Source organism: Sphingobacterium sp. UBA5639, assembly GCF_002421245.1.
In the GTDB taxonomy this organism is placed as follows: Bacteria; Bacteroidota; Bacteroidia; order Sphingobacteriales; family Sphingobacteriaceae; genus Sphingobacterium; species Sphingobacterium multivorum.
Genome location: NZ_DIJR01000036.1, coordinates 149,856 through 207,526, shown reverse-complemented (window position 1 = coordinate 207,526; position 57,671 = coordinate 149,856). Strand labels below are relative to the sequence as shown.

36 protein-coding genes (2 of these 36 cut by a window edge) are annotated in these 57,671 nt (G+C 41.6%); 18 read left to right on the top strand and 18 right to left on the bottom strand.

Going from position 1 to position 57,671, the window contains the following annotated elements:
- Positions 1-926, bottom strand: partial view of a LacI family DNA-binding transcriptional regulator gene (locus B4Z90_RS23285; protein WP_112373823.1) — the 5' portion only. The gene continues 85 nt to the left of window position 1, outside the view; the window shows 926 of its 1,011 coding nt (coding positions 1-926); the start codon lies at positions 924-926; its stop codon lies beyond the left edge, outside the window.
- Between the two features lie 147 nt (positions 927-1,073).
- Between B4Z90_RS23285 and B4Z90_RS23280 the strand changes: the two genes are divergently transcribed.
- Positions 1,074-3,356, top strand: a complete 2,283-nt coding sequence (locus tag B4Z90_RS23280) for a GH92 family glycosyl hydrolase (RefSeq protein WP_286803457.1) — start codon at positions 1,074-1,076, stop codon at positions 3,354-3,356.
- Positions 3,357-3,433: 77 nt separating this feature from the next.
- Positions 3,434-3,760, top strand: a complete 327-nt coding sequence (locus B4Z90_RS23275; protein ID WP_145327846.1) for a DUF493 domain-containing protein — start codon at positions 3,434-3,436, stop codon at positions 3,758-3,760.
- A gap of 294 nt (positions 3,761-4,054) precedes the next feature.
- On the opposite strand, the gene pnp is transcribed toward B4Z90_RS23275, so the two are convergent.
- The gene (gene pnp / locus B4Z90_RS23270; protein ID WP_112373826.1) at positions 4,055-6,241 is read right to left on the bottom strand and encodes a polyribonucleotide nucleotidyltransferase; all 2,187 of its coding nucleotides are present in this window, start codon (positions 6,239-6,241) and stop codon (positions 4,055-4,057) included.
- Positions 6,242-6,411: 170 nt separating this feature from the next.
- Between pnp and B4Z90_RS23265 the strand changes: the two genes are divergently transcribed.
- On the top strand, positions 6,412-6,654 hold the full coding sequence (locus B4Z90_RS23265; RefSeq protein WP_139144929.1) for a hypothetical protein: 243 nt from the start codon (positions 6,412-6,414) through the stop codon (positions 6,652-6,654).
- A 211-nt stretch (positions 6,655-6,865) separates the two neighbouring features.
- Here the strand turns inward: B4Z90_RS23265 and rpsO are convergent, their stop codons facing one another.
- Complete coding sequence (rpsO, locus tag B4Z90_RS23260; protein ID WP_046674145.1) at positions 6,866-7,144, bottom strand: 30S ribosomal protein S15; 279 nt, start codon at positions 7,142-7,144, stop codon at positions 6,866-6,868.
- Positions 7,145-7,248: 104 nt separating this feature from the next.
- A complete protein-coding gene (locus B4Z90_RS23255; RefSeq protein ID WP_286803454.1) occupies positions 7,249-8,460 on the bottom strand; it encodes an acyltransferase family protein in 1,212 nt (403 codons plus the stop codon).
- A gap of 227 nt (positions 8,461-8,687) precedes the next feature.
- Between B4Z90_RS23255 and B4Z90_RS23250 the strand changes: the two genes are divergently transcribed.
- The 8 genes from B4Z90_RS23250 to B4Z90_RS23215 all read left to right on the top strand — a co-directional run bounded on the left by B4Z90_RS23250 (position 8,688) and on the right by B4Z90_RS23215 (position 24,031).
- Complete coding sequence (locus B4Z90_RS23250) at positions 8,688-9,854, top strand: ROK family protein (protein ID WP_286752304.1); 1,167 nt, start codon at positions 8,688-8,690, stop codon at positions 9,852-9,854.
- Between the two features lie 49 nt (positions 9,855-9,903).
- Positions 9,904-13,128: a SusC/RagA family TonB-linked outer membrane protein gene (locus tag B4Z90_RS23245; RefSeq protein ID WP_286803453.1), complete on the top strand. Its 3,225-nt coding sequence runs from the start codon at positions 9,904-9,906 to the stop codon at positions 13,126-13,128.
- A 19-nt stretch (positions 13,129-13,147) separates the two neighbouring features.
- Positions 13,148-14,728: a SusD/RagB family nutrient-binding outer membrane lipoprotein gene (locus B4Z90_RS23240; protein WP_156167642.1), complete on the top strand. Its 1,581-nt coding sequence runs from the start codon at positions 13,148-13,150 to the stop codon at positions 14,726-14,728.
- Between the two features lie 534 nt (positions 14,729-15,262).
- Positions 15,263-16,387 carry an ROK family protein gene (locus tag B4Z90_RS23235; protein ID WP_286752302.1) on the top strand — a complete coding sequence of 375 codons (1,125 nt, stop codon included), beginning with the start codon at positions 15,263-15,265 and terminating at the stop codon, positions 16,385-16,387.
- A gap of 23 nt (positions 16,388-16,410) precedes the next feature.
- Positions 16,411-19,731, top strand: coding sequence for a SusC/RagA family TonB-linked outer membrane protein (locus B4Z90_RS23230; RefSeq protein WP_286803452.1), 3,321 nt, complete (start codon positions 16,411-16,413; stop codon positions 19,729-19,731).
- Positions 19,732-19,735: 4 nt separating this feature from the next.
- Complete coding sequence (locus tag B4Z90_RS23225) at positions 19,736-21,328, top strand: SusD/RagB family nutrient-binding outer membrane lipoprotein (protein WP_286752300.1); 1,593 nt, start codon at positions 19,736-19,738, stop codon at positions 21,326-21,328.
- Positions 21,329-21,402: 74 nt separating this feature from the next.
- The gene (locus B4Z90_RS23220; RefSeq protein ID WP_286803451.1) at positions 21,403-22,839 is read left to right on the top strand and encodes an alpha-L-fucosidase; all 1,437 of its coding nucleotides are present in this window, start codon (positions 21,403-21,405) and stop codon (positions 22,837-22,839) included.
- A gap of 157 nt (positions 22,840-22,996) precedes the next feature.
- Positions 22,997-24,031, top strand: a complete 1,035-nt coding sequence (locus B4Z90_RS23215; RefSeq protein WP_286803449.1) for a sialidase family protein — start codon at positions 22,997-22,999, stop codon at positions 24,029-24,031.
- A gap of 54 nt (positions 24,032-24,085) precedes the next feature.
- On the opposite strand, the gene B4Z90_RS23210 is transcribed toward B4Z90_RS23215, so the two are convergent.
- The 8 genes from B4Z90_RS23210 to B4Z90_RS23175 form a co-directional block, all read right to left on the bottom strand.
- The gene (locus tag B4Z90_RS23210) at positions 24,086-26,449 is read right to left on the bottom strand and encodes a glycoside hydrolase family 3 N-terminal domain-containing protein (protein WP_201639744.1); all 2,364 of its coding nucleotides are present in this window, start codon (positions 26,447-26,449) and stop codon (positions 24,086-24,088) included.
- Positions 26,450-26,855: 406 nt separating this feature from the next.
- Entirely contained in the window at positions 26,856-27,350 is a 495-nt protein-coding gene (locus tag B4Z90_RS23205; protein ID WP_286803448.1) for a hypothetical protein, read from the bottom strand.
- Between the two features lie 93 nt (positions 27,351-27,443).
- A complete protein-coding gene (locus tag B4Z90_RS23200) occupies positions 27,444-28,292 on the bottom strand; it encodes a glycerophosphodiester phosphodiesterase family protein (protein ID WP_286709395.1) in 849 nt (282 codons plus the stop codon).
- A gap of 157 nt (positions 28,293-28,449) precedes the next feature.
- Positions 28,450-29,643, bottom strand: a complete 1,194-nt coding sequence (locus tag B4Z90_RS23195; protein ID WP_286709394.1) for a purple acid phosphatase family protein — start codon at positions 29,641-29,643, stop codon at positions 28,450-28,452.
- Between the two features lie 58 nt (positions 29,644-29,701).
- Positions 29,702-31,354, bottom strand: a complete 1,653-nt coding sequence (locus B4Z90_RS23190; protein ID WP_286709393.1) for a SusD/RagB family nutrient-binding outer membrane lipoprotein — start codon at positions 31,352-31,354, stop codon at positions 29,702-29,704.
- Between the two features lie 12 nt (positions 31,355-31,366).
- Positions 31,367-35,020 carry a SusC/RagA family TonB-linked outer membrane protein gene (locus B4Z90_RS23185; RefSeq protein WP_286709392.1) on the bottom strand — a complete coding sequence of 1,218 codons (3,654 nt, stop codon included), beginning with the start codon at positions 35,018-35,020 and terminating at the stop codon, positions 31,367-31,369.
- A 116-nt stretch (positions 35,021-35,136) separates the two neighbouring features.
- Positions 35,137-36,126, bottom strand: coding sequence for a FecR family protein (locus B4Z90_RS23180; protein ID WP_286709391.1), 990 nt, complete (start codon positions 36,124-36,126; stop codon positions 35,137-35,139).
- 63 nt (positions 36,127-36,189) lie between these two features.
- Positions 36,190-36,810 (bottom strand): RNA polymerase sigma factor, encoded by a 621-nt coding sequence (locus B4Z90_RS23175; protein ID WP_286709390.1) that lies wholly within the window; start codon positions 36,808-36,810, stop codon positions 36,190-36,192.
- 469 nt (positions 36,811-37,279) lie between these two features.
- On the opposite strand from B4Z90_RS23175, the gene B4Z90_RS23170 reads away from it, so the two are divergent.
- Positions 37,280-39,670, top strand: coding sequence for a TonB-dependent receptor (locus tag B4Z90_RS23170; RefSeq protein ID WP_286709389.1), 2,391 nt, complete (start codon positions 37,280-37,282; stop codon positions 39,668-39,670).
- A gap of 143 nt (positions 39,671-39,813) precedes the next feature.
- Here the strand turns inward: B4Z90_RS23170 and B4Z90_RS23165 are convergent, their stop codons facing one another.
- The gene (locus tag B4Z90_RS23165) at positions 39,814-40,506 is read right to left on the bottom strand and encodes an outer membrane beta-barrel protein (RefSeq protein ID WP_286803447.1); all 693 of its coding nucleotides are present in this window, start codon (positions 40,504-40,506) and stop codon (positions 39,814-39,816) included.
- 256 nt (positions 40,507-40,762) lie between these two features.
- Here B4Z90_RS23165 and B4Z90_RS23160 point away from each other — a divergent pair, with 256 nt between their 5' ends.
- The 4 genes from B4Z90_RS23160 to B4Z90_RS23145 all read left to right on the top strand — a co-directional run bounded on the left by B4Z90_RS23160 (position 40,763) and on the right by B4Z90_RS23145 (position 49,021).
- The gene (locus B4Z90_RS23160) at positions 40,763-43,963 is read left to right on the top strand and encodes a SusC/RagA family TonB-linked outer membrane protein (RefSeq protein ID WP_286803445.1); all 3,201 of its coding nucleotides are present in this window, start codon (positions 40,763-40,765) and stop codon (positions 43,961-43,963) included.
- A 121-nt stretch (positions 43,964-44,084) separates the two neighbouring features.
- Entirely contained in the window at positions 44,085-45,788 is a 1,704-nt protein-coding gene (locus B4Z90_RS23155; protein WP_286803441.1) for a RagB/SusD family nutrient uptake outer membrane protein, read from the top strand.
- A 2-nt stretch (positions 45,789-45,790) separates the two neighbouring features.
- The gene (locus B4Z90_RS23150) at positions 45,791-47,719 is read left to right on the top strand and encodes a heparinase II/III domain-containing protein (RefSeq protein ID WP_286803439.1); all 1,929 of its coding nucleotides are present in this window, start codon (positions 45,791-45,793) and stop codon (positions 47,717-47,719) included.
- A gap of 45 nt (positions 47,720-47,764) precedes the next feature.
- Positions 47,765-49,021 carry a glycoside hydrolase family 88 protein gene (locus B4Z90_RS23145; RefSeq protein WP_286803438.1) on the top strand — a complete coding sequence of 419 codons (1,257 nt, stop codon included), beginning with the start codon at positions 47,765-47,767 and terminating at the stop codon, positions 49,019-49,021.
- 68 nt (positions 49,022-49,089) lie between these two features.
- On the opposite strand, the gene B4Z90_RS23140 is transcribed toward B4Z90_RS23145, so the two are convergent.
- Both B4Z90_RS23140 and B4Z90_RS23135 read right to left on the bottom strand, forming a co-directional pair.
- A complete protein-coding gene (locus B4Z90_RS23140; RefSeq protein WP_286803436.1) occupies positions 49,090-51,192 on the bottom strand; it encodes a polysaccharide lyase 8 family protein in 2,103 nt (700 codons plus the stop codon).
- Positions 51,193-51,212: 20 nt separating this feature from the next.
- Entirely contained in the window at positions 51,213-52,583 is a 1,371-nt protein-coding gene (locus B4Z90_RS23135) for a sulfatase-like hydrolase/transferase (RefSeq protein WP_286803435.1), read from the bottom strand.
- 149 nt (positions 52,584-52,732) lie between these two features.
- Here B4Z90_RS23135 and B4Z90_RS23130 point away from each other — a divergent pair, with 149 nt between their 5' ends.
- Positions 52,733-53,380, top strand: coding sequence for a hypothetical protein (locus tag B4Z90_RS23130; protein WP_286803434.1), 648 nt, complete (start codon positions 52,733-52,735; stop codon positions 53,378-53,380).
- A gap of 16 nt (positions 53,381-53,396) precedes the next feature.
- Positions 53,397-54,479, top strand: a complete 1,083-nt coding sequence (locus tag B4Z90_RS23125; protein WP_115047185.1) for a Gfo/Idh/MocA family protein — start codon at positions 53,397-53,399, stop codon at positions 54,477-54,479.
- A gap of 111 nt (positions 54,480-54,590) precedes the next feature.
- Here the strand turns inward: B4Z90_RS23125 and B4Z90_RS23120 are convergent, their stop codons facing one another.
- The 3 genes from B4Z90_RS23120 to B4Z90_RS23110 form a co-directional block, all read right to left on the bottom strand.
- Entirely contained in the window at positions 54,591-55,841 is a 1,251-nt protein-coding gene (locus B4Z90_RS23120; protein ID WP_286803433.1) for a YdcF family protein, read from the bottom strand.
- A gap of 11 nt (positions 55,842-55,852) precedes the next feature.
- Complete coding sequence (locus B4Z90_RS23115; protein WP_112373840.1) at positions 55,853-57,373, bottom strand: RagB/SusD family nutrient uptake outer membrane protein; 1,521 nt, start codon at positions 57,371-57,373, stop codon at positions 55,853-55,855.
- 135 nt (positions 57,374-57,508) lie between these two features.
- On the bottom strand, positions 57,509-57,671 hold the end of the coding sequence (locus B4Z90_RS23110) for a SusC/RagA family TonB-linked outer membrane protein (protein ID WP_115047182.1). Its footprint extends 3,089 nt past the window's final position; the window shows 163 of its 3,252 coding nt (coding positions 3,090-3,252); the start codon falls outside the window, past its right edge; it ends in the stop codon at positions 57,509-57,511.

Here is a 57,671-nt window from a genome sequence, read left to right as displayed (position 1 = left end):
TGAAGACGAAGCAACAAAATATTAATCAGGTTCTCAGCAATGTCCTTGATCGGCTGCGAAACAACTGTGATAGCAGGTTCTACCAACTTAAAAACTGTATGGTCGTCAAAAGCAATGACTGCTGGCATCGTAAAGTTGAACTTTTTAGCGGCCTTCAAGCCCGAAATCGCCAAATAGTTAGTGGAGAACAAAACAGCATCCAGCCTGTTTTCACAGATGAACTCCCGCAAAGATTCCATCGCCTCCTCATCCGAAGCATCCATTTGGATCTTCTGGATAAAACTTTGCTGCTTATTATTATCCATAGCTTTCATATAGCCATCTGAACGCTCTTTCATTTGAGTTTGATCCGAGTAGAGCGATACAAATCCGATACGTCTATAACCTTGTTGACACAAATGGTTACTTGCATCAAAGGCCCCCTGAAAATTGTCGGCCCCAACATAGTCTGTTTCAAGCCCCGGAAAATATCGGTCGAAGAGCACAACCGGGATATTATTCTGCTGTAACTGCTTTACGGTATCTTCCAAACCATCGGAAGGTGTAATAATAAAACCATCCACCTGCCGATCGTAAAACATCTGGATCAACTCCTTCGCTTTTTCTACATCATTGTTGGTACTACAATAAATAATACGATAGCCCTGCTCATAGACCTTACTTTCGATCAGGCGTGCTATATTCCCAAAAAAAGGATTGGAAATATCTTCGATAATCAAACCTAGAATCTTCGTCTTCCCTGTGCGGAGACTTTTTGCCAACTCATTGGGCTTATAGCCGACCTTTTTGACATAGTCCAAAACCCGCTTAGTCAAAGCCTCACTAATACGCTTTTCTTTTGCCTTATCATTTAAAATAAAGGACACAGTAGTTACAGAAATCCCCAAGGCCTTTGCGATATCACTGATCAGAATACGTTTCTTCATGTAGTAGTAGTAGGTTTGTTAAGTTTTTTATTACGAAGATTACTAAAGTAAAAAATTTAACGACAATTTACTAAAATAATAATAAAATTGCGCTAAAAGGTTTTATTTACTAATTTTAAGCAGTTTTCAAATACCCGAACAAAACCTATGACAGGAAATAAACTACTCAAAACAGTGTTGGGCACACTAATTTTACCATTTTGTGCGCAAGCCCAGCAAAATCTTACACAATATGTCAACCCCTTTATTGGGTCCGCGGATCATGGCCACGTCTTTGTTGGTGCGAATGTACCTTTAGGTGCGGTGCAATTGGGGCCTACTCAAATTCCACAGATTTGGGACAAGTTCAACGGATGGGATTGGTGCAGTGGATACAATTACAAAAGCCAGGAAATTTTAGGTTTTACCCATACCCACCTGAGCGGAACAGGTATCGGTGACCTCAACGACCTTATGATCGTTCCTGCTAACGGAAAATTACAATTAACGCCCGCAGAATTCAACAAAATGAATACAGGTTATGGCTCTTCCTTCAAAAAAGAAAATGAGGTAGCAAAACCGGGATTCTATAGCGCTTATTTAGATGACTATCAGGTGCAGGCCAACCTGACAGCCACCGAACGTGTTGGTTATCATCAATATCGCTATGAAAAAACAGACAATGCACATATTTTGGTCGATTTAGGTTACCATATCAATTGGGATAAACCGACAGACACCTACATCAAACAGGTGAACGATTCGACCTTTGTTGGTTACCGCTTTTCAACAGGATGGGCGACTGACCAAAAATTGTATTTTGCCATCAGAACTTCCCAACCGATACAAAAAGTAAGATTTTTCGAAGGTAAAGAAGAAAAATTAGGCCAAACAACATTCAAAGGACAGGCAATCAAAGCGGCTTTATTCTTTGATGCTGTTAAAAATAAAACCATCGAACTCAAAGTCGGTATTTCTCCGGTAAGCTCGACCAATGCGCTGAACAACATCAACGCCGAGATTCCAGGCTGGAATTTTGAAAAAGTAAAGCAAGACGCCGATCAACGTTGGAACAAAACCTTAAATAAGATTCAATTTGAAGCCGACAAAGATACGAAGACAATCTTCTATACGGCATTATACCACACCTACTTCGCTCCTACCATCTTCAACGATGCAAATGGCGATTATTTAGGAACTGACAAACAAGTATATGAAAAACAGGATTTTGTCAACCATACGGTATTTTCGCTTTGGGATACTTACCGTGGTCTTCATCCTTTGATGACGATCTTGGAGGACCGTAAAATCAACCAGGATTTTATCAAAACCATGTTGGCGATCTATCAACAACAAGGTAAATTACCCATGTGGCACTTACAAGGCAATGAAACCAATACAATGGTTGGATTACCTGCAATTCCAGTGATTGCTGACGCCTTCTTAAAAGGAATTATTGACGAGAAAGATTATCCTTTGATGTGGGAAGCTGTTAAGACCACGGCCATGGGTAATGATCACGGTCTGAAATATGCGCGTGAACTGACTTACATTCCTATCGACAGCATGCCTAATGAGTCTGTAGCATGGGCATTAGAGTATGCGATTGCTGACTTTGGTGCTTATAAAATTGCCGAAAAACTGGGTAAAACAGAAGACGCTGCTTATTTCAAAAAACGCTACAAACTATACGAGCAATATTTTGACAAAGAGGTAGGTCATTTCGTCGGTAAAAAAGCCAATGGCGAGTTCCGCAGACCTTTCGACCCCCTCATGGCCAAACACCGCGAGAATGACTATTGCGAAGGTAATGCATGGCAATACACCTGGTTAGTACCCCAAGATGTCAAAGGGCTGATCAATCTTTTCGGTGGCGAGGAGAAATTTTTGAAAAAACTGGATTATTTTACGACCATGTCATCGGATCTTGGTGGTGAAGCTTCACCGGATATTTCAGGACTAATCGGCCAATATGCGCAAGGTAACGAACCAAATCACCATATCCCCTACTTGTATGCTTACGCGGGACAACCTTGGAAAGGTGCAGCCTTAGTCCGTAAAGCGATGACTGAGTTTTACACAAACAGTCCAGCTGGTCTATGTGGAAATGATGACGTCGGACAAATGAGCGCATGGTATGTATTCTCGGCAATGGGCTTCTATCCATTAAATGCAATGAGTGGTGTTTATGTCTTCGGTTCGCCGATGATGCAACATGCGAATATCAATCTACCGAATGGCAAAACGTTAGCGATCGATGTTAAAAACCAAGGCAAAGCCAATCCATATATCAAATCAATCAAATTAAATGGCCAGCCTTACGCCAAAACGTTCATTACACATGCGCAGCTTTTAGCAGGTGGACAGATGGAAATCGAGATGAGTGCTACGCCACACAAAAACTTTGGTAAAAACAAAGCCGATTGGCCTTCAAGCATTGACAATAATTAACTGAAAAATTGTCAGTAAAACATTACTGGATTAATATTTGTTAATACCTTAATAACATATTTAAGGAGAAACAAAACATGGCAGATTACAAAAACATCAATATACAAGATATCCCTGATGGAGGTGATAATCCAAAAGACTTCTATGAAACTTTTAAAGAGCGTTTGGAAGACTTAGAAACATTTCCAAAGGACTATACGTATAAATTTATCTTACCAAAAGATCAGGACCACTTCAATCAGATCCAGCGCGTATTTGATGACACAGGTGCACAGTTTGATTTTAAGGATTCCAAAACAGGTAAGTATACTTCAATTACGGTAAACTTGAACGTAAAAGACGCCGATCAGGTAATCTACTTCTACAAAGAAGTAGCGAAGATAAAAGGTGTTATCATGTTATAGGTGTTATCATGTTATAAAAGAATAAATCAGGCTGTCGAATTGACAGCCTGATTTGTTTTCTGATCTACATATTAACCTAACTCCTCCCTATTTCAGCATAACGACATCAAGCCAATAATCGCCGCTAAATCTTTTACTAGCATAGTGCAGCTTGAATAGATTAACAGCAGTCTCCTCATTTAAAAAATCCAAAATTCGTTTGACATCCCGCCGGGCAGCAAACAGTTCCTAACAGCATTTTCCATAAAAAAAGCCCGCGTAAAGCGAGCTTTTCATATCATTTAAAGAATAAACTTATTCTTGACCAGCACCAGCTACAGGAGCTTCGCCAGCAGGTTTATCCTGCTTTGGTTTGTCTTCTTTCGGCGGACGAGGCAATAAAGCTTTACGGGAAAGCTTCATTTTACCTTGTTTGTCGATATCCAACAATTTAACCGTTACTTTATCACCTTCTTTGAAGATACCGTCCATTGTTTCAAGACGTTTCCAGTCGATTTCAGAGATGTGCAATAAACCGTCTTTACCAGGCATGATTTCAACGAAAGCACCGAATGGCATAATTGATTTCACTTTACCTTCGTAAGTTTCACCAATCTCTGGTTTAGAAGCAATCGCTTTGATACGACCTACTGCATCATCAATAGCCGCTTTATTATCTGCGAATACTTGAACAACACCTTTATTATCAACTTCTTCGATCGAAATTGTAGCACCGGTCTCACGTTGCATTTCTTGGATAATTTTACCACCTGGTCCGATTACAGCGCCAATAAATTCTTTATCGATCAACAATTGAACGATACGTGGTGCATGTGGTTTGTAATCTTCGCGAGGAGCAGAAATTGTTTTCTTCATCTCACCCAAGATGTGTAAACGCGCTTCTTTTGCTTGATCCAAAGCTTGCGTCAATACTTCCCATTTCAAACCATTGATTTTTAAGTCCATTTGACAAGCAACGATACCTTTTTCTGTACCCGTTACTTTAAAGTCCATATCACCTAAATGATCTTCATCACCTAGGATATCCGATAAGATCGCATATTTACCTGTTTTCTCATCAGAAATCAATCCCATGGCAATACCTGAAACTGGCGCTTTCAATTTCACACCGGCATCCAAAAGTGCTAATGTACCAGCACATACAGTTGCCATAGAAGAAGAACCATTTGACTCCAGAATATCAGAAACAACACGGATAGTATATGGATTTTCACTGTCTGCAGGAAGTACCTGTTTCAATGAACGCATTGCTAAGTTACCGTGACCAACTTCACGACGGCCTGGACCTCTGTTAGGTCTTACCTCACCTGTAGAGAATGCAGGGAAGTTGTAGTGAAGAATAAACTTGTTATAACCGTTGATAAAAGCACCATCGATCATTTGCTCATCGTCTTTAGCACCTAAAGTAACCGAAGTCAATGATTGTGTTTCACCACGTGTGAATACAGCTGAACCGTGTGCAGCAGGCAAGTAATCTATTTCTGACCAGATTGGGCGAACTGTACGTACGTTACGGCCATCTAAGCGAATTCCTTCATCTAAGACAAGATTACGAACAGCATCATACTGAACATCGTGGAAATATTTTTTAAATAAGAATGCGGTATCATCATCCAATTCCTCTGGCATTGTTGCTCTGTACTCTTCCGCGATTTTTGCGAAGTTTTCAGAACGGTCATGTTTTGCAGAAGCAGATTTTGCAATAGCGTAAACCTTATCGTAAGTAGCTGCAAAAATAGCATCTCTCAATTCAAGGTTTTCAGGCTCATGGTTATACTCACGTTTAACCGTTTTACCAACTAAGTTAGCCAGTTCTACTTGAGCAGCAACTTGTTTTTTGATCGCTTCATGAGCAAAAGCAATTGCTTCTACCATTTCAGCTTCAGAAATCTCTTTCGCTTCACCTTCAACCATACCGATATCTTGTGCAGAACCAGCAACAATAAACTCTAAAGTTGCATTTTCAAGCTCAGACAATTTTGGGTTGATGACCAACTGACCGTCAATTTTCGCAACACGCACTTCAGAAATCGGTCCATTGAAAGGAATATCAGAAACAGCAATAGCTGCAGAAGCAGCCAAGCCCGCTAAAGCATCAGGCATAATATCTTTATCTGCAGAGATCAAGCTGATTGCAACTTGTGTATCTGCGTGATAATTTTCAGGGAACAAAGGACGTAATGCACGATCTACCAAACGTGAGATCAATACCTCATAATCTGACAATCTAGCCTCACGACGTAAGAAACCACCTGGAATACGGCCAGTTGCCGCATATTTTTCTTGATAATCTACAGAAAGGGGTAAAAAATCAACACCAGATTTCGCTTCTTTAGCTGAAACAACTGTTGCAAGCAACATCGTATCACCTTGTTTTAATACTACAGCCCCATCAGCCTGTTTTGCCAATTTACCTGTAGACAATTCGATCTGGGTGCCATTACCCATATCGATGGTCGTTTTAATTTCGTTGTAATTCATTTAATCTTGTTTGCGACATGCTTTTCATCTTGTTGGCAGCATGCCAATATTTTAAATACATTAGATTTCAGCACAAAGGTAAATTAAAATATTAAGATTAGTGCAATTAACAGCAGGCTAAATCATCAAACCATCGTAATACGGCAGCAACCGCCTTAATCTGTCAAGCAATGAATCAATTGAAGTCTTCTCAAGTTCTCTTATTTCTCGAAAAAGGCTTCCAAAGGCTTATCAATTATAACGAGGAATCTAGCCTGTCGCGTAGTATAAAACAATATAAGACAAGTATAAAACATGGCTATCATTTTCGGAGATTCCTCGGTGCTTCTTCGGTACTTGTTCGGAGCTTGTTCGGTACTTCTTCGGTTGGAAGCGAAGAAATAGCGAGCAAGCTCCGAGGAAAAAGCGATTAAATAAAGACTAAATAGTGAAACTGAAGTAAGGGATAAATAGGCCAATGTCGTCCGCTAACCTAAGAAAGTCCTGAACAACTACAAAAGGCCATGACGAACAGAAAACGACCATGCTGACGCGAAAAATACAATAACAATTCGGGCACGATAAACACAATAAAAAAAGCCATCCAAAAATTGGATGGCTTTCTTAACACCTTTGTATTAAAGCTTATTTGATAATATCACGTAAACCTAGACCTTTAATGATCGCACGGTAACGGTTGATATCTTTTTTGTAAAGATAAGCTAATAATGAACGACGTTTACCTACTAACATTTGTAGGGCACGTTGTGTACCGAAATCTTTTCTGTTTTTTTTCAAGTGCTCAGTTAAGTGAGCAATTCTCTTAGTGAATAAAGCAACTTGACCTTCAGTAGATCCTGTGTTTGTAGCTGATCCAGCAAATTCTGCGAAGATATCAGCTTTGTACTCTTTACTTAAATACATTTCCTGAATAATATTAAAGCGTTAAAAATTTTATTAATTGGCTGCAAAGATAGCAAAAATCTTCGGTTGCCAAAATAATTTAATAAGCAAAGGTTCAGCCACTATTAAACCTTTACGTAGATTTTCTTCTTATCCAACCAATAGCAGATTACCCACATCAACGTTAAGAAACATAGTGAATAAACAAAAGAACCAACTTCTGGTATCCCAGGCACTTTCGCGCAAACATATTTATAAAACCAGGCAAAAGCGTCGAGGTATTTTTGTGTACCATCCTCTTTTACGCCATCAGGAATGCGGAACAATCCCAAAAAGCGTGGTAGAACACCGCTCAAGACAAAGATGAATAACGGATTTTTACCAAAAACATCAAAAAACTGTGTCAATTTATTTTTCACCCCCTGCACTTCAATAAACCAGATCATACCACCTAGTGTCATGGTTGCCAAACCTGTTGTATAGAGCACATAGGAACTCGTCCATATTTTTTTATTGATCGGAAAACCCAAGGCCCATATCCAAGCCAATACGACCAAAATAAATCCGGTCACAAACATTCCCGCCAGCAATTTAAAATGAGGCTCATTAGAGGGCGGTACTTTAGACCACAACCAATCCACCTGACCTTGTTTTTTTATAAATACACCAACTAAATACCCAAAGACGACCTGAACAATCGTCGGTAATGTGCTCATCAGTCCTTCGGGATCGAAGGGTACCCCCTCCCCTTTGTAAACATGCGGTAAACCTAAAATGGCAATATCATATTGTGTACCGAACCAACCTTCTAAGCTATAGGGATCTGGTCCTCCGGCTATTGCACAAATTGCCCAATATAACAACAGAATAATCGTCGAGATCCAGATTATCGTTTTTTCCTTAAAATAATAGGCGAGAATTGACGCAAAGCAGTAGGCTACGGCAATGCGCTGCAGTACTCCGAAAATCCGAATTCCACGGCTCGGGTCCGCTCCGTCTACCCATTGCTTCAACACAAGGGCTGCGCCATCCCATTTCACGAAAGGCCACCAGTTTATAAAAAGTCCGATCGCAAAAATTAAGACCGTCCGTTTAATTACTTTTTGCCAAAATATCGCCGGACCAGCTTCCTGTAATCGTGGGATAACAAAAGACATGGCATTACCCACTGCGAAAAGAAAAAAAGGAAAAACCAGGTCTGTAGGCGAGCAACCATGCCATTCTGCATGTTTTAGCGGCGCAAACATATGAGCCCATGTCCCCGGATTATTCACCATAATCATCAGTGCCACAGTAGCCCCACGAAAGACATCCAAGGAGTAATAGCGTTGTTTCATAATCAGATTGTATAATTAAAAGGTAAATATAAGCTATTTGATATTCATTTTTATGCATAATCTATGATTTAATGGCACAAACAGGAATACAAATTGTTACACAAAAACAAAAAAAACAAAGCATAGCCGCAACTTTTTAAATTTTTTTAAAAAGTATTTTGATCTTACATGCGATTTAACATATCTTTAACAAAAGTTTAATCAACTTTTAGAAACCACACGAACTAATGGAAAAAGAAATATTGAAAAACCTTTATTTTGATTCTGCGCTTTCTATTGCAGAGTTGGTCAAAAAACTCGCTAAGAGTACACCTTCCATTACAAAAATAATCAATCGTTTACTTGAAGAAAAAATAATTGTTGAATGTGGTTTTGCAGAATCTACCGGCGGAAGACGTCCTTTGCAGTTCGCAATTAATCCAGCACTGAATTTTTATATCTTGACGATTTCAACCGATCAGCATTTTTCCACATTTACATTAACAGATCTTAATCAACAGACGATTATCGAACACCGTGATGTTCCCCTAGAATTGAAGTCCAGCAACTCTGCTGATTTACTATTGGACGAAATTGAATCGATTTTGGAACTATCGGGAATCCAAAGGGACAAAATAATTGGTATTGGTCTAAGTATACCAGGATTTGTCAATTCTGAATTGGGTGTCAATGAATCTTATCCCCATAATCATCCTTTATACCGTATCAAAAGTAGCATAGAAGCAAAATACCAAATATCAACTGTGATAGAGAATGACTCCAGATGTATTGCTATCGCAGAAAAAGAGTTTGGATCAGCAAAAGATATTGATCATTCACTCATCATCAATTTAAATTGGGGTGTCGGATTGGGCATTATTATCAATGGCTCTGTTTTTAAAGGCGAATCAGGTTTTGCTGGAGAATTTAGTCATATCCCACTTTCGGATGACAACACGTTATGTTCTTGCGGAAAAAGGGGATGCCTGGAGGTAGAAGCCTCCTTAGACGCAGCCATTCGAAGTACGGAAACTGATATCCAAAACAACGAATATTCGATTTATAGCACCTTTGTAAAAAGTAAACTCAACAAAATAGACGCCTTAATTGAAGCTTCGAATGTGGGCGATCAAATCGCTATCAATAATTTAGGAAAAATAGGTTATATGCTAGGTAAAGGCATATCAACACTTATCCATATTCTGAATCCAAAACAGATCATCGTTAGCGGAAGAGGTGCAGAACTGGGACGAATTTTGAATCCACAAATACAAATTGCCATCAATGAATTTTGCATTCCTGAAATTGCAAAAACAACGAATGTTCAAATGTCATCTTTAAACAAACATGCACAAATCAAAGGTACTGCAGCGATTGTAGTCGAAAATCACATTAATAAAATTTTAACAAAATAATAACCACACTAATCATTTACTTATTGTAATTCATACTAATCATTAAAAAATGAGTCTATTTTACAAAAAAGCAGCGGGTATAGCATTGTGTACGCTATTTAGCGCCACTTCGCTTTACGCACAACAAACCATTACTGGTACAGTAACTGACGCCAAAGGTCCAGTTTCAGGAGCGACAGTTTCTGTTAAGGGTACTGCCAAAGGAACGCAAACAAATGCAAGCGGAACCTTTACGATTCAAGCCGCTCCAGGAGAAGTATTACGTGTTTCTATTGTCGGTTACCACACGCAAGAAATTACGGTTACTTCCGCTAAATCGATTAAAGTCTCCTTAACTGAGGACGCTTCAGCTTTAGATGAAGTTGTTGTAACTGCGATGGGTATCAAGCGCGAATCTAAGGCGCTAGGATATGCAGTTAGCAATATCAAAGCAGAAGAAATTACCAAAGCGGGTAACACCAACTTTGGATCAGCACTATACGGTAAAGCCCCAGGTGTGAAAATTACCACTGCTCCGGGTGGTTCTGCCAGTGCGGTTAACGTTCAAATCCGTGGTATCAATTCATTAAACTATCAACGCCAGCCCCTCTATGTTGTCGATGGTATCATCATCCGTAACGATCAACAAGGTGGTGCGACTGGTGCAAACAATAATAATTATTGGGACGATCAACGTATTAGAGGTAATGGTATGCTGGACATCAACCCAGCTGATATCGACAATATTTCCATCTTAAAAGGTGCCGCAGCCAGTGCACTATACGGCTCGGACGCTGCAAGTGGGGTAATTGTTATTACAACAAAGAAAGGCACAAAAGGAAGAGGTCTAGGAATTGACTTCAACTATAATGGATCAATCGAAAGAGCAGCCTTTTTACCGAAGTTCCAAAATATTTATGGACCCGGTTACGACGCAGCGACAAACATCGCTAACGGCGCATCTGCCGAAGGTTGGTTTACAGATGCTAATTCTCCATCAGGAAGAAGACCATACTATAGATCCTACGGAAGTTTTGGTCCAAAATTCACTGGCGAAGATGTTATGTGGTGGGACGGACAGGTACGTCAATACAAAGCACGTGAAAATAACTACTACGACGTATTTGACAAAGGCTACAATTCCAATATTAACGTTGGTATCTCAAACCAAACAGAGAAAATTAACTACCGTTTGAGTGCGACCAGAATGGACTATAAAAGTACGAGCCCTGGTAGTAAACAAAACAGAAATACCTTCAACCTTAATAGCACGCTAAAACTTAGCGACAAATTGTCGACCGATATCGTCGCTAACTTTATCAATACCAATACCCACAACAGAACCTATCTGTTGGGTCAGGTACTTGGAAGTTTCGACGGGTTTTTCAGCAGAACAGAAGATATGTCTGCCATGAAAAATGCGTATCAAACCACTGACGGCTACAAATATTCCAAATTTGGAACAGGACGTCCTGAAGACTTCAAATACACGATGAGGGCTTCCAACCTCTTAGATTATTTTTGGAATCAATACAAAAACAGTTATGATGAGACCGAAAATAGGATTTTAACAAGTGCCACATTAAACTGGGATGTTGTAAATCACTTGAAACTCCGCGGAAGAATCGGTAATGACTTAACTTCTGCAACGAGCATCAACAAGCAATACAACGAATATGCAACGGCTTACAATTCAACTACCAGCAGTTCTGGAGGCTTCGCAACTTCAAAAGGAGTCTATTCGATCCTGTATGGTGATGTAATGGCAACCTATAGCAACAAAATCAATGCAGATTTCGACTATTCAGCGAGCGTGGGTTTCCAATCGAGATCAGAGCGTTATGATGATCAATCGTCAAGTACAGCAGGTGGTCTTGTCACAGAAAACTGGTTTAGCTTAAGCAACAGTTACGCGCAGGCAACAACTTCAAATAGCAGAAAGGAAATGCTAAAATATGCCTACTTTGGTTCCTTAAATATTGGCTATAAAGGATTCGCTTACTTAGACGGTACTTATCGTTCTGAATATTCTTCTACACTACCTTCATCGAACAATAATTATCGCTATGGTTCGGTTAGTGGTAGCTTTATTTTCAGCGATGCTTTCGATATAAAGTCTGATAAGTTCTCCTACGGTAAACTTCGCGCTTCCTACGGTATTGTTGGTAATGATGCAGCAATCTACGAAGCAAATATCGCTTACAACCAGAATCCATTATTGACGATCAATGGCGCTGTTCCATCATTGACCTACAGAAACAATTATGGAAATCTCAATCTACGTCCTGAGCGTAAATATGAGGTTGAGGTCGGTATGGAATTGAAGTTTCTAAAAAATAGATTAGGATTGGATGTTAGTTACTACAACAACTATATCGACGACCAGATCTTAGGACTTACAACACCAGCCTCTACAGGGGCTACTTCCCAAATTTTGAATATAGGAAAAATTGCCAATAACGGTTTGGAGCTTTCTATCAACGGTACCCCAATTCAAAATGAAAACTTTACCTGGAATTCTAGACTAAACTATTCATTTAATAAGTCGACAGTTAAAACCCTAGCACCGGGCGTTGAAGAATTGGTATTCTACTCTGCCGATGAAAACTCTTTGAAGATTACGGCAAAAGAAGGTGAGAAATTAGGAAATATTTACGTTTATGACATTGCCAAAGATCAAAACGGCAATAATTTGATCTCTGACGATGGACTCTATGTGATCGACAAAACCAAGTACAAATATGCTGGCAACATTATGCCAAAAGCGATAGGCGGTTGGACCAATACATTTACCTATAAAAACTTTATGTTAGACTTTACTGCTGATTATCGTTTTGGAGGTAAAATGGTATCCGAAAACCTCAAATACGGCATGAGTGCTGGTCTATATGAAAACACCTTACCATATCGCGAAAATGGAGTGACTTTGCAAGGTGTTAACGCCAATACAGGAAAAGCAAACGATGTACATTTGAGTGCTGCAGAATATTACATGAACACATTCGGATGGGGTGCAGATTCTTGGACTGAAAAAGGTGCCGTTTACGACAACAACTTTATCAAATTAAGAGAATTGTCTATTGGTTACCGTATTCCAGACAGTTTCACCAAAAGACTTAAAATTAACAACTTAAAGGTTTCTTTATTGGGCAGAAATCTATTCTACTTCTACCGTACATTGAAAAATCTTGACCCTGAAGCTCCAGTAGGTAACAAATGGTGGGCACAAGGTGTAGACGTTGGTTCATCTGCTGCTACCCGAAGTTTCGGTTTTTCATTGAATGCTAATTTTTAATTTTTTACCCACGAGAATCATGAAAAAAACTTTTCTTTCTATATTAACTTTGGTTTCGGCCCTATCGACGATGGTCGGCTGTAAATCACAACTTGACGACAAGTTTCAAAACCCAGATGCATCGACAAAAGCAAATATTCCGGCGTTCTTTGCCGAAATGCTAAATAATGATCGTGTAAGACCAGCTTATTACCACTACCGTACATTTATTCTGTCCAATCAGGCAGTATATACGCAGACAGCGTCTTTTTATCCGTCAAATACCATGTATCAGCCGAACGATAGCTACTCTTATGCATATTGGACGGATTTTTATGCTCCTGGTGTACTGGGTATCACAAGAAGCATGGAAAAAGCATACGCTGAACTTCCTGAAGCGGAGAAAGCAAGTAAAGAGATCTTTATCCAAACGGGCAAAATTGTATTGTTTGACGAAGCATCTAAACTTGTTGACAACTTTGGAGATATCCCTTTCAGTGAAGCCGGTAGTCTACCAACAACAAGTACGATTATTAAGCCAAAGTTTGATGCGCAAAAAGAATTATACAATCAGTTCATCAGCGAATTGAAAAATATCAACACGTATTTATCAACAGCAACGACCAATCCCGATTTTTCAAAATACGATATCTTGAATAGCGGGAATGTTGCGAAATGGCGTAAGTATGCCAATTCACTTCGCCTGCGTCTATTGATGCGCATTTCTTTTGTTGATGAGGCAAAAGCAAGAACTGAAGTACTTGAAATGCTGAATAACCCAACACAATATCCATTGGCAGATGGTGGCGCAACGGCAAACTATAACCCCAGAAATGAAGACATCTTATTGCAGCCGCTAACCAACTATACCGGAACATTGAGACAGGCTTTGATTGAAGGTCCTAACCAATTCGCAACAGATCATATGTTGAACAAAGTGATGTTACCAGCGAATGATCCACGTATTCCGGTACTTTATGATAAATTCGGAAAAACAGTAGACGGTAAGTTTGTTCAGAACAAAGAGTATAGAGCAATGCCAATTTCCTTTACTTCAGCGGATATGGAGAAGAATTATCAAGACTACGCTGTGTTGGATTCGGCAACTATCTTCGACAACAATGCTTTGCCGGGAATTGTCATTACCGCTTCTGAAACCAATTTCAATAAAGCTGAAGCGTTATTAAGATGGGGAGCAAGTAATGCAGCCAAAGATGCTTACGATGTCGCTGTTAAACAATCCGTTTCTTTCTATTATTATTTAAATAATTTAAATACTTCAGGACTGAAAACAGAGAAAAAACCTACCGATGACGTCATCAATGACTTTGTAGACAAATCGACTATCAGCTTTTCAACAACTCAAGCAAAGAACCTAGAATTAATATGGACTCAAAAATGGTTACATTATGGTTTTTTACAGGCACAACAAGCTTGGGCTGAATTGAGACGTACAGGATATCCAATATTGACATATCCTGTGGCTGGATTGGCTAATTACGCAAATCCTCCTAAACGTTTATTATATCCTACCCAAGAGATTTCAAATAATAGTTCTAATTACGATGCTGTTAAAGCAAATGATACAAGAACAACTAAAATCTTCTGGGACGTCAAATAGATGATCACACATTAAACGAATGAAATCTCGCGAGCAATTGTCCTGAGATTTTGAAAGAGCCTGGTAATACCAGGCTCTTTTTGTTTTGCTATATCATAAATAATCGAAGATAGAGTCGGTTATAATATTACAATCTCCCCTAAAAAAACGGATAATTTCGAGATACCATTCGGAGCTTCTCCCCAAAAAACCTTTTAATATTATAGCAATTTCGTTACAATACTGACCCAACCTTTCTTTAATCGATAAAAAAAAGAGCCTTCTTTTGAGCAAAAACACATTATCATCAAATTCTTTTTAAAAATTTTAAAAAGAATTTTGAACTTAACACAAAGTGTGTTTATCTTTAACATACAATGCTTATGAGAATCTAAACATATTGATGATCTATAAGCAAGTTACTATGAAAAACCAAGGCGCGATGAAATGATTTTTATCAGCCATTATGAAACTTAGAGAAAACCAATAGTTATACTAATACAATTGAACTAAATTATGGGCGGCGAAATTTTGAGAATTTTGTATTACAGGCCGATGCAACCGATTGCAGACATTGCAAACTCTTTATCGAAAAGCATCCCCTCTGTCACCAAGCAGATCAATGATCTTTTGACACGAAATGTTGTTGTCGAAAAAGGTTATGCAGCATCCACAGGTGGAAGAAAAGCTATACAATACATGCTTAATGAAAATTTACAGCAAAGTATTATTAGCGTGTCTATTGATCAATTCTATACATCCATATCTTCCTCAAATCTCAAGGCTGAAACAATTTCGTCGCAAAATAATATTCCAATCGACCTTAGAGATAAGAAGGCAACGGAGTCCATTCTGGAAGCATTGAACAATTTCATCATTTCCAACCAGATCAACATTACACAAGTAATCGGTATTGGAATTAGTATGCCTGGTTTTGTTGATTCGGAAACAGGTCTCAATGAATCGTACAATGAAGATTCGCCCTTATATAACATTCGAAAACTATTTGAGCAAAAATTTAAGGTTCCGGCCATCATTGACAATGACTCACGTTGTATCGCCCTAGCGGAACGGAAATTTGGTGAAGCAAAAGATTCATCCCACTCGCTCGTGATCAATCTAAACTGGGGTGTAGGCTTAGGAATACTCATCAATGATGATATCTTCAAGGGAACATCAGGTTATGCCGGCGAATTCAGCCATATTCCACTTTCCGATACATTAACCTTATGCTCATGTGGCAAACGCGGCTGTCTTGAAGTCGAAGCTTCCATTAGTGCAGCCATTCGAAATACCGAGCGGGATATAAAGAATGGAGAATATTCCATTTATGATAAACTAGCCCATGAACACATCAATAAAATCGACGCATTAATTGAAGCTGTCCAAATCGGAGATCAGGTAGCAATCAACAACATTGGGAAAGTTGGCTATTTACTTGGCAAGGGAATTTCGACGTTAATACACATCCTCAATCCGGATAAAATAATCATCAGTGGCCGGGGAGCCGAAATCGGGGACATTTTGGCGCCTCATATTCAAGTAGCCATTAATGAATATAGCATTCCGAAGATTTCAAGGAAGACAACATTGGCAATTTCCACACTGCATAAAAGGGCGCAACAAAAGGGGACAACTGCCTTAGTCATCGAAAAATATATTACTAACATAATTAACTAACGTTTTACACAAACACCTAAAACATGAGTCTATTTTACAAAAAAACTGCAGGATTGGCGCTATGTACACTTTTCAGTGCTACATCGCTCTACGCGCAGCAAAGCATTTCTGGAATAGTTTCAGATGCTAATGGACCAATTTCTGGCGCCACTGTCTCCGTAAAAGGAACCAGCAGAGGCACCCAAACTGGCGGCAATGGATCTTTCACAATCCAAGCTTCAACAGGTGAAACTTTGCGCATCTCCATGGTGGGCTACAAATCCCAAGAAGTTGTGGTTGGTTCCAACAAAACAATCAACGTAAGCTTAACCAGCGACCAATCCAACCTGGAAGAAGTTGTTGTTACTGCCATGGGTATCAAAAAAGCCCCGAGAGAGCTTGGTTATGCCATGAGTACGATTGATTCCAAAGAACTAACAAAAACCGGTTCACCAAACTTTGCGGGGGCATTATATGGTAAAGCACCGGGCGTACGCATCACAACTGCTCCAGGGGGAGCAACCTCAGGGGTAAATATCAATATTCGTGGTATTAACTCTATCACAGGAGGTTCACAACCGTTAGTCATTATTGATGGGGTACCTATGCGCCAAAATAAATTTGATAACTCCAATTATTGGGGCGACCAACGTGCTCGCGGTAATGGCCTTGAGGATTTAAACCCTGAGGATATCGAAACAGTATCCATTTTAAAAGGAGCTTCAGCTGCTGCATTATATGGATCTGAAGCGATGAATGGTGTTGTCCTTATCACAACAAAATCAAATAAGGGGGGGACAGGCTTTTCAATTGATTTTAATGCAAACTATACGCATGATCAAATTGCATACCTACCCAAATTCCAAAATGTACGGGGGCCAGGCTATAGCTTAGCTTATGCAAATGGAGGACAGGCTGAAGATAAATTTTTCTATTATGGCGCTGATAGGGCTGTTGATGGAGTTACAAGAGGTGTTCTACCCGCAACGGTAAACTTCGGGCCTAAATTTGATGGACTACCAACGGTAACATGGGATGGTAAGGTGCGTCCTTATGAAGCTCAGAATGCTTACGGAAAGTTTTTCAACAATCCCAACAATACATCCCTTAATCTCGCGTTAGGCCACGCAACAGAAACGTCAAATGTTCGTTTCTCCCTTACTCGTCAAGATAATCAGATGACGTCGTTCGATTCATATAACAAAAAGAACATTGTCAATTTTAACTCAACATTTAAATTGTGGAATAAACTAACAACCGATGTTGTCGTTAATTATATCAATCAGCATACGCATAACAGACCATTTATGACGGATCGCTTGATTAACAATTTTACGGGGATGATTTCCACGTTTGATAACCCAGACTGGTATGCAGATCGCTATCAAACGAGCCTAGGGTATAAATATGTAACTGGAACGAATCAAAGTCTTACCCCAGGTGAAAATCTAATACACAACGGATATAAAGTCGATGTATTAGATTACTATTGGAATACTCGAGCTAAAACAAGTGATGAATATTCAAACCGTCTAATTGGTTCATTTACGAATACTTATCAAATAACAGACGATTTATCTGTTCGCGCTAGATTCTCTGCTGACGTTACATCAGCACGATTTGAAGATCGCAGCCCTAATCGCTTCCCATTACTTTACGGTTTTGACACCGAATCAGGATTTACGACAAAAAATCAAAATCAAAACATTTATTACACCGACCTTCTTGCCTCCTATAAAAAACAAATTAATAAGGACATTAAGTTAGGAGCTGCAGTAGGCTATACTGCGACAAAAAATCAGGACTTTTCGGTTAGTGGCTGGACTAACGGTGGATTATCTCAACGCAATTGGTATGATCTATCAGCCTCCGTTAATGATTCCAGAAGCTCACAAGCTAGGGTTTGGTCATTAAGAGATGCAACTTTTGGAACTTTAAATTTTAGTTTTAAAGACTATTGGTATGTAGAAGGGACATTACGTCGTGAGCTTATTTCACAGATGCACCCAGATAACAATGTTTTGTATTATCCATCGGTCAATTCAAGTTTAATCTTATCTGATGCGTTTAAACTTCCGGAAATCTTCGATTATGCGAAATTAAGAGGCTCATGGGGAATTGTGGGAAATTATCCTAATATTTTCCAAAGCGCCTTGAGCTTCTCTCAAAAAACACTGGGCGATCAAGGAACAGGATCTGTGATTTATACACAGGTTCCAACCTCCGGCTTCGGAAATGAGCGCATTAAACCTGAGACCAAGCATGAGATCGAATTTGGTTTAGAAACTAGATTGTTAAAAGGCCGATTAGGATTTGACATTACTTATTACAATGGCCAGATCAAAGATCAGATCTTAGATTTCTCTTTACCAATGACGACAGGTGCTAGCTCTATTGTTGCAAACGTAGGTACATTACGTAACAAAGGATGGGAATTTGTTGTTAACGGTACACCAGTTCAAAGTGAAAACTTCAAGTGGAATACAACCGTTAACCTTGCGTTCAACAGAAACAAGGTCGAGCAATTAGCAGGCGGTGCGACCGAATTAGAGCACCGATTTATTGATGGTGATGCAGCTAAGATTATTTCGAGAGTTGGAGAACCATTGGGTGATATCTACGCTCGGCCGGTAAAAACAGATGATCAAGGACGAATGATTGTTGACGCAAATGGTTTATATCAATTGGACAACACAACGTACAAAAAAGTTGGTAATGCCATGCCTAAAGCAATTGGTGGGTTCATCAACTCCTTTAGTTACAAAAATTTCACTTTGGACGCTCTAATTGACTTCCGCTGGGGAGGACATATTATGCCTACCGGTATCAACTGGATGAAAAGTAGAGGTTTGCTAGAAGAAACCTTAGAGGGTATGGACGCCGAACATGGTGGATTGAGTTACTACTTGTTTGGAGGAAAAGGAATTGCTACTACTGGTTCCACTGGACCTAATGGAGAAACGGTTTATCATGATGGTATGTTATTGGACGGGGTTTTATTAGATGGTACTAAAAACGCGAATATCATCTCCCAAGCGACCTACTTCAATTCAACCTATAACTGGGGTGGCCCACAATATGGCGGAAACTCTCGTTATGAACTTTATGTAGAGAAAAACAACTATATCAAGATGCGTGAACTTTCGCTCGCTTATAGACTTCCGAAAGATTTCGCTCGCAAGTTAAAAGCGAAAAACATCAGTTTATCGGCCTTTGGAAGAAACTTGTTCTTCATCTACAGAACCGCCAAACACCTCGATCCTGAACAAATGACAGGTGGTTCACACTGGTCACAACAAATTACCAATGCTGGTTCAGGTCCAGCAACAAGAACTTATGGTTTAATGTTACGCGCAAGTTTCTAAAATTATGAAAATCAAAAAACACATCTTACTTGCTGGTCTATGTGCCGCGGGTATTACAGCAATAACCTCTTGTAGTAAATCATCTTTTGATGAGTTATATAGAGATCCAGGAAAAATAAGTGAAGTGTCAGCCGACAAACAGTTCGCAGGAATTACCTATTCCTACAGAGAACTGGTTGTACCAAGTTACTGGAATTACTTTGTTATCCTCCGATCGACTGCTAATCGCTATGTTCAAGCTACGGGATGGGCAAACGAGAATAATCAATTGATACCTGGAGGTGCTTCTATCCAGGATCGTTGGAATACTTATTATGCAGGTCTTGCACAATATCGAGAATTTGAAAAAGTATACACAGCTTTGCCAGAAGCAGAGCGAACTCAGCTACGCATATTTTACCTTGCAGCGAAAATTTTCTTTTATGATCAAACGCAACAAGTTGTTGATTTACATGGAGACATCCCTTGGTCGCAAGCAGGCATGTTGAGTACCAATGGCGGAAATTATCCGAGCTCGTATGCTAAATATGATACTGCAGAAGAAATATATAAAGCTATGCTGGATGACCTAAAATCCATCAGTACCGAGCTTAATACGTTGCCAGCACTAACTTCAGGTGTTTCCACGTCTTTTAAAACCCAGGATTTAATAAACAAAGGTGATATTACACTATGGAAAAAATATTGTAATTCCCTTCGCCTACGTATGTTGACTCGCGTCAGTGCTGCCTCTACTTTTACAGCAAGAGCAAACCAAGAGCTGGCCGACATTGTTGGAAATCAATCAACTTATCCTTTAACTCTCACCAATGCAGATAATATCGACATCAGTGTCTTCAATTCAGGATCTGATATCAATGCGAGAGGATTTAGAGATGGTTTAGAAAGCTGGAACGCCAATATTGCCGGGAAAGTAATGATCGACAACATGGTGTCAAAGGCAGACCCGAGATTACCATTTATTTTTGAACCTGGACAAGGTGCAAATGGGGCTTATATTGGGCTAGATCAGTCTCTAACGAGTGCAGAACAAACTGCTTTGATTTCCGGAACACCAGCTAATCCAAGTAAGATTGCCATCTATAATCGTTCTACTTACTCGAGAAATGAATATTTCCCAGGGTTACTGATCACGGCATCGGAAGTCAATTATTTACTTGCTGAGTATTACAACAGGACTGGAAATAATGCTGCTGCAAAATCAGCCTTCGAACAGGGTATAAAACAATCCATCGCACTATTCCCTGCAATCAGAGCATTGAGCAAAGATAATACGACTACTGCCGCAACTCAACCAACAGAAGATCAGATTAATACCTATATTTCAAATATTGGTTGGGGAACAAATAACATTCAATTAATCGCTACTCAAAAATGGCTACATTTCAATGTTATTCAACCTTTACAATCCTGGGCGGAAGTAAGAAGATTAAATTACCCTGTATTTACTTTTAGAACAGAAGTATCTGATATTCAAAAAACTGTCCCTGCGAGATGGAATATCCCCGCAACAGAAGTGAATTTAAATGGCGCAAATTATGACGCTGTAAAAAGCAAAGATAAGCTTGACACCAAACTCTTCTGGGACGTAAATTAACGCAAAAGCTACATCTATCTACAAGAAGGCCACCTAAGGTGGCCTTCTTTTTATCATTTTCACTATCTTTATCCATGCAAAAACTAAAAACCATTATATCCACCGCGCTGATTGCTTCAAGTGCAACATTAGCGTTTGGCCAAGCACATAACGTATCTAATGGCTATCAAAAACCGACAGATCCTCTAGTGATTGAAAATCTCGAACAATGGCAAGATATGAAGTTTGGTCTTTTCATGCACTGGGGTACCTATAGTCAATGGGGAATCGTCGAAAGCTGGAGTATCTGTCCCGAAGATGAAGGCTGGACGCAACGCAAACCCGAACATGGTAAAACTTATTTTGAATACCTCAAGAACTACGAAAACCTACAGACCACATTTAATCCTACGGATTTCAATCCACAAAAATGGGCTGATGCCGCAAAAGCTGCCGGCATGAAATATGTCGTCTTTACAACAAAACATCACGATGGGTTTGCCATGTTCGACACCAAGGAATCAGACTATAAAATTACCTCTCCAAAATCACCATTTTCAAAAAATCCAAAGGCAAATGTAACCAAAGAAATTTTCAACACCTTCCGCAATGACGGTTTCAAAATTGGGGCCTATTTCTCCAAACCGGATTGGCATACGGATTTTTACTGGTGGAATTATTTCCCACCAAAAGATCGAAATGTAAACTATGATCCTCAAAAACACCCTGAGCGCTGGGAAAAATTTAAAAATTACACCTACAATCAAATCAATGAACTTACTTCCGAGTATGGAAAGGTCGATATCTTATGGTTAGATGGAGGTTGGGTACGACCATTCAAAACTATTGACCAATCCGTCGACTGGCAACGCACCATTAAAGTCGAACAAGACATTGACATGGACCGAATTGGTGGCATGGCAAGGAAAAATCAACCCGGCATTATCGTTGTCGACCGTACGGTACCTGGAAACTGGGAAAATTATGTCACACCTGAACAAGCAATTCCCGAACATCCCTTGGATATTCCTTGGGAAAGCTGTATCACCATGGGAAATTCGTTCAGCTATGTGCCCAACGATCAATACAAACCGACCAAAAAGATTGTTGAAACATTGGTAAAAATTATTTCTCGCGGTGGAAACTACCTATTGAACATAGCGCCTGGCCCTAATGGAGATTACGACCAAGCCGCTTACGATCGCTTGAACGAACTGGCTGCCTGGATGAAAATCAATCAAACTGCCGTGTTTGCAACACGTACGATTGCTCCATATCACCAAGGTGACTATTATTACACCCGAAGCAAGGACAATAAAGTGGTCAATGTATTCCATCTTTCTGAAGGAGATGCTTACCAGCAGCCCAATGAATACGTCTTTCAGATACCTGATAATTTCAGCGTAAAAAAGATCGCTATCCTAGGCCATAAAGGCAAATTGGACTGGTCTCAACACGGCAATCAAATTACCTTAAGAAGCCCTAGTACAAGATTTAATTATGCCACAGCAATCCAATTGCAAGGCAAATAAGAAAAATTGCCGTTGGATATAATCCAACGGAATTTTATCATTTAACAAGGTCATTGTTTACCGATGATCGCCTGAACATTTAACATCCCCAAAGCTGCTCAGGAATAAGAAAATAAGTCATCAACAAACTATAGGGGTTTTAGAACCTTAAATTCCAATGAAAAAAATCAACCTATTTCCATTATTTATCCTTCTTTTTGTATACTCATGTGCAACGTATAAACCTCAGATCCTGGTGTCAGAGCAAATTTTTAAAACAGGTCAGGTTCCATTCCAGCAATGTCATGCCTCCACGATTCAAGTTATCGGAAAAGACAGTTTATTGGCAGCCTGGTTTGGTGGTACTCATGAATCTAACCCTGATGTTGTCATATGGAGTTCACTGTATAGTCATGGACAATGGCAGCGTCCTGTACAGATTGCAGACGGTATCCTTGGTGACAACCGCTTTCCAACATGGAATCCTGTTTTCTATCAATACCCGCACAGTGACACCTTATCTTTGTATTATAAAATAGGCCCCAACCCCAGAGAATGGAAAGGCTATGTCAAACATTCGATTGATAAGGGAACCAGCTGGTCAGCACCGCAGCAGTTACCTGAAGGTATATTGGGGCCTATCAAGAATAAACCGCTCACCTTGACAAACGGACTGCTGCTCTCCCCCTCCAGCACGGAATCCAAAACAGAAATCTGGAAAGCACACCTGGAAATCAGCCGCGATCATGGCCGCTCTTGGTCCGTCAGCGCAATACGCCCAGATACCAGTATCCAGGTTATTCAGCCCAGTGTGATCCAACACGCAGATGGACGCATTCAGGTGCTCTGTCGAAGTAAAGAAAATAAAGTGATGGCAGCATTCTCAGCAGATGAAGGCCTTACCTGGGGCCCCTGGCAATCCACAAACCTGCTCAATCCCAATTCTGCCACCGACGCCATCCGTTTAAATAATGGTTTATTGATGATCGTCTTCAATCCGGCTATCGCTGGCAACGACTGGTGGGAAGGACGCACAAAACTGCATGTCGCCATATCAAAGGATGGCTTACAGTGGAAAGATGTTCTAACCCTTGAAGATGGGGTAAAGAACGATGAGTATTCTTATCCGACAATTATTCAGGACACAAATGGTCTTATCCACATCACCTATACCTGGAACAGGAAAAGTATCAAACATATTGTGCTCAAATAAAAAAAAGGACTGTCCAAAATTGGGCAGCCCTATAGTATTGTTTGCGGTTTAGGATTAATAATCTCTCGTTAATTCCATTTCGCCCTTCAGTCGGATATCATCAGAAGATGCTCCAACCAAGAATTTAAATTTTCCCTTTTCTGTCTTCCATGCGTTGCTTGAACTCCAAAGTTTGAGGTCTTCCTTAGTCAATTGAAACGAATAACGTTCTTTCTTTCCTGCGGCAATGTTTTTGCGTTCAAATCGCTTCAATTGCATAACCGGTGTCACTACCGAACTTACTTCATCCACAACATACAACTGAGCGACTTCATCGCCAGCCAATTTACCGTTATTGACGACATCGAATGACACTGTGCAAGCAAAATCATTGCCATTCTCCTTCAAAGAGATCTGTAAATTGGAGTAATCGAAGCTACTATAACTCAACCCATAACCAAATGCATACAATGGCTTAGCCGACATCTCCACATAATCGTGATGTTTGGGTTTTGTATGGTTGTAATGTACAGGAAGCTGGCCGACCGAACGAGGTACCGAAATCGGTAATCTTCCAGCGGGATTATAGTCACCGAACAATACATCGGCAACTGCCAAGCCTCCCTCCTGTCCGGGGTACCAGGCATTCACGATCGCAGGCACATGTTCAGCTGCCCAATTTAAGTTCAATGGTCTTCCCATAACCGTAACAAGTACAAGAGGTTTTCCAGTCGCCTGTATCGCTTTCAGCAACTTGATCTGATCGCCCATCATATCCAGGGAAACGCGGTCAAATCCTTCTCCGCTTTCCATATCACTTACCGTGTTGGGATCAACATTGGCCGCTCCAGTTGCTTGATACGACGTTTTAAAATCACGTGCGCTTGAACCTCCGAGGACTAAAACCACTGCATCGGCCTGCTTTGCAGCAGCGACAGCGGCAGCAATATCGGAATTGCTGGTATCACGGATCGCACATCCTTTGACATAATCGATCTTGGTATTTTTATCCACTGCCGCCCGGATTCCGGTCAGCAAAGTCTGCACTTTACCATCGGCCTGTGGAGCAGTATAATCGCCCAGCTGATTATAAGGATTATCGGCATTTGGCCCTATAACGGCGATTCGTTTCAACGATTTACTTAAGGGTAAAATGTGCTGATCGTTTTTAAGCAAAACAATCGACTCGCGTGCCACTTGTCTTGCCACCGTTTTATTTTGCGTCGTAGCGACTTTTTGCGCTACCATTTTTTCATCCACATAAGGATGATCAAAAAGACCAAGATTGAACTTCATTCGCAGTACACGGGCCACTGCTGTATCGAGAACAGCAGGTTCAACGAGCCCCTGTTGGACAGCCTTAAGCAGATTTGAACCATAACCAGTCCCGCTTAGATCGACATCCAATCCGGCATGTATACTTTGTGAAGCCGCTTCTTCTGCAGTCGCTGCTGTTGCATGCCCGCCATTGAGCCCTGATATACTCAGTAGATCCGATACGACAAATCCCGTAAATCTCCAGTCTTTCCGTAGAATATCATTCAACAGCCAGGAATTGGCAGAACAAGGAATACCATCAATGCTATTATATGCCGTCATAACCGACCCAGCTCCCGATTTCACAGCACGCTCAAAAGGCGGGAGAAAATACTGTCTCAGGCTTCGCTCGCCAAACGACACGGACTCACCATTGTGACCGCCATCCGGAGCCGCATAGGCAACAAAATGCTTTAGAGTACCTATTATTTTATCCCGCTCACCGATCTTTTCCCCTTGAAAACCACGGATCATTGCGCTTCCCATTTGTCCAATAAGATAGGGATCCTCCCCATAGGTCTCTTCAGTACGCGACCAACGTGGATCTCGTGCTAAATCTAATACAGGACCGTAACCGTTTTTACCACCCACGGCATAAGTCTCCATGGCGATTGTTGAAGCCATGTCCTGAATCAACTGCGGGTTCCATGTACTCGCCTGCCCAATTGCGGTAGGAAATACCGTTGCACCAATAGCCATATGTCCATGTGGCGCCTCTTCAGACAATAACAATGGAATTCCAAGGCGCGTGCTATCCACCATATAACGTTGGATCGCATTGGTAGCGCGCGCAGCTTCTACAGGGCTCAAACCATTCAGCAAGGTTTTTTGTGTCCAGGGATCGGCACGTAAGGTTGCCCATAATAATCCGATATGCTGTTCTTTTACCGCCTTTCGCAATTTATTGCTGATTGTAACCTGCTTTCCGTTCTTGCTATACATGTCCCAGCCCAGCAATTTGCTCAATTGCCCGACTTTCTCTTCCACAGTCATTCTTCCCAATAGATCACTTACCCGTTTTTCAATTGGTAAGGCACTATTCTTATAGGGCAATTGCTGGGCTTGAAGTTGTGGGCAGAGCAATGTCGTCATTGCCGCCATCAGTAATATACGGACTTTCATAAGTGGATTATTATTTATCTAGTTTTCTTCATTAATTGGATCCGGTTTTATTAGTTCACGCCATCTATGCAACCGGTTTCCAAACCACTAAATTAACGATTTAGCCTAAATAATCAAGTTAAATTTTGATTCCTGATTCTTTTAATAATCATAGGGCGGCGGCATTGGTTTGAACAGCGTTCATCTAAATAACCTAACAAAGGGTCTACTTTATGTATTGAAGTAGAGGAGAGCAAATGGCAAATATCCACGAAATTCATTCTTGCACGTTGGGCCACAACAAAACAGGTAGACAAAGAAAAAAGTAATGTGGAATATTCAATTGCAACTTCATCAAAACAGAATTGAATAAAAACAGGAAGACGGCTAGCCGTCTTCCTGTTGAATGTTAAAGGAAATATACTACTTATTTTGTTGCAGCCGTTCGCTTACCTTGAAAATAGTATTCAAATGGTATCACGTATGCTGCAGGATTATTATTGCGTGAAATTAATATAAGCTGATCACCATCAAGCTGTACCTCATAACTTTGGGAAGGATCATCATCAGCAAACTTGATACTTTTCTTCTCTTTATCATAGATAAAAGCGCGATGCTGTTGTTCAGCAAAAATCAAACTTTCAAATGTTAGCTTATCATCCCCACATAGTTCCTTACCACGATTGACAGTGAACTTATTCGCTGATTCAGCAAATGTGAACGTATACACATTATCCTTTTCACAATCTTTCGGTTTGTGCTTCAATTGCTCGTTTGTCGTCCCTTTCGCAGACACGATGGGGCTCCATTCAAAACTTTCCAGCTGTTTTTGAACATCCATAGGTACAGTCATTTCATTTTCCTTACTACAGCTCGTCAGTAAAAAGAGGATTGCAAAACTCCCTGTAAATAATTTATTCATTACGGTTTCCATTAGTTATATCTTGAGAACGATCGTTCTAACAATATCGCTACAATAAAATCAAGCATTTTTAACTAAACAGATAAAAATAGACTAAGATCCGGAAAGCACTTCGCGCCACAAATTAGGATGATCTGTTTGAATAAGACGTACAAAAGGATATTTCTCCAAAAAAGATCGATAAGCTTTCTTTCCCTCCTGTTCTGCTTTGTCGTCATATTCCCCCAAACTATTCATCCAAAAATAAATGCCCTGTTGGCGCAATGCATTAAGTTTTCCGGTATCAGTAAATGATTCATCAAGATGGACAATTGAGGTTAATTTCATCTTTAGTATGACCTCTAGATCTTTCATGCTGCGTGCCCTCGGAAAAAGTGTGATCGCTGGATTGAGTTTGTAAATCTTGAGCATGTCTTTATAATCATAGAGAAAAAATAGTACCTGGTCTTCCATCCCCTCCTGTTCAACAAGCGCATAGGTTTTCTTAATAAACTCTTTGCGATCTTCTTTAAAATCGAGATCAACAAGGATTTTTCCCTTTGCAACGCGCAAAGCTTCCGATAGCGTTGGTATAACATGATCCGAGCCTTCACCATTAGCCTTTTTGCGTAAGTGAAGCTGTTGAAGCTCGGCATAGGTTTGTTTGGCGACCTCTCCTTGCCCGGTTGTCGTCCGATTGACTGTTTTATCGTGCATCAGTACAAGTACACCATCTTTGGTGGCCCGCACATCGACCTCTACCACGGAAGCTCCCTGCCGAATGGCCTCTTCGATAGCAGCAATTGAGTTTTCAGGTTGCTCCAGATGAGCTCCCCGGTGTGCAACAATGTGTAAACTTTTTTGCTCTAACTTTTTTATTAAATCGATCGACTGAGCATATAAGTGGGTTGTAGAACTTACTATTATACCCAACAGAATAGTAGAAAATAAAATCTTTTTCATTGCTGTATAGTTATTTTTTTGCAATCTCTTTTTGTTATACCTTAAAAACCGGCGATCTCGCTGCAGTTACATCTCAATCGCGTCATGGAGTGAATCCCGCAATTATATTGACGGAAAGTAATCCGGTTTGAATGGATTACCTTCCGTCTATGACGTTCTACTTTTTCGACAACTCGAATGAATCAAACAACTGCCCATTCAGCTTGTAGCTCGAAAAATACAGTTTATTTTCGGTCAGCTTGATCACCTGATACAATTGCGTCTGTGACGTTGCAACTTCCATCCAGCGTTCAGAATCAGATTCATACATCTTAGGCCCCGCTACAGACAGGAGATAGACAGGTCGCTTTTTACCCAGCCCGCCACGAGCGTAGGTATGATCGTGGCCCTGAAGGACCAAATCGACACCATATTTCTCGAAAATAGGTTTGAAACGTTCTCTCAAGATGGTATTGTCACGATTTTTTGCCGTAGAGTATACGGGATGGTGCATGACAACAATATTCCATTTTTTTGGTGATGAAGACAACACTTTCTCCAACCACTTTTCCTGTATCGCTGCTGCAGTAGAGTCGAGCATAATCAATTGAGAATTTAGGGAAATCATACGTAGATCCTGATAATCGAGGTAGTAAACAGCATCTTGCATACCCTCAGGGCCATTCCTTGGCAAGTTGAATTGTGCTTTCCAATGCGGGTCAAGTACAAGCTTCCCAAGCGAGTCGCGACGGTACTCGTGATTACCCGGTGTTGGAACAGCAGGGATCATCTGATGAATAAATCCTGCGGCCTCATGCCATTCTGCCCACTCCTCGTCTGCATTCGAACGATTGATCAGATCGCCCGCGTGAACAATAAAGCGTGCATTCGCTTCCTGCTGGAAAGCACGCCGAATGGCACGTGCCCAGCGTGAACGTAAGTCGTTCTGTGCATCACCCAAATAGATAAACGAAAACGCGCCTGAACGCTCCGCAGTCCTAAATTGGTTCCAGGCACTCCAATTGCTGCCATCTCCAACGCGATAGGCATAAACTGTACCGGGTTTCAGGTCACGGAAGGTTACCTGTCCATAAGCATCCTCTTGCTGTCCTCGCTCGAGCGGTAGCGCTGTTCCATTTATTGTGATCGCGTTTTTTTCAAGTTCTGGATTGCTCTGTTCTTCAGCAATCTGACCAATTATTTTGGTCCTATCCGCATTGATCCGCCAAGAAACAGACTGCGTACTGCTGGGCTCATCGGACCAGGTCAACGTAATACGATCAGGTTGTTTGTCTTTATTATCCGTCTGGCTTTTCCCTTCCAATAAAGTGCAGCACAGTACTACAGCAAGAAGAATATGTTTGATTTTCATTGTGATATTGATTTTATAAGCGATTTGAGAACTCTATTTAATAACTTTTAATTACTAATTACCAGGGCTTGTTTGTTCCTTGCAATAACCAAGGTTTTGACCAGGCACTATTTTCATTGTCTGCCTGTGAATACGCTGTCTTTTCAATACGTTTCAAGGCCTCCTCGGCATTTTTTTGATTCACACTCATTTCGGTTTGCATATAAGGTACACGAACAGGAAGCTGTGTACGAATGGCTGCGGGGCCGGCCTTTAAAGCGGGGTACCCTGTGCGACGATAATCAAACCAGGACTGTGCGGCAGTTGACCAACTGGCGATCCATTTTTGTTCAATGATCTGCACTTGCGTATTTTCAAACGCCACACCTTTCTGACGGATATAGTTGGAATAGTCTGCGCCCTTTCCCCAGCTTGCCAACGATTCCTGTATAGCACGCTCATAATAGGTCTTGGCTGACTCAGGCAGCCCCCATCCTTTCCAGGCTGCTTCAGCCAAAATAAAACTAACTTCGGCAGCAGAAAGCAAGCGTGCTTTTAACAAACTTCCCTTCGCCGAACGATAGCTATCATTCAGGTAAGAAACATGCGGATTGATCGAGGTTTGCCCCGGTGTTGGATTGAGGTTGTAGGCTGAAGGGTTTTTAGATACACTTGGCGGCAGTCCAACATACTCTTTATCGGTATCCACGGGAACACCTTTGACGACATCTGGCGATACAATCCGAACACCATTAACGATCTTATCTGTACCTGCGGGCTCGTTGCTGCGGATCTCAATGGGTATGTCTACCTTTCTTGCCCAAACCGCCAAACGAGGGTCGCCAAGTTCCTGTAGCCGGTCGACCAGTGTTGCACACATTTTCATTCGTCTAAAATTACTTCCACTGGCATCATACACTGTATTTGACGGCCAGGAGTCATTTGCATTATTTCCAACAAAATCCATCAATACATCATCAGTAGTACTCGTAATAATTGGAAATTTATCGGGATTGGCAACAATACTTTCAATCCCCTGTTTGGCAAAGTCAGCAGACTTTGCTGAAATGCGCATATAATACCGTAATGCCAAAGAATTGGCAAAACGACGCCATTTGGAAGCCTTTCCGCCAAAGTAAACATCCGCATTCGCCAGCACCTCATAAGAACCATCGGGGCGGGATAGAAGTTCATTGGCTTGTTTCAACTCGTCGATAATTCCCTTATAGATTATTTCCTGACTATCGTATTTCGGAAAATTATATACAGCATCTCCCAGTTCCGCTTTTAAGGCATCGGTATAAGGAGCGTCTCCCCAGAGATCAGTCACCAATCCGAATAAGTAAGCGCGCATCACCAGCGAAACTCCTTTATGAAAATCCAAGCCTAATTTCTCCGCGCGTTTACGCATAAGCTCATTGTCACGTAAAAAGCCATAATAAGCATCCCAGCTCAGAATCCCTCCTGTCCATTCGTAGTCATTATGTGAATTGAACCATGCATCAAATTGGGTGTGCTGCATAACTCCGCCAAGATCTGAGAAACTCAATTCGTTGTATTTTTTCGCTGTTCCTGTCAATATCGTCGGCAATAACAGATTGGGGTTGGCATCTTCCTCACTTACACCGTTCGGATTGATATTAAGTTCGGTCAGATCTTTACAAGCTGAAATATTCCATACCATCCCAAGGCCTACTACAGCCATGGTGAATCTCTTCAACTGATTTTTCATTTATGTCGTATATTAAAATGTCACATTTACTTTAAATCCAATAGGCATTGACCAAGGGGTAACGTTGTAGCGCTCAATCCCCTGTTTAAATCCAACACCAGTTTCTGGCTGGAAGGCCATTTCCGGATCTATACCTACTTTTGCTTTGGTCCATAAGATCAGGTTACGGGTATAGACTCCCACACTGCCATTCTCTATTCCGAGACGTTTCAGCCATTTTCCTGATAAATCATAGCTAAAGGATAATTCCCGAAGCTTGATAAAAGAAGCATCAAATGTCGCCGCATTCATAAAATCCCAAGGGTAATTGTCTGAATAAGCGATATATTTTGTTCCTTCACCACCAAGATTCTCTGTATAACCTGTGATATTACCTTTATCATCATATTGTGCGATAACACCTGGATTAAACACCCCAAAATTGCCAACAAGACCACCCACACTGATCGGATAACCACCATACTCTTCGCCTGGTCCTCCAACAATGGGATACCTATTGCCTTGCACGCGAACAAGATTGTTATCGACCAAATAATTGCGTAGCGTTTCGCCTGTCATCCCATTGGGGTTGATCATCTGATCAAGAAAACGCTGCGTGGTTAGGTTCGATTCGAAATAGCGATAGGTCTGCGACATAAATTTCCCTCCAAAACGCATATCTGCGGCAATATTCATTGTCCATTTTTTATAGCGAAGACTTGACTGTAGGCCCATCGTGAAATCGGGATTAAAATTTCCGATTTTGTTGCGACTATTATTGATCCGTACAGCCTGCCAAGAACCATTTTTATTGAGAATAGGAAAACCATAATACGGCGACGATTGATCCTCCACGGTCACTAACTTGGAATCGTACAGATCCCCGATCTCTTCCCCGACATAGGTACGTGCCCCACCCCGACCGTCGGTCCAAAAGGTATAGAACTCTACACCATCAGAAAGCTCATCGATACGGGTACGATTGCGATGCCAGTTGACACCAACGTCCCAGGACCAATTTTCCTTGGCAATAGGTCGCCCGGAAACAGCAAGTTCAATACCGCGGCTGCTTAACAGTCCGGCGTTGATATTTTTCGAATTGAAACCACTTGATCCGGGAAGTGTTGTTGAAATAATTTGGTTTTTGTTCTCCAGCTTATAATAGGTTCCTTCAAACTTCAGTCGATTATTCCACATGCCCAGATCCAGACCAAATTCGTAAGATGTGGCAATTTCGGGCTTCAGATTAGGAACCAAGAGTGATCCCGAACGTGTTAGCCGCAATACATCACCCCAGCTACCGGGATTACTCAGTACATTGGAGAGATTATAGGGATAAGTATCATTTCCCACGCGTGCAATACCCGCTCTCAGTTTTGCCAAATTGATCGTTTTAGGCAGAGAAAACACCTGGTTAGCCAACACACTTAGGGATGCCGAAGGATAGAAATAGGATCGATTGTTCACAGGTAAGGTGCTGGACCAGTCATTGCGCCCAGTCACATCTAAATAAACCATATCCCGGTAGCTTAGATTGATCAGTCCGTAAACACTGTTTATGGCTCTTTCAGAAATTGTACTGTAGAAATCCAAATTTAATGGACTGATATTGGCCAATGTATAGAGTCCCGGCGTGATTAGTCCAGCGCCATTCTTTGAGGTATTTTGCACGGATTTACCACGATTATACCGTAAATTCCCACCCAATGATCCTGTGATCTGAAAGTCACTCATCTTCTTTGTATATGCCGTCAGAAAGTCGATATTCTGTTCCATATTCATCAGATTAACAATCCCATAAGCACCTCTGGGTTCGTTCGTATAACTGTAAGGGATTTTTGTTTCCCTATTTTCCCAATAAATATCCGTTGCGTACCGTATCATGGCCGTCCAATCTTTTTTGATGGTCCAATCTAACCGTAGGTTTCCAAAGACGCGGTCTCTTGTAAAAGCATTATTCACTCCATAAGCAAGGAAATACGGGTTATTGTGGTTGCCAATAGACTGTGAACGCTGTTGGATCTGCTCCTGCCCTGGCAACCAATAATCCTGCAAGTCCAGAATATTGATGTGAGGTGCAACTTCATAGGCCGCTTGCATCGGATTGGTTCCCCGATTTCCTGCAGGTCTATTGTTGGAGTTATTTCTGCTGGCATCTAGCGAGAGCCCCAATGTCAAACTATTGCGAAGGCGCATGGTCGAATTGATATTCAAGGTGTTTCTGAACAGATCCGAATTGGGGATAATACCCTTATTGGCCATATTGGAATACGAGAAACGATAGTCCAATTTTTCGCTTCTGTTGCTCAGGGAAATCCCATTGGTACTTGTGACCCCAGTCTGGACAAAGTTTTTAATGTTATTTGGGTACGCTTTTAGTTCCGTAGGAATGGGCTTACCGTTCTCGTCAAGTGGACTATTCCATTGAACAGCTTTATACCCCTTATCCAGTGCAGGGCCTACCATAACACTAGACTCCTCCTCAATAACTAAATTGCCAGGCAAGTCGCCTGGTCGCCATGGCAAGGTACCGCTTGCAAATTTGTTATGCAATTCAATAAATTTATACGGGATATCAAATACTGTGTTACTAGTCACAGCAATGGTCATCTTCTCCGCATTCTTACCACTTTTGGTTGTGATCAGCACTACACCATTACCTGCACGTGAGCCGTAAAGCGCAGCTGCACTTGGCCCCTTCAAGATGGAAATATTTTCAATATCTTCGGGATTGATATTGGCAATTGCATTACCATAATCCACTTTGTTGTCGTCACCGATCTGACCAACATTATTTAAACTATTCATCAAGGGCACTCCATCTACGACAAATAGCGGCTGGTTGTCTGTACTTAGCGATGATGCCCCCCGAATCACCATATTCACGCTGGAACCGGTGGGTCCTGTAGAACTAATCGAAACCCCGGGTACTCTACCTGCCATACCAACCAGAAAGTTATCATTATTGACCCGATTGATATCCTCGCCCTTAATTTTACCGACAGCATAACCAAGGGAACGATCCTGTCGTTTGATGCCCAATGCAGTCACGACCACTTCATCCAATTCGTTGTCATCTTCGTTTAAGACCACCTGACGTATACCTGCTGTGTTGGCATCGAGCTTGAGATCGTTCAACTCTTTTTTTTCATAGCCAACATGGCTTATCAGTACATCATATACTCCGGCAGCTAATCGAATAGTCACTTCACCTTTGGCATTTGACAAGGCGCTCTGTCCAGTCAGTGGAATATGTACAGAAGCTCCCCCAATAGGCTGTTTTGTACGATCGACAAGCTGCAATTTCAAACCATAAGACTCTTGTTTACCCGTATTTTTTACAAGGACAATACCCCCTGACACTCTTTTTGACTTAATGTTGGTCCCGTTCAGGATATAGGCAAGGACTTCCTCGAAGCTCGCATTCTGGAATTTTTTTTCGGCAATTAAAATCCGATCTAATTGGAGCATACTCCGATCGTAGCCGATCGCTTGACCTGTTTGTTTTGACAACTGCAGTACCGCCTGCGCGGCGTTACCACTAGACAAATGAATATTGATATTATCCCAGTAAGTGCGATTGATCTTTTCCAATCCCTCAGCATGGCTATTGGTTACAGCACAAGAGACCATAGCGCAGATGGCAAGCTTTGTCGCAAGGCCGGTAAGCTTAATTATTTTATACATATATTTGTATGAATGTTTTAAACATGAATATTCAGGTGCTCACTGGTCGATTTAGCGGTTTGCCAGATGAGCACTTTTCTTGGGCAGATAAATTATGCTGTTCTACCCCCTACAGCTTATTTGTATAAGATTATTTCATTTTTCTCCCTCCTAAATTTGATTTGATGAATATTGCAAACGATATTCAGCACCTGGTCTAATGACTGTACATGTGGTATCATAAGCGAATAATTGAATGGATCTGTATTCAGATTTTCGGTAAGCAACACAACACCGAAGCGGTTATAGATTATTTCTTTCAGTTCCTTGAAGCTGATGTTATTCAATTGCATACCACCTTGTGTCCAAAGGCTGATGTAAGCTGGATCGCTATCGAAAGTTTTAAAATCATTTTTAACTACACTATACCGGACGGCCTTACCTGCTGTAAGGATATGGTTTGCTCCATTTTTTGCATTTAGAACACTCACCCGCCCAGTTTTAACTTCGACCGTCACATGTTTAGTAGACATCGAATTGTTGACGTTGAATGATGTTCCTAGAACTGCAACAGAGACGCTGCCTGTTTCTATCTTAAATGGATGTAAAGTATCCCGTCTGACCCGAAAGAATGCTTCCCCTCGATCTAAAAAGAATTTTCTATTTGATGCAAAATTCTTACGATCGTAGCGGATACGTGTATTTCCGTTTAAAAAAATAGATGTGCCATCAGGTAACTGAATTTCTTTCAATTCGCCCGCATTCGTAACCGTTTCCGTCAGTAATGCGACCGCTTCTGTCCGCTTCCGAGAAAGCGACATCGGGTTGTGCTGTAAAAATAGCAGACTGATGCCTCCTAGGACCAAAATAGCCGCTGCTGCTGAAAGCCAAGAGAATTTTCTGACCGGTATGTTGGCCACCTTCTTTGCCCTCGCAGGTGCTTCAGCTATTCCTACACGAATAAATAATTCTTGTTTGATTTTTTCCTGATGATTTGCATCGCTAAAGGGATTAATATCATCGTTTGAAATAGACTCGTACCAGTCGTCAACATGACCTTTTTCCTCCTCAGTCAATTTTCCTCCGAGATAATCTGTTATGATAAGTTTAAAGCGTTCTAAATTCACCTGCATTAATTTTTATACTAATACAGATCAAAACGGGCAAAGTACTTTAATTAAATATGTTCTTTATATTAAATAATCATAAAGGAGATAGCTTCCTGCGAGCAATAAAAATACAGAATCGTGGTCCGCAAACCTTCTTGTCAATTCGTACCGCATAATCTTTTTGGCCTCTGACAGGTAGTTCTTAACGGTCTGTTCAGCCAGATTGAGTTCCTTGGCAATTTGTGTTATTGAATAATTGTCAGAACGCATTAAGTAGACTGCTTTCATCAATCTAGGTAATTTGTCTATCGAATCATCCACAATAGCCTCCAGCGCCTTATACCTGGCAAAGGCCTGGCTATCCAAATTGGAAAAAGCGTCCATACGTTCCATTGATTTCTCCAAGACCTGTTTTCGTACACGCTCCGAGGCGTAGTAATTCAGTATTTTGTTTTTGAGGGCTTTGTGGAAATAGAATTTTATATCGGAGTATTCAGTACTCACGAGCGATCGTTTTTCCCAGATATGGATAAATACTTCCTGCACAAGATCCTTAGCCTGATCCTCTTCCCGAAGATGACGAAAAGCGACGGTGTATAGATCCTCCCAATACCGCTCAAATAAATGGGCAAAGGCAATGGGGTCACCTTCTTTAAAACGCAACACATAGTGGCTATCTACATTGGCTTCGGTAGTTTTCACCTAACAAAGATAGGTTCGTCAGATTATCAAAATGTTAATTTTTCGGGAAGCTTTTATTTGAATACGCTCTATTATTTGAATGAACTGCGCTACTCAAATGAACTGCGCCATTTGAATACACTCCGCTTAGTCTTTGTAAAAAACCATCCCAGGAATTGTTAATAAACATGTTAACTTTCTAGTATAGAGCAGATCTTTTGTTAAAAACGTAGCGGACGTCCTATTTTTTTACAATTAGGCATTTAGGACAAAAACAGTTCAGCTAAAATGTTAACAACAATGTTAATTAACTTGTAATCAACAACCTTTATGTTAATAACTACTTATCAGTAAAACCTATAAAATTTCATGTAATGACATGTGAATTTAAGTTGAATCATACATATTCGCGGCGTGAAAAACAAAAAATTAGGTAAAAGCTAAGGGTAAATTGAAAGTCGGCTGTCATAAAGATAAAAACTAATCTTTTATGAAACTATCGCCAATCTTACTTATTGGATTATCGCTTCAAGCAGGGTTTACATTCGCCCAGCAACCAGCAGCGCCAAAGCAAAAAAATCAGGTTGTGACCGAAACTGTCAAAGGAACCGTGATAGATAAAAATACCAGATTACCACTTACAGGTGCCACAATTGTCATTTCATCCAGTGATGGAACAAAGTCTGTAAGTACAGACGCACAGGGCATATTTCGGCTGCAGCAAGTTCCAGTTGGGCGTCAACAGCTTCAAGTTCGCATGGCCGGATATAAACCAGAAGAATTTACGGAATTACTTATCACCAGTGGACGGGAGAATATGGTCAATGTGGAAATGGAGCCGCAAATAAATGCATTAACCGAAGCTGTCGTCTATGCCAATGCCGGAAAACAACCGCTCAACCAGATGGCAATGACGAGTGGGCGCTCTTTTTCGCCGGAAGAGACCAACCGCTATGCTGGCGCCTTTTTTGATCCCGCCCGTATGGCACAGAGTTTTCCAGGTGTTGCTGCCGGCGGCGATGACAATGAAATTATTGTTCGCGGAAATTCCCCCCAAAGCTTGCAGTGGCGGCTTGAAGGTATCGAAATTGTAAATCCCAATCATTTTGGAGCCGAAGGCACTGCAGGTGGCGGAATCAGTATGCTCAATACCATGGTATTGGGAAAATCTGATTTCTATACCGGTGGGCTTGCCGCGGAATACAGCAATGCAACGGCAGGTGTTTTTGATCTTAGGTTCCGTAAAGGCAATACCGACAAACGCGAATACACATTCAACGTCGGAGTCCTGGGCGTAGGAGCAACGTTAGAAGGGCCTTTCAAAAAAGGAAGTGACGCTTCCTATTTGATTAGTTACCGCTATTCTTCATTGAGTCTATTGGAAAAAGTAGGCGTAAAAGTTTCAGACACTGGCGTCCCAAAATATCAGGACCTTTCTTTTAATTTTGTATTTCCCACAAAAAAAGCCGGAACCTTTTCCTTTTTCGGTATAGGCGGCTTGGGGAAACTTCAACAAACTGCCGAGCGTAATTACGAAAAATGGGAAGAACGAACAGACGCCCAAGATCTAAATTTAAAGTTCAACGCAGGGAGTGCTGGACTAAAACATCAATACATTGCAAACGAAAGATTATATTTCACCAATATTGTTTCCATGTCCCTTAGCCGCAATTCCAATAGCACCGATACATTAACACGGGACTATATTTCCAGCCTCTATCACAAGGACAAATTTACGAATACGGCTCTTCGCTATGCGGGTACGCTAAACTATCGCGCCAACAGTAAAAACACGATTAGAGCGGGCTTAAATGCAAGTTTATTACACTATGACCTCTATGCGCTGTCCTACGACACCGAGCTAGCGGCATTGAAAGAGCGGATTAATGAGACTGGGAATACAAGTACTTATGATGCTTTTGCACAGTTAAAAACAGTTTTGAACGACAAACTAACGCTAAATACAGGAATACATGCAAATTACTTCGCCTTGAGCAAGAGTTGGTCTATCGAGCCAAGGCTTGGCCTAAACTGGCGTGTTACCACAGATCAAACGATCTCCTTTGGGACTGGTCTATATAACCGACTGGAGCCCTTGGTCTACTATTTTGCCAAAAGTAGCGATCAAACAAGCCTTGAGCCAAACAAGCCTCTTTCGCCAACAAAATCTGCCCAAGCTGTTATTGGCTATGAAAAGAACCTAAGCAGAACACTCCGGTTTAAGACAGAAATCTATTATCAGCATCTTTATGATGTCCCAGTATCTACAGATTCCGACATCAACTTCTCCTTACTCAATGTATCGGATATTGCAGCCATTGGTACATCAAACTACCGTCAGCTTATCAATAAAGGAACCGGCAAAAATTACGGCATTGAGCTAACGCTTGAGAAGTCGTTAAGTAAGGGGTATTACTTCATGGCAACGACCTCCTTCTTTGATTCAAAGTTCAAAGCACGCAATGGCAAAGAATACAATACCACGTTCAATACACGTTACGTAGGAAATATACTGATGGGGAAAGAATGGACTGTGGGAAAGAGTAAAAATAATCTGTTTGGTCTCAATGGCAAATTAATTTATGCCGGTGGAAGAAAGTACTCTCCTGTTCTGGAAGAAGAATCGCTTCGTTTAGACGAAGAAGTTATTGACCAAGATCGCATCAATACCCTGACTGCCGATCCCTACGTACGTGTTGATTTCTCATCGAGCTATCGGGTTAACCGCAAAAAAGTAAGCCATCTGTTTATTTTGGATATTCAGAATCTCCTTAATAGAGAAAACACTGTGGGTATGCACTACAATTTCAGCAAACGTATCATTGAACCTCAAAAATGGACTGGTATTATTCCGACTATTAACTACCGGATTGAATTCTAATACCCAATAGTAGCAAGTACAACGGAAAGATTTATTTCCAATCGTTTGTCTCCAGACACTAGGCGCTGAAGACAAACGATTGGATTGATGAGACGAGCTCATGCTTCCAACAACACGCTTATTTATTCACTGTTTTTAATTTACTAAAACCGATAGCCAACTGAAATACCCAAGGAGCGATTACGTATAGCATTCCCGGATTTATAATCCCCCCATTTGGATTCTAAATTGGCAATTCCTTTCTGAAATTCTATACCGACAAGATAATGTTCCCTAAAAAGATAGTTTACTTTTGCACGAGCGCCATAATCAAAAGGTCTCCCAAGTGTATAATCCCCATACTCACCTTCACTCGAATCATTTTTGAACTTGATATCTCCCTTGTTATCAATTGCAATATCGTCCAGGTAAACAGATTCTGAAGTTTTCCATTTCCCGCCCAATCCATAACCGATATAAGGGCCTATACCGACCTCCAACTTACCTGTACCGATCGTAGCATTAAAGACAACATCGATAGGCATTTCGATATAAGACGTATTCGCTTTAAAATCTTTACCCCAGCCTATAACATTTCCCTCATTTCGTTCAAATCCCCGTTTGGCGAATACAAGGGCCGGTTCTAAAAAGAAATACTCACTGAGGCGTAATGTCGGGCCGAGTCCCAAATACAGGCCTGCAACCGCGGCCGTGCTGGCCTTATCGCCCGCTTTATTTTTAGCATCCACATTTGAAAAGGCAACTCCAGCTTTTACATTCCATTTTGTCTGCGCATAGCCTGTATATGCTCCAAGTGACAGACACAACAATAACGCGGTTTTTTTGATATTCATCATACGAAAGAAATAGGTTTACATAATTTCCTTATTTAACGATAATTACTTTTAAACGCTACACCGACTTTTGAACTAATGATCCAAAATACTCCCGGCAGTCATACATTTTTAAACAAATATTAACCAAAAATCTTTCGGTTTTTCGGCGCGCTGTTACGAAAACGATTGCGAGAAAACGTGCTTATTGTTTTCTGCCAATACTGTAAATTCACTTCATAGAAAATTTATTTTTCAGACCAATTAAATCTAAAAGCCTATGATCAAGATCAAAAACGCATCCGTTTCGAAGAATCGTTGGATGTATCCGGCAATACCATTATCCTGCTTGTTGGTCGTATCTAGCCTGACAACACAAGCGACTCCATTTGCACCTGTTAAAACAAACAGCAAGCTTTCACTGGCCATGCAGCAGACAACCATTCGGGGTAAGGTTGTAGACAAAGACGGCAAAGGCATTGCCAATGTCACCGTTCAGATTAAAGGAACGAATCTAGCAACATCGACCAATGCAAGTGGTTCATTCGAACTCAAAAGTCAACAGAACGATGCAATATTAATTTTCACCAGCGTCGGTTATAAAAGTATCGAGACTAAGGCGCAAGCCGGCAGCCCCCTTACAATCACCTTGGAAAATGAATCCAAGGGACTTGACGAGGTTGTTGTTGTCGGTTTTGGTACACAGAAAAAAGAGAATGTAACCGGTTCGGTCTCTTCCATCCAGATGTCTGAGGTGGTAGAAAGCAGACCTGTAACCTCCTTGTCAGCTGGCCTAGCTGGGCAGGCGCCGGGATTATATGTTAATCAAGGCTCAGGTAGACCGGGAAGTGATGGGGGAACACTGCGTGTTCGTGGACAGGGAACACTCAATAATGCCAACCCACTTGTCGTGATCGACGGCGTTATTGGCGACATGAACCTAATCAACCCACAAGATGTAGAAAGCATATCGGTGTTGAAAGATGCTGCCTCAGCGTCAATTTATGGTTCAAGAGCCGCAAATGGCGTTATCCTCATTACTACGAAAAAAGGTAAATCAGAGCAATTTAAAGTTATTTACAACAATTATTTCTCAAGCCAAAAACCATCCAACACCATTGGAATGGTTTCCAACTATGCTAACTATATGGAGCTGATCAATGAAGGCTATCGCAATGGCGATCCAAATGCTAAGCCCATATTTTCGCAGGAAAAAATTGACCTCTGGCGCCAGAACGCTGGACAGGATCCGTTGAAATATCCCAACACGGACTGGGTTTCGGAGCTTTTCCAGAACAAAATCAGCCAAAACCATAACCTTTCCTTTACAGGTGGTAGTGACAAAATCAAGTTCTTTGGCTCCTATGGTCTTCTCGATAACCCTGGAATCATTGAACAGGCAACGTACAAACGTCATACCGGCCGTATCAATCTAGAAGCGGATGTGAAACCCTGGTTAACCTTGGGAGCCAACATCAATGGGGTCGTTTCCAAAACCGATATCGGCACCAATATCATCAATGATGTATTTACCTTTGCTGCAGCAAGTACTCCGGGCATGGTACTGCGTGCGCCAGATGGCAGATTTGGTTCACCAAATAATTCGGAAGACGACCCACAGTCCAACAACGTACTCCACCGTTTGTATGCGCAGAAAGGTAACATCAACAAAAACCGCTTTGTATCACGATTCTACGGAAAACTGAAACCGATAGAAGGCCTTTCCATTGAGGGTTCTTACACGTATACCTATGATGATGATTTCGTCTATTCCCAACCCGTGTTTAATGACCGCTGGAACTTTCTGACCAATACAGTTGCAACAGCGGGTACAGGACGTTCTTCGGTAACCAACGAATCGATCAAAACGTACCGCTATTACATGGACGGAATTGCTAAATATAAGAACAAACTGTTTGAGAAACTGAACTATGAAGTCATGGTCGGTGCCAGCCAGGAGTATTTTAAAGACGGTTGGTTTGCAGCATCCAAACTCGATCTTGTAGATCCATCCCTGACTGTTCTCAACGCGGCGACAATGGATGCCTCAGCTTCTGGCAATATGACCGACTGGGCTATGCGGTCGTTTTTTGGCCGGATCAACCTGTCCTGGGATGACAAATATCTCTTGGAAGCCAATCTGCGTACAGACGGTTCATCGCGTTTCATGAGCGGAAAAAGCAGATGGGGAACGTTCCCTTCGGCTTCCTTTGGCTGGAAGGTTTCCTCAGAAGACTTCTATGACATCAAATGGATGCCCAACCTGAAATTCCGCGCATCGTACGGTGCCTTGGGTAATAATGGAACCACTGATGACTCTTTCCGCAGAAACGCCGACATTAACAATTATGAATATTTGGCGCTTTATAATCCCACAAACTATGTATTAAATAACCAGCTCTATGTGGGCTTTGCGCAAACAGTGCTGAGTAATCCTTTCTTGACCTGGGAAAATACCTATATCCTGAATGCTGGTTTGGATTTTGACCTATTCAATTACAAACTGGGCGGCTCGATCGATGTCTTTAACAAAGTAACGGACAATATCTTAATCAATCTCCCCGCTCCCTTGGTTGTCGGAAATGCAACAATACCACGCACCAATGCAGCCAAAGTACGTAATAATGGTGTCGAACTGAATTTGACTTACCGCGATAAAATTGGCGATAATTTTAAATTCAACATTGGCGGTAACTTTACCTTTATTGACAATAAAGTGGTCAAATTTAAAGGCAATGACAAGTCTATCAGCGGTTCCAATTTACTTCAGGAAGGTTATGCCATCAATACCCAATATATCCTGTTGACAGACCGCATATTACAGACAGATGCTGATATGCAGCTCGTGCAACAGATGATCGATAATGCGCCAATCGATCCAAACACCAATCAAAAAGTAAATCCATTCGCATCCTATGGTACACCTAAAAAAGGGGATCTCTTGTATAAAGACACCAATGGCGACGGCGTCATCAACGACAATGACCGGGTTCCGGTAGGTCATGGTACAGCGCCACGGATGACTTACGGTTTTAACATGGGATTCGATTATAAAGGTTTTGATTTCTCGGTCTTCTTGCAAGGTAATGCAGGCAACAAAGTCGTGTGGACAGACGGTTATTACACACCTACTGTTCGCTGGGGCTATCAAATCAATCAGGAAATTGCCGATGGCCGATGGACTGAAGGTGCAACAGATGCAAAATTCCCGCGATTGTTGCCTTATACCGATACAAGAAACACCAAAAACAGTGATTTCTGGTTACAGAACAAGGCGTTTATCCGCGTAAAAAATATCCAGCTGGGCTATACAATTCCGAACGAGATCACCAAGCGGATACAGGTACAAAATCTACGCGTATTTGCATCGCTGGAAAATTTCTGGACCATTACCAAATATAAAGGTTTCGATCCGGAGATCAGCGGTACCAACTATCCAACAATGAAACAGGCCGTTTTTGGTGTTAGTTTATCCTTTTAAGAAGAAGGGTATGCAACAGGGGCTGTGTTCCCTGCCTGAAACGTAAATTATGAACAAAAGTTGAGGAGGTGATTTAACACCTTTGAACATAAAACATATCATGAATAATTAATTAAACCTCATGAAAAAGATTTCACTACTCATAGCCGGATGCATTGCTTTATCATCTTGTTATAAGCTTGATACCAACCCCTACAGTCAGGTAAGTGCTAGCACATTCTGGCAGAATGAAGACCAGGCCTTAGCTGGCGTACTGGGCTGTTATAACGACTTAAAAAAAGAAGCCACCTTTGGCTTACAATTTTCTTACGATGGACTTACCGATATTGGCCTGGGCTATGATCCTCCGGGCTTGGGCGAGGTGATCAGCGGAACGTTCACCGACCGTTCATCTATTATTGTGGATAGATGGCAAGCAGCCTACGATCTGATCCAACGCTGTAATCATGCAATCGCGCATATCCAGCCCATGACCATAGACAAGGCCAAACAGGAGGGCTTTATTGCGGAAGCGAAGTTCTTACGTGCGCTGATGTACTTCCAGCTCACCAATCTCTATGGCGCCTTACCAATATACGATGAAACTGTCGACTTGAACAAAGATTTCGCTGATCTTAAAAATAGTCGCTCTTCGGTAGAAGATGTCAATAAGTTTATCCTCAATGACCTGAACTATGCAATTGAGAAATTGCCGGTAAGCTATGATGCCAAGTATTATGGCCGGGTCACCAAAGGAGCTGCGTATGCTTTGAGAGGGAAAGTAGCCCTTTACAATAAAGATTGGGCTGGAGCAATCCGGGATTTTGAAGAGATTGTTTACAACAAGACCAACACCTATGGTTACAGTTTAAATACAAGCTATTCCGCGTTATTCACCATGGATGGCGATCAATCGCCGGAGATGATTTTTGCCATTCAGAATATGGGCGGCACCGGTTTCCCGTATGGCATGCCAATGGCCTTCTATATGGGAACGCGCTCAACCTTTGGTAGTGACTGGAACAACTGTATGCCGAGCACACGCCTTGCAGATCGTTACGAAAACCGTGATGGAAGCCCTTTTAACTGGAACGACTATTTCCCCAACTATACAACGGATAATGCGGTCAAAAAACAGGCGATGGAATCGACACAATCAGGTGGAACGCTAACCAAAGTACCTGATACAGCAAAACTGCGTCAGATCTATGCCAATCGCGATCCTCGGATGAATCAAACCTTGATCGTACCTTATTCACATTACTTAGGATGGAATGCAAACAAAGAAAGAGATATGCAGCTGATATTGGCAACCGGTGTAAACGAAAACTTTGGTCAGATCCGCAACAATCGGGGTTGGTACACCTATCTATGGCGGAAATTTGTTCCTGAAGGGAACCTAAAAGGCGCCATTACCGATCGCGCACATACACCGATCAATTTCCCTATCATACGCTTGGGCGATGTACTTTTGATGCTTTCCGAAGCGTACAACGAGTCCAATCAATTGGATAAAGCGATTACTGAGCTTAACAAAGTACGTACACGCGCTAAAATGCCAGCGCTAAATAGTGGCAGTTCATTTTTGGCAGTCGGTAGTAAAGCAGATATGAGTAAACGTATCCAGCACGAACGGGCCGTAGAACTAGCAGGTGAAGGATGGCGTTATTTTGATCTTAAGCGCTGGAACCTCTTAGAAAGCGTTTCCAAAGACTACATCGAAAAAAGTATTACCGGAGACAATCTCGTCACCCGGGGTTACCAAAGCCGTCATAAGCTTTGGCCAATACCAGGACAAGAGATTGAAATGAACCCGGCATTACTACCACAAAATCAAGATTGGTAATCATGAGAATGTATGTAATTCTATTTCTTTTCCTGAGCAGTTTTTCTTTCCAAAGACTGCTTGGGAAAGATCTGAACCTCCTGACGGGCGCCTTTAAGCAGGATAACTTGAAAGCGAGTCTAGGAAATGACAAATCGTGGGTCCCCTATCCGGCTTATTCGGATCGGGCGGCCTGGGATAAGCTGATGGCTCCTTTTAAAGACCGTATAATCAAAAAGGGAAATGAGGCCCTGAACTACCAATGGCAAGTCGTTAAAGCAACAGATTATCTCGAATATGAGCGTTCAGGCAACCGCAGCATCATGGAAAAACCCATGAATGAAAATTGTACTGCACTGACCAACCTACTGTTGGCGGAGCTTGCAGAAGGACAGGGGCGCTTTGTTGACCAAATCCTAAACGGCAGTTGGCAATTGACAGAAATGGCAACATGGTCGCTCTCGGCACACCTTGGGGCCTTTCAGTCCAGTAAGCGATCATTGCCGCAGGAACGAACACAAGTGGTCGATCTGATGGCCGGTGATGTAGGCTCCCTCCTCTCCTGGGTTCATTATTTCTTTCGCGATACATTCAATACAATAAACCCCGAAATCAGTACCCGTCTAAAACAACAGATCCAACAACGCATTATACAGCCCTATTTGGATCGTAACGACATGTGGTGGCAGGCATTTGAACTCAAGGAAGGACAGTTGGTCAATAACTGGAATCCATGGTGTAACTTTAATGTTCTTACGGCCTTGCTTCTGGTTGAGGACAATCCCGATATACAACTGGCGGGAATTTATAAGACAATGTCTTCTGTGGATCGCTTTATCAATTATGTCAAAACAGACGGTGCCTGCGAAGAGGGTCCCTCCTATTGGGGCCATGCTGCGGGCAAACTGTACGATTATCTAAAAATACTTGCGCTGGCCACCAAGGGCAAGATCAATATTTTTGATAAACCTATCATTCGCGATATGGGTGAGTACATTGCACAATCCTATATTGGCGGAGATAAATGGGTCGTTAATTTTGCCGATGCTTCGGCAAAAGGTGGCGGCGATCCACTATTGATCTACCGTTATGGACAGGATGTCAATAGTAGTGAGATGATGCAATTTGCCCGATATATGGATAATACCGGCGACAAAACTGCAAATTTCAAACCTTCAAGGGATATTTTTCGCGCCTTCGAAGACCTGAGATGCTATCCACAACTAGAGCGTGTTACCGCTGCACTCCCTCAAAATAATGCGAAGTGGTATCCGGAAACACAATTTATATATCTAAAAAAGGGTCCGTTTTTCTTCGCCGCCAAAGGTGGTTTCAATAATGAAAGTCACAACCATAACGATGTCGGGAGTTTTATCTTATACGAGGATCAACAACCACTGTTCATTGACGCCGGTGTTGGCACCTATACCAAAAAGACCTTTAGCGATGACAGATACAGTATTTGGACGATGCAGAGTGCTTACCATAATGTTCCGATGATCAATGGAGCCGACCAATCTTTTGGAAAGGAATATAAAGCTGAAAATGTAGCATTTCTGCCTGCACAAAATAGATTCCAACTTGATATTGGAAAAGCATATCCGAAGTCGGCGAATGTTGAACACTGGAATAGAAGTTACACCCTCGTACAAAATGGGCTGGACATTCAGGATGAGTTTAAAATCACAGGTCCTAAACAGGCCAATATCATCCATTTTCTGGTTGCTCAGGAACCAAAAATTGGCAAAGGAGAAATCCGCCTCAATAATGGGCATGCAACCTTGTACTTTGATACCGGACAGTTCACAGCGAGCTACGATGTCATTCCTCAGGACGATTCCCGTTTGAGTCAGGTATGGGGTAAGGAACTCTATCGTATCAAACTCACCGCTAAAAGTATCAAATCCATTGGAAAATATACCTTTACGATTCGCCAAGAGGCTATAAAATAAAAAGAATCGAGATTATTATGTAACTTACTAAGAATATAAGCCGTTATGAAAAAAAGAAAACCTGGTCTAAAAGCACTTTTTGTGATCACATCCAGTCTGATTGCACTGAGTTTTACAGATCAAAAACCAAGCTTTATTGACACAAGTTTTAAAGCAGCAGAAAAGCAATATCAGTTCTTGGAACAAGCAGCAGAAAAGCAGCACAAGTTCCCGCGTACATTGAGCCCTTCGGGACAATTGGTAGGCACAGACGAATGGGATTGGACCGGCGGTTTCTTCCCAGGATCACTGTGGTATATCTACAACCACACCCATAACAAAGACACCGAAGCTGCTGCGATCAAATGGACGGAGGCGCTTGAAAAAGCCAAAGACCTTGATCAACATCATGATATTGGTTTTGTGATGTATTGTTCCTATGGCAATGCCATCAAATACCTCAACGATCCCAAAAAGGTTGCCGCTTACAAGGATATCCTCATCCATTCCGCCAATACTGCGCTCAAGCGTTATAATCCGCAGGTGGGCGTCATCAAATCATGGAACGAAAAAAAATCTTGGGACGGCAAGACCCTATGGAAATATCCAGTCATTATCGACAACATGATGAACCTGGAAATGCTGTGTTATGTGTCCGACTTGACGGGAGATGCCAAGTACAAGGATGCGGCCATCAGTCATGCCACCCAAACCATGAAAAATCATTTCCGTAAAGATTATAGCACCTATCATGTGGTGGACTACGATGCCAAAGGAAATGCAATCCATCAACAGACCAACCAAGGCTATGCCGACAATTCAACTTGGGCACGCGGTCAAGCTTGGGCTATTTATGGATTTACCATGATGTACCGGGAGACCAAAAAACCAGAATTTCTTAAAACGGCAAAAGCGGCGGCAAAGTTTTACATGACCCATCCGAATCTGCCAAAAGATAAAATTCCGTATTGGGACTTTAATGCGGGAAAGCCAAGCTATAAATCGGATGCCGATTTTTCCTCCTTGAAATTGAATTTTGTTCCGCGCGATGCCTCAGCTGCAGCCATTGTTGCGTCTGCACTGATTGAACTCTCAACATTGACCACGGGTACCGAAAGCAAATCCTATTTGACATTTGCTCAGGAAAGCCTTCAAACATTATCAGGAAGCACCTATTTTGCCAAATATACGACCAATGGTGGTTTCTTACTGCAACATAGCGTCGGAAGCTTACCCCATCATTCGGAAATCGATGTTCCGCTGACCTATGCAGATTATTATTATCTGGAAGGTTTGACACGGTTGGAACAACTCAAAAAATAAAAAATACCAAGGGGAGATATTTAACATCTTCCCTTGGTATTTTTATAAGCTTTCCAATTGTATTCGGATTATTTCTTCCCGATAGTGATTCGGTTGCTTACAGTACTTCCAGCGTACTCGCCCTGTGGAAGCGAAAGCTCCAACGATTGATTTACTCGAAGCTGTTTATTGACAAGCTGAACCTTCACTATTTTGGCTTTTTGCAGTGGGTCTGCTATATCAAGCTGAATCTTTTTAGGTTCCAGCAGGTTCAGGTGCATGATAGCAGGTTGATCAAGCTTTATAGACCAATCGCCCACTTGGTACGTTCCTGCTTGATAACAAACAATTTGTAGAATCCGGCTCCCTTTATGCTCCACGGCCTGTATATCCGATGTATTCTGCCAAATTTTTAGCTGCTGCATTGCTTTTGTATCAACAGTTTTGGTACCAGGCACAACAATATACGCATAGCTCGCATTGTTTGGAGCAACAGCATGATCAAACCAAAGCTTGAAGACCTTTCCATGTACAACATCTTTGGAACGGGAACGGTTGATCCGGTACCAGGAACCAACCTGATCTTTGGTTGTCAATCCAACATTCATCGCTGTTGGAAAATAATACAGGACATGATTATGGGTTATAAATTCGCCTTTTTTGACAATTCGCTGTACTGAATCGAGCATCGACGTTTCCTTTCCATTCCAGACAACGGGTCCATTAAGCCAGGTTTGGTTTAAGGTTGTTACCACAGCTTCTGGCGCTGCACAATGAATCCCAGCCCCCAAACAAACAATTTCCCGATCGAAAAAGAACCAGGCTTTTTGAGCCTTGACCCCGTCGTAATCGACCGACATAGCTGAAGCCCCTGTCTTATCGTTGCTTACGCCGCCTGCAAAGTTATTTGCAGCAAGTGCTCCCCATTGTTCTTTCAGCTCCAGGTCGCCCGGATAATCGCGCGTTGTCGTTCCAGGAATTTTATCCCATTCCCATACAGGCATAATGTTATAATATTCCGGTCCAAACACCTGAATATTGGTCGCACCATCTGACATATTACGACCAAGCATATTTTCTCCATTTCCAGACTCCGATTTATTGGTACGGCTACTGGCCAATCGAACATTAAAATGAAATTGCTTACGTAAATGAGTGGTGTAGTCACCTTTCCAGTAATGACGGTGGGCCTCGATATTTTCGGCGTCAAAAGGCTGCACACTATCCAATTTTGCCAGCGCTTTATTCCAAACAGCATTTTTAGCTGGATCGATCAGCTTCATTTGTTGTAATATGGCAGTCTCCTGTGTCTTTTCCAAGATATTGGGGCGTGAGATCCCACGGCCATGTACATTAAAATCGATATAACGCGAACGTATAATTGGTAAATATGTTTCTGTGAGAAAACGTTCAAAAAGATCCAGTTTTTTCTGATCAACAGCATAAGGTGTCTCGCGCACATAAGCCATAACTTTTGAGATCCCCTTCAGAAATTCCTCCCCATAGCCTGCAATGTATAATTGAGGGCCATGTTGTAAGTAAGAGAAATCATATTGCAGTCCTTCCTTGCCATTCACAAGCTGTATCGAAAAAAGCAGCTGCTCCATAGCAGCAGCTAAAAGATTTTCATCTTCCAAGATCAATGCACGATAAAAATAGTGCATGGCAATATCACTTTTATTCGCTCCTGTTTTTGTGTAAGGATCACCACGCTTCATCAGCTCAACAAGTGGAGTCTCTAGTGTAGTAGGAATTTTTTCCTTCCCAAATTTCATCAGGATCAGACAAACACCGATGGCCTTTGGAGAAGCGATTTCGTTATGCCACCAATTCGAAGATTCAAAACAATTATTCGCCCAATATTGTGCCGCAAGCAGGATTTTATCGTAAAGTAATTTTTGCTGATAAGATGCACTTTGCGGAGACACATAGGCAACAATAAGTGTCCTTAATCGATCCAAATGTTCTCCCGGAGGCCAAAGCGATATTGACTTACTGCTGTAATCGATATCTGCCCAGGTACCGTCCGCACGCAGTTGATTACATAGGCTTCGTGTTTTATCTGCACCGGGCAATGGGCCACTTAATTCATCATCGTATATATGCTTTTTAATACGCACAAACGTATCGCTGTTCTGCGCCTTTGCCATAACTAAGGCAAAGGACAATAAAAATAGGATTAGTCCTTTCATCTGTTTTTAGTATTCTTTACTTAAGGATATTGTCGTTCTGCGGCTCGTCCGACGACATCCATCCGGTGTTTCATCAGTTGATTTTGATCATTGTCCAATACAGAGCTTAGCCATTTTGGATTCTCCAGTCCCTTTTCCCATTCCGTCAGTTTATGCAGCATCTCCTTTACACGCTCAGGATACTTCGTGGCCAGATTGTGCTGTTCTCGAAGGTCATCCCTAAGATTGAACAATAATATCGGATCATCTTTAACCACAATCAGTTTCCACTCTCTATGTCGCACAGCACGTGCAATCCCTCGACGCCAGAATAAATAGTCGTGCCCATTTTTCACATCCTTATAGGAAGATAGCAAACTGATGCCATCGATTTGCTGCCTAGGGATTTTCTTACCTTTTATTGCGTCGATGCTCGTGGGTAAAATATCCATACCCGATACCATGGCATCGGATGTTATCCCTTTCGGTAGCTTGGCTGGCCACTGCATAATAAGGGGAACCCGAATTCCACCTTCCCATTTTGATCCCTTTAAACCACGCAATTGCCCATTGTCTGCACCATTATTTGTTGCCGCACCATTATCATTCATAAAAATGATTAAGGTGTTTTCATAAAGTCCTTCTTGCTTTAAATGGTTGACCAGACGTCCAATATTTTCATCCATATTGTCCAACATAGCCAGATAAGCCCGTCGCAATGGATCGGCTACATTTTTATACTTTTCAATGGTCTTCAGGGGTGCTTCGACGGGTGTATGCACAGCATTGAATGCTAAATACATAAAAAAAGGCTGGCTTCTATACTGATGAACATACGCAATTGCTTTATCAGTCAATGTTTCTGTCAAATAACGAATCGAATCTTCGGGGACTACACGTTGATCGTCATAAAGCAGCTGCGTTGGCTTAACGGCTCCCTGGATTGGGAAGTAAGGACGGTCGCCGCCAATAAAACCATAGAAATGATCAAATCCACGTTTAAGCGGATTAAATTGTGGGCCATCCCCCTGATGCCATTTGCCAATGGCCACAGTTTTATAGCCGTTATACTTCATAAAGTCGGCGATGGTGGCTACCTGTGTATCCATCCCGATGTCCTCTGGTGCGACGCCCGCTGTTGGACGTTTGGAAATATTATGTTCAAAACCAAAACGCTGTTGATATCGGCCAGAAAGTAATCCCGCGCGAGAAGGGGCGCACACCGAAGCTGAGGCATAGGCCGACTGAAAACGCACCCCTTTTTGTGCAAGTGCATCAATATTTGGGGTGTAGACCTCCTTACCGCCGTAACAACCAAAATCATCATAACCACCATCGTCGCTCAAAATGACAATAACGTTAGGATGTTGCTGCCCGAATACAGGAATCCCAAACCGAAAGAGTATATTCACAAGAGTTAATATACTATAGCAAATAAATCGGTAGATCATAACATTAGATTTATCCTTAAATGTATCGTTAAAAGTATAGGATTTTTTGTTAAAAAACCGCAAACGATTTCGTTAGACTATTATCAGAAGATTAAAAATAAAGGTCAGTGATGAAAACAGATGAAAAAAAATTGGTCGGTACACTTGCGCATTTTTTGGTCAGTGATTCGGATAGCACTGCGTTAAGGTCATTTTTGTCTTCATTGACCTATCATTCCAGTACCATTAGAACCGAACTCGTTCAATTGTTAAACAAATGGCAAGATAAAGAGGATGACTTAATATTTCCTGCGAAGGATCTTTGGGCGGATTTTAAGCAACTTGTGGGGAGCAATCCCGATCTCGGCGTGGCTGTGGTTGATGGCTGTAACATCAACGATATTGCAAGTTTTTACGAAGAAATTAATGCCGTCTACATGTCCAGCGAAAGCTGGAAGATAGGAAGCCTAGACGGCTTTGACGACCTGCTTTACGGTGGATTTGGGACCTTCAAAGACGCAGCTTCACATTGCATTGTTTGGAAGGATATTGCACATAGCAGGACGTCATTGGGCCTTGAAACAACTTTGGCCTATTATCAGGGAAAGCTTGGCGCACAATCACCATTCAATCAAACGCATTTTCAAAAGAAACTCGATGAGCTAAAAGCTGGCCGTGGAGAAACCTATTTTGACATTGTTGCCGATATCATCCGATCGCACCGCAAAGTAACCTGGGTTTACAAGGGATATCCTCAGAACAAATCGGTATATTTATAATGACTAAACTTAACATATGAAGCATTTTATCCGCCTAGTTTTCCTGCTCCTATTCTTCCAGCAAACCGCACTGGCCAGTGAACGACTTAAAGTGGCTGTTGCAGGGCTCAACCATGACCACGTATTCTTGCTTTTAAATTTATATAAGGATAAAAAAGTCGATATTATCGGTATTGCTGAACCGAATGAAGCTTTATCAAACAAAATACGAACGCAGTATAATTTACCGGACGCAATCTTCTATCATGACTTGCCCAGTTTATTGAAACATGTCAAACCGGATGCAGTTCTTGCCTACAATCCAACCGATGAGCATATCCGCGTCGCAGAAACCTGTCTCCCGCTTAAGATCCCTGTCATGGTAGAGAAACCTCTTGCTCCAACTCTTTCTGACGCAAAACGTATTGCATTTTTGTCCAAACAGTTCGAAACTCCATTTTTGGTCAATTACGAAACGACCTGGTATAAAAGCAATCAACAACTGAAACAACTGGTCGACAAGGATGAAATTGGAAAAATCACACGCATACTTGTAAAAGACGGGCATGAAGGACCAAAAGAAATCGGCTGTAGCAATTATTTCCTGGATTGGCTTACCGATCCGAAAAAAAACGGTGGTGGTGCAATCATGGACTTTGGCTGTTATGGCGCCAATTTAATGACCTGGCTCAAAAATGGTGAAAGACCAATTTCGGTAACGGCCTTTACACAACAGCTCAAGCCAGAGGTTTATCCCAAGGTAGACGACAACGCCACCATCATACTGAGCTACCGTGACGGCAGCACAGGCATTATTCAAGCTTCTTGGGCTTGGCCATACAGTGTTAAAGATCTGCAGGTATTTGGCACAAAAGCTCAGCTCTATGCCAAAAATGATAAAGAGCTTTTAAAATATAAACAACAGAATGATCCACCTACAAATGTACCAACTACGGTCCCCTATTTTGAGAACCATATTGCCTATCTGGAACAGGTCCTGAAAGATGCCATGGTGCCGGAAAATGATCTTGGATCGATCCACAATAATGTCACGGTAGTCGAAATCCTGGAAGCGGCAAAACGCTCGGCTAAAGAAGGGAAGTCCATTTTATTAAAATAAAAAAGGTCCGTAGCTTATACCGCTACGGACCTTTTTCAAGCACTGCCATTAGGCAATAGACAAAGTCGATCTGCTCAGTCAATAGACCAGCAGCTGGCCCCAGTTAGTCGGCTAAGGATCCAAGGGTTCATCTGGATCGATCGTATAGGCTTCTTCTTTTGCCTTAAACTCGATGATCACATCTGAAATTCGTTTACCCAATGTATAGGGAATATACCCCAATTCACGCATGCAACGATCGCCCATTTTTTCAACCGCATCGATATGCATTTTACTACTGTTAACAATAGCATACTTATCTTTCGGAAAACCGTAATTTAACAAGATACGCGCCGTATTGCGCAAATTTGTGGTTGTATGTCTGGCATGTGGATCAATCAATATCGCCGCTTCAGGTACTCCCATGACCTCGATAAGATACTTTTTCATTTCTATTGCCTCAATGAAATGCGTCTTATAAGGATGTACTTTACCACCAGACAATACAATAAAAGGGGCCAATTTTTCAAAGTAACTTCGAGCTGCCATACGCGCACGTAACATTCCACCAGGACTAATAGGCTGTCCATACAGCTCGGGGCCTGCACCTAAGGTCAGTAACAGACTATAGGTATAGCTTGAGAAATCGGTATTTTTGACCGCTTCATAAGCTTTCTTGTTTTCGAGTTCAATCAGTGGCTCTAGTTGTGCCGCGTCCCATCGCTCATTAATTTCCAACAAGCGTACCGCAGTCATCATGGTCATAAAAAATGCCGTTTTAGGCGTCGGAATATCTTTGCGGATGTCTTGGCCTACATCGTCCAAAAGATGAAGGTAGGCCGCACGTTTTACATCGAAAGAGATCGAATCTATTTTGGGGTAATTGGGACTTTTACCACCCGCATAGACGTCCACGACATAATTCATTGCCTTTAAATCCTGTTTCAAGGCTTTCGTAAAATAGACCTTTGCTGTTTCATGATGCAGCACACCATAGGTCATTGATGGAATAAGACTCGCCTGAACAAGCTGGTCCAACTTCTTGTTATGACCAATTTGCTCCGCCAGCTGCTCTGTCAACAGGTCGATTTCGTTATCCTGCCATTTGAAAGCATTCAAATAGCACATGAGATCGGCGCAGCTAGCGCTGTTGTTAAAACGTTCGAACCGTTTTTCCAATACCTGTGCTATCGGCTTGGAGCTGACGAGCTCCTGTATAAGGGCAGAATCTTTTAAAAGCAAATAGGATGCATAATAATTCTTCTTGATCAGCCAATCCTGTGGACCAATAGGCATATTGTTTACCTGACCTTTGGAAATATGCATACAGCATATTCCCAAGACAAGTAACAAGATTTTTCTGATATTCTTTATCATATCCATTCGATAACAGATTAATAACCTGGATTTTGATACATACGTGTCGGATCCAGCTTATATTCATCAAAAGGAATTGGATAGTATCGATCTTTTGTCGAAATATTGGAGATTTTAGCATTTCCATAATCAGCCTGGCTTTTCGTTTTGAAATAAGTCACCAGTTCCTGTGCATTGTAATTACGGATGAGATCAAACCAACGTTGGTTTTCAAATGCCAGTTCCACACGGCGTTCATGCAATATAGCCTCCTTTAAAGTTGGATATTTACTGCGGTAAGCCGTATTCAACATGGAAGCAGCATAGGAAGGCAATCCGGCACGTTCACGTACTTGATCTAACAGCGCGATAGCTTCCGCATCCTTACCCAGATGATACTTGGCCTCGGCCAACAACAGCATCACATCCGCGTAACGGATCAAGATCCAGTCGTTTCCGCCCCAACCATTGGTACCGGCAGCGTCACTGTTATCCCTAAATTTGGTTACAAACCAATCGTTAACCTGGGTATTTGTTGCAAACTTCACAGAGAAATCTTTTCGGATATCGCTTTGCTCGTAATCTTTAACCAAATCTAGTTTTGCCACTTCACCCGCACCGGTCGAGTTATAGCGTGAATTGATGGTTTCTCCTCGCGCCTGGTAATTACGGGCAATACTTGAGCTATAGTTTTGGTCTCCCTGTTTATACTGAATCTGAAAAACGAGTTCTTTACAGCTATTTTTCTTGGTCACATCGAAAACATCCGCATAGGGGATTTCGTTCAGTTTACCAAAAGTTCGCATTTGGTAGGCCGCATTGAGGTACTGTTCTGCTTTCGCAAAATTCTCCGCATTACCTGATGTCTGCGTTGCACCTAACGTTAAGTATACTTGCCCCAAAATTGCATTGATGGCCGATTTAGATGCTCTGCCGATAACGTAATCTTTTTGTGTATTGGGAAGATTGCTGGACAATGCCTCCGTTAAATCCTTAATGATCTGTTCGTACACAATCGACTCTTTCTGACGAAAAGCCAATTCATTTGCTTGCTCTTTACTGGTCACCTGTACGGTAGATAGTGGAATGTCTCCGAATTTACGTACCATATGGAAATATAATAATGCACGAACGAATTTCGCTTCCGCAATATAACGTCCTTTTAATTCTGCACTTGTAAAAGTCACATCGTCGACATGTGAAAGAACTACATTACAGCGACTGATTGCCGCGTACATAGCCGACCAATGTGTCTTTAAATAGGTATTACTTGGCAGCAACGAAAAGTCATTGAATTGAAAAGGCTCCCCAGCATTGGATTGGTTATCATTACGTCCTGAATTATCCGAACGTTCTTCGTTATACAATGTACCCGATTCCCCGATCGTGCTTCCCGAACGAAGTGATTGATAGAGGCCATTGACAGCCAAAAGCACATCATTTTCCGACTTGAAGTAATCATCGATCGTGACAGCATTTGGATTTTTCTGATTTAAAAAATCTTTGGTACATGAAGACAATGCCAACAAAACAAAGGGTAATATATATCTTTTTTTCATCCTGTTATTTTTTTATTTTTCATCAGCCTACATAACCGCAAAGAGCAGTTCGTAGGACTAGTTTTACAATGCTGAAGCTATTAACACGGAGGTTTTCTTGAAATTTCCACGCACAATAGCTCCTTGATCCTGCTATTAGAACGTTACTTTTACACCAAGGTTATACGACCGAACCAGTGGATAAAGTCCATAATCCACACCTGGAGTTAAGTTGCCGCGTTGGTTATAATCCGGTTCCGGATTGTAGCCTTTGTATTTGGAAATCGTAAATGGATTGTCCACTGTAGCATAGACCCTC

What these genes read in the sequence shown, in the direction of transcription:
- B4Z90_RS23280 (WP_286803457.1), top strand. Translation starts at nt 1,074, where the DNA reads ATGACAGGAAATAAACTACTCAAAACAGTGTTGGGCACACTAATTTTA.
- B4Z90_RS23275 (WP_145327846.1), top strand. Translation starts at nt 3,434, where the DNA reads ATGGCAGATTACAAAAACATCAATATACAAGATATCCCTGATGGAGGT.
- pnp (WP_112373826.1), bottom strand. Translation starts at nt 6,241, where the DNA reads ATGAATTACAACGAAATTAAAACGACCATCGATATGGGTAATGGCACC.
- B4Z90_RS23265 (WP_139144929.1), top strand. Translation starts at nt 6,412, where the DNA reads ATGAATCAATTGAAGTCTTCTCAAGTTCTCTTATTTCTCGAAAAAGGC.
- rpsO (WP_046674145.1), bottom strand. Translation starts at nt 7,144, where the DNA reads ATGTATTTAAGTAAAGAGTACAAAGCTGATATCTTCGCAGAATTTGCT.
- B4Z90_RS23255 (WP_286803454.1), bottom strand. Translation starts at nt 8,460, where the DNA reads ATGAAACAACGCTATTACTCCTTGGATGTCTTTCGTGGGGCTACTGTG.
- B4Z90_RS23250 (WP_286752304.1), top strand. Translation starts at nt 8,688, where the DNA reads ATGGAAAAAGAAATATTGAAAAACCTTTATTTTGATTCTGCGCTTTCT.
- B4Z90_RS23245 (WP_286803453.1), top strand. Translation starts at nt 9,904, where the DNA reads ATGAGTCTATTTTACAAAAAAGCAGCGGGTATAGCATTGTGTACGCTA.
- B4Z90_RS23240 (WP_156167642.1), top strand. Translation starts at nt 13,148, where the DNA reads ATGAAAAAAACTTTTCTTTCTATATTAACTTTGGTTTCGGCCCTATCG.
- B4Z90_RS23235 (WP_286752302.1), top strand. Translation starts at nt 15,263, where the DNA reads ATGCAACCGATTGCAGACATTGCAAACTCTTTATCGAAAAGCATCCCC.
- B4Z90_RS23230 (WP_286803452.1), top strand. Translation starts at nt 16,411, where the DNA reads ATGAGTCTATTTTACAAAAAAACTGCAGGATTGGCGCTATGTACACTT.
- B4Z90_RS23225 (WP_286752300.1), top strand. Translation starts at nt 19,736, where the DNA reads ATGAAAATCAAAAAACACATCTTACTTGCTGGTCTATGTGCCGCGGGT.
- B4Z90_RS23220 (WP_286803451.1), top strand. Translation starts at nt 21,403, where the DNA reads ATGCAAAAACTAAAAACCATTATATCCACCGCGCTGATTGCTTCAAGT.
- B4Z90_RS23215 (WP_286803449.1), top strand. Translation starts at nt 22,997, where the DNA reads ATGAAAAAAATCAACCTATTTCCATTATTTATCCTTCTTTTTGTATAC.
- B4Z90_RS23210 (WP_201639744.1), bottom strand. Translation starts at nt 26,449, where the DNA reads ATGAAAGTCCGTATATTACTGATGGCGGCAATGACGACATTGCTCTGC.
- B4Z90_RS23205 (WP_286803448.1), bottom strand. Translation starts at nt 27,350, where the DNA reads ATGAATAAATTATTTACAGGGAGTTTTGCAATCCTCTTTTTACTGACG.
- B4Z90_RS23200 (WP_286709395.1), bottom strand. Translation starts at nt 28,292, where the DNA reads ATGAAAAAGATTTTATTTTCTACTATTCTGTTGGGTATAATAGTAAGT.
- B4Z90_RS23195 (WP_286709394.1), bottom strand. Translation starts at nt 29,643, where the DNA reads ATGAAAATCAAACATATTCTTCTTGCTGTAGTACTGTGCTGCACTTTA.
- B4Z90_RS23190 (WP_286709393.1), bottom strand. Translation starts at nt 31,354, where the DNA reads ATGAAAAATCAGTTGAAGAGATTCACCATGGCTGTAGTAGGCCTTGGG.
- B4Z90_RS23185 (WP_286709392.1), bottom strand. Translation starts at nt 35,020, where the DNA reads ATGTATAAAATAATTAAGCTTACCGGCCTTGCGACAAAGCTTGCCATC.
- B4Z90_RS23170 (WP_286709389.1), top strand. Translation starts at nt 37,280, where the DNA reads ATGAAACTATCGCCAATCTTACTTATTGGATTATCGCTTCAAGCAGGG.
- B4Z90_RS23165 (WP_286803447.1), bottom strand. Translation starts at nt 40,506, where the DNA reads ATGATGAATATCAAAAAAACCGCGTTATTGTTGTGTCTGTCACTTGGA.
- B4Z90_RS23160 (WP_286803445.1), top strand. Translation starts at nt 40,763, where the DNA reads ATGATCAAGATCAAAAACGCATCCGTTTCGAAGAATCGTTGGATGTAT.
- B4Z90_RS23155 (WP_286803441.1), top strand. Translation starts at nt 44,085, where the DNA reads ATGAAAAAGATTTCACTACTCATAGCCGGATGCATTGCTTTATCATCT.
- B4Z90_RS23150 (WP_286803439.1), top strand. Translation starts at nt 45,791, where the DNA reads ATGAGAATGTATGTAATTCTATTTCTTTTCCTGAGCAGTTTTTCTTTC.
- B4Z90_RS23145 (WP_286803438.1), top strand. Translation starts at nt 47,765, where the DNA reads ATGAAAAAAAGAAAACCTGGTCTAAAAGCACTTTTTGTGATCACATCC.
- B4Z90_RS23140 (WP_286803436.1), bottom strand. Translation starts at nt 51,192, where the DNA reads ATGAAAGGACTAATCCTATTTTTATTGTCCTTTGCCTTAGTTATGGCA.
- B4Z90_RS23130 (WP_286803434.1), top strand. Translation starts at nt 52,733, where the DNA reads ATGAAAACAGATGAAAAAAAATTGGTCGGTACACTTGCGCATTTTTTG.
- B4Z90_RS23125 (WP_115047185.1), top strand. Translation starts at nt 53,397, where the DNA reads ATGAAGCATTTTATCCGCCTAGTTTTCCTGCTCCTATTCTTCCAGCAA.
- B4Z90_RS23120 (WP_286803433.1), bottom strand. Translation starts at nt 55,841, where the DNA reads ATGGATATGATAAAGAATATCAGAAAAATCTTGTTACTTGTCTTGGGA.
- B4Z90_RS23115 (WP_112373840.1), bottom strand. Translation starts at nt 57,373, where the DNA reads ATGAAAAAAAGATATATATTACCCTTTGTTTTGTTGGCATTGTCTTCA.